The 55587-nt window shown below is 57.5% G+C and carries 54 protein-coding genes, 2 tRNA genes and 1 other RNA gene (2 of these 57 running past the window's edge); 24 read left to right on the top strand and 33 right to left on the bottom strand.

Translation table 11 applies throughout. From position 1 onward, the window contains the following. The 4 genes in view from ADJ24_RS23135 to ADJ24_RS23120 are tightly spaced (at most 44 nt apart) and all read right to left on the bottom strand, a layout consistent with a single transcriptional unit that may run on beyond the window. Positions 1-1073 carry the 5' portion of a GntP family permease gene (locus ADJ24_RS23135; RefSeq protein WP_023311304.1) on the bottom strand. 319 nt of this gene lie to the left of the window's left edge, so 1073 of the gene's 1392 nt are visible here — the first part of the coding sequence; its start codon is at positions 1071-1073; the stop codon falls past the left edge of the window. A gap of 44 nt (positions 1074-1117) precedes the next feature. Then, positions 1118-2299: an acetyl-CoA C-acetyltransferase gene (locus ADJ24_RS23130; protein WP_023311305.1), complete on the bottom strand. Its 1182-nt coding sequence runs from the start codon at positions 2297-2299 to the stop codon at positions 1118-1120. Positions 2300-2308: 9 nt separating this feature from the next. Then, on the bottom strand, positions 2309-2965 hold the full coding sequence (locus ADJ24_RS23125; RefSeq protein ID WP_023311306.1) for a CoA transferase subunit B: 657 nt from the start codon (positions 2963-2965) through the stop codon (positions 2309-2311). A gap of 2 nt (positions 2966-2967) precedes the next feature. After that, complete coding sequence (locus ADJ24_RS23120) at positions 2968-3675, bottom strand: CoA transferase subunit A (protein ID WP_023311307.1); 708 nt, start codon at positions 3673-3675, stop codon at positions 2968-2970. 140 nt (positions 3676-3815) lie between these two features. On the opposite strand from ADJ24_RS23120, the gene ADJ24_RS23115 reads away from it, so the two are divergent. Continuing rightward, positions 3816-4739 (top strand): LysR family transcriptional regulator, encoded by a 924-nt coding sequence (locus tag ADJ24_RS23115; RefSeq protein ID WP_023311308.1) that lies wholly within the window; start codon positions 3816-3818, stop codon positions 4737-4739. Here the strand turns inward: ADJ24_RS23115 and ADJ24_RS23110 are convergent. The 8 genes from ADJ24_RS23110 to ppsR form a co-directional block, all read right to left on the bottom strand. After that, the gene (locus ADJ24_RS23110; RefSeq protein ID WP_023311309.1) at positions 4706-5485 is read right to left on the bottom strand and encodes a heme ABC transporter ATP-binding protein; all 780 of its coding nucleotides are present in this window, start codon (positions 5483-5485) and stop codon (positions 4706-4708) included. The two genes, ADJ24_RS23115 and ADJ24_RS23110, sit on opposite strands and share 34 nt — an antisense overlap. Beyond that, positions 5478-6470, bottom strand: a complete 993-nt coding sequence (locus tag ADJ24_RS23105; RefSeq protein ID WP_023311310.1) for a FecCD family ABC transporter permease — start codon at positions 6468-6470, stop codon at positions 5478-5480. Before ADJ24_RS23105 ends, ADJ24_RS23110 begins: the two co-directional genes overlap by 8 nt. Then, positions 6470-7291, bottom strand: a complete 822-nt coding sequence (locus ADJ24_RS23100; RefSeq protein ID WP_023311311.1) for a heme/hemin ABC transporter substrate-binding protein — start codon at positions 7289-7291, stop codon at positions 6470-6472. Before ADJ24_RS23100 ends, ADJ24_RS23105 begins: the two co-directional genes overlap by 1 nt. Beyond that, complete coding sequence (gene chuS, locus ADJ24_RS23095; RefSeq protein WP_023311312.1) at positions 7288-8316, bottom strand: hematinate-forming heme oxygenase ChuS; 1029 nt, start codon at positions 8314-8316, stop codon at positions 7288-7290. Before chuS ends, ADJ24_RS23100 begins: the two co-directional genes overlap by 4 nt. 35 nt (positions 8317-8351) lie before the next feature. Beyond that, the gene (locus tag ADJ24_RS23090) at positions 8352-10334 is read right to left on the bottom strand and encodes a TonB-dependent hemoglobin/transferrin/lactoferrin family receptor (RefSeq protein WP_023311313.1); all 1983 of its coding nucleotides are present in this window, start codon (positions 10332-10334) and stop codon (positions 8352-8354) included. A 77-nt stretch (positions 10335-10411) separates the two neighbouring features. After that, positions 10412-10594 (bottom strand): hemin uptake protein HemP, encoded by a 183-nt coding sequence (gene hemP / locus ADJ24_RS23705; RefSeq protein WP_032668210.1) that lies wholly within the window; start codon positions 10592-10594, stop codon positions 10412-10414. A gap of 172 nt (positions 10595-10766) precedes the next feature. Beyond that, positions 10767-11813: a 3-deoxy-7-phosphoheptulonate synthase AroH gene (gene aroH / locus ADJ24_RS23085; RefSeq protein ID WP_023311314.1), complete on the bottom strand. Its 1047-nt coding sequence runs from the start codon at positions 11811-11813 to the stop codon at positions 10767-10769. A gap of 152 nt (positions 11814-11965) precedes the next feature. Then, positions 11966-12799 (bottom strand): posphoenolpyruvate synthetase regulatory kinase/phosphorylase PpsR, encoded by an 834-nt coding sequence (gene ppsR, locus ADJ24_RS23080; protein ID WP_023311315.1) that lies wholly within the window; start codon positions 12797-12799, stop codon positions 11966-11968. A gap of 335 nt (positions 12800-13134) precedes the next feature. Here ppsR and ppsA point away from each other — a divergent pair, with 335 nt between their 5' ends. The 3 genes from ppsA to ADJ24_RS23065 all read left to right on the top strand — a co-directional run bounded on the left by ppsA (position 13135) and on the right by ADJ24_RS23065 (position 19526). After that, complete coding sequence (gene ppsA / locus ADJ24_RS23075; RefSeq protein ID WP_023311316.1) at positions 13135-15513, top strand: phosphoenolpyruvate synthase; 2379 nt, start codon at positions 13135-13137, stop codon at positions 15511-15513. Between the two features lie 233 nt (positions 15514-15746). After that, entirely contained in the window at positions 15747-17147 is a 1401-nt protein-coding gene (locus ADJ24_RS23070; protein ID WP_023311317.1) for an MFS transporter, read from the top strand. A gap of 3 nt (positions 17148-17150) precedes the next feature. Further along, a complete protein-coding gene (locus ADJ24_RS23065) occupies positions 17151-19526 on the top strand; it encodes a glycoside hydrolase family 3 N-terminal domain-containing protein (protein WP_023311318.1) in 2376 nt (791 codons plus the stop codon). Between the two features lie 5 nt (positions 19527-19531). Here the strand turns inward: ADJ24_RS23065 and rprA are convergent. Together rprA and ydiK are read right to left on the bottom strand one after the other, a co-directional pair. Beyond that, an RNA gene (gene rprA, locus ADJ24_RS23770) (antisense sRNA RprA) lies at positions 19532-19639 on the bottom strand. 209 nt (positions 19640-19848) lie between these two features. Next, on the bottom strand, positions 19849-20964 hold the full coding sequence (ydiK, locus tag ADJ24_RS23060) for an AI-2E family transporter YdiK (protein WP_023311319.1): 1116 nt from the start codon (positions 20962-20964) through the stop codon (positions 19849-19851). Positions 20965-21163: 199 nt separating this feature from the next. Here ydiK and ydiJ point away from each other — a divergent pair, with 199 nt between their 5' ends. From ydiJ to ADJ24_RS23045, 3 genes are all read left to right on the top strand, one after another. After that, complete coding sequence (gene ydiJ, locus ADJ24_RS24865) at positions 21164-24220, top strand: D-2-hydroxyglutarate dehydrogenase YdiJ (RefSeq protein WP_023311320.1); 3057 nt, start codon at positions 21164-21166, stop codon at positions 24218-24220. Continuing rightward, positions 24217-24627 carry a 1,4-dihydroxy-2-naphthoyl-CoA hydrolase gene (menI, locus tag ADJ24_RS23050; RefSeq protein ID WP_023311321.1) on the top strand — a complete coding sequence of 137 codons (411 nt, stop codon included), beginning with the start codon at positions 24217-24219 and terminating at the stop codon, positions 24625-24627. Before ydiJ ends, menI begins: the two co-directional genes overlap by 4 nt. An 85-nt stretch (positions 24628-24712) precedes the next feature. Beyond that, a complete protein-coding gene (locus ADJ24_RS23045) occupies positions 24713-24907 on the top strand; it encodes a YdiH family protein (protein ID WP_003857766.1) in 195 nt (64 codons plus the stop codon). Positions 24908-24995: 88 nt separating this feature from the next. Here the strand turns inward: ADJ24_RS23045 and fdhF are convergent, their stop codons facing one another. The 4 genes from fdhF to ycgZ all read right to left on the bottom strand — a co-directional run bounded on the left by fdhF (position 24996) and on the right by ycgZ (position 28209). Next, the gene (gene fdhF / locus ADJ24_RS23040) at positions 24996-27146 is read right to left on the bottom strand and encodes a formate dehydrogenase subunit alpha (protein ID WP_023311322.1); all 2151 of its coding nucleotides are present in this window, start codon (positions 27144-27146) and stop codon (positions 24996-24998) included. A gap of 191 nt (positions 27147-27337) precedes the next feature. Next, positions 27338-27616 (bottom strand): biofilm/acid-resistance regulator YmgB/AriR, encoded by a 279-nt coding sequence (locus ADJ24_RS23035; protein WP_023311323.1) that lies wholly within the window; start codon positions 27614-27616, stop codon positions 27338-27340. A gap of 28 nt (positions 27617-27644) precedes the next feature. Continuing rightward, positions 27645-27965 carry a hypothetical protein gene (locus tag ADJ24_RS23030; protein ID WP_032668214.1) on the bottom strand — a complete coding sequence of 107 codons (321 nt, stop codon included), beginning with the start codon at positions 27963-27965 and terminating at the stop codon, positions 27645-27647. A gap of 4 nt (positions 27966-27969) precedes the next feature. Beyond that, positions 27970-28209 carry a regulatory protein YcgZ gene (gene ycgZ, locus ADJ24_RS23025; RefSeq protein WP_023311324.1) on the bottom strand — a complete coding sequence of 80 codons (240 nt, stop codon included), beginning with the start codon at positions 28207-28209 and terminating at the stop codon, positions 27970-27972. 337 nt (positions 28210-28546) lie between these two features. On the opposite strand from ycgZ, the gene ADJ24_RS23020 reads away from it, so the two are divergent. The 9 genes from ADJ24_RS23020 to ldtE all read left to right on the top strand — a co-directional run bounded on the left by ADJ24_RS23020 (position 28547) and on the right by ldtE (position 37627). Then, on the top strand, positions 28547-29767 hold the full coding sequence (locus ADJ24_RS23020) for a diguanylate phosphodiesterase (RefSeq protein ID WP_023311325.1): 1221 nt from the start codon (positions 28547-28549) through the stop codon (positions 29765-29767). Positions 29768-29955: 188 nt separating this feature from the next. Beyond that, positions 29956-30684 (top strand): MerR family transcriptional regulator, encoded by a 729-nt coding sequence (locus ADJ24_RS23015; RefSeq protein ID WP_023311326.1) that lies wholly within the window; start codon positions 29956-29958, stop codon positions 30682-30684. 313 nt (positions 30685-30997) lie between these two features. After that, a complete protein-coding gene (gene sufA, locus ADJ24_RS23010) occupies positions 30998-31366 on the top strand; it encodes a Fe-S cluster assembly scaffold SufA (RefSeq protein WP_008500631.1) in 369 nt (122 codons plus the stop codon). Positions 31367-31374: 8 nt separating this feature from the next. Beyond that, a complete protein-coding gene (gene sufB, locus ADJ24_RS23005) occupies positions 31375-32865 on the top strand; it encodes a Fe-S cluster assembly protein SufB (protein WP_023311328.1) in 1491 nt (496 codons plus the stop codon). Between the two features lie 10 nt (positions 32866-32875). Next, positions 32876-33622: a Fe-S cluster assembly ATPase SufC gene (gene sufC, locus ADJ24_RS23000; RefSeq protein ID WP_014831592.1), complete on the top strand. Its 747-nt coding sequence runs from the start codon at positions 32876-32878 to the stop codon at positions 33620-33622. After that, the gene (gene sufD, locus ADJ24_RS22995) at positions 33597-34868 is read left to right on the top strand and encodes a Fe-S cluster assembly protein SufD (RefSeq protein ID WP_023311329.1); all 1272 of its coding nucleotides are present in this window, start codon (positions 33597-33599) and stop codon (positions 34866-34868) included. The genes sufC and sufD overlap by 26 nt, the downstream gene beginning before the upstream one ends. Beyond that, positions 34865-36085: a cysteine desulfurase SufS gene (gene sufS, locus ADJ24_RS22990; RefSeq protein ID WP_023311330.1), complete on the top strand. Its 1221-nt coding sequence runs from the start codon at positions 34865-34867 to the stop codon at positions 36083-36085. The genes sufD and sufS overlap by 4 nt, the downstream gene beginning before the upstream one ends. Before the next feature lie 14 nt (positions 36086-36099). Then, positions 36100-36516, top strand: coding sequence for a cysteine desulfuration protein SufE (gene sufE, locus ADJ24_RS22985; RefSeq protein WP_023311331.1), 417 nt, complete (start codon positions 36100-36102; stop codon positions 36514-36516). A 97-nt stretch (positions 36517-36613) separates the two neighbouring features. Then, positions 36614-37627: a L,D-transpeptidase LdtE gene (gene ldtE, locus ADJ24_RS22980; protein WP_023311332.1), complete on the top strand. Its 1014-nt coding sequence runs from the start codon at positions 36614-36616 to the stop codon at positions 37625-37627. 60 nt (positions 37628-37687) lie between these two features. Here the strand turns inward: ldtE and lpp are convergent, their stop codons facing one another. From lpp to ADJ24_RS22960, 5 genes are all read right to left on the bottom strand, one after another. Beyond that, positions 37688-37924 carry a murein lipoprotein Lpp gene (gene lpp / locus ADJ24_RS22975; RefSeq protein WP_010430241.1) on the bottom strand — a complete coding sequence of 79 codons (237 nt, stop codon included), beginning with the start codon at positions 37922-37924 and terminating at the stop codon, positions 37688-37690. A 309-nt stretch (positions 37925-38233) separates the two neighbouring features. Beyond that, positions 38234-39655, bottom strand: a complete 1422-nt coding sequence (gene pykF / locus ADJ24_RS22970; protein ID WP_023311333.1) for a pyruvate kinase PykF — start codon at positions 39653-39655, stop codon at positions 38234-38236. A 7-nt stretch (positions 39656-39662) separates the two neighbouring features. Continuing rightward, entirely contained in the window at positions 39663-39959 is a 297-nt protein-coding gene (locus ADJ24_RS25875) for a hypothetical protein (protein WP_418921897.1), read from the bottom strand. A 73-nt stretch (positions 39960-40032) separates the two neighbouring features. Then, positions 40033-41178 (bottom strand): trans-sulfuration enzyme family protein, encoded by a 1146-nt coding sequence (locus ADJ24_RS22965; protein WP_023311335.1) that lies wholly within the window; start codon positions 41176-41178, stop codon positions 40033-40035. Positions 41179-41189: 11 nt separating this feature from the next. Beyond that, positions 41190-42560 carry a pyridoxal-phosphate dependent enzyme gene (locus ADJ24_RS22960; RefSeq protein ID WP_023311336.1) on the bottom strand — a complete coding sequence of 457 codons (1371 nt, stop codon included), beginning with the start codon at positions 42558-42560 and terminating at the stop codon, positions 41190-41192. 400 nt (positions 42561-42960) lie between these two features. On the opposite strand from ADJ24_RS22960, the gene ADJ24_RS22955 reads away from it, so the two are divergent. From ADJ24_RS22955 to fumD, 4 genes are all read left to right on the top strand, one after another. Further along, entirely contained in the window at positions 42961-43983 is a 1023-nt protein-coding gene (locus tag ADJ24_RS22955; protein WP_023311337.1) for a methionine ABC transporter ATP-binding protein, read from the top strand. Continuing rightward, the gene (locus tag ADJ24_RS22950) at positions 43976-44644 is read left to right on the top strand and encodes a methionine ABC transporter permease (protein ID WP_008500617.1); all 669 of its coding nucleotides are present in this window, start codon (positions 43976-43978) and stop codon (positions 44642-44644) included. The genes ADJ24_RS22955 and ADJ24_RS22950 overlap by 8 nt, the downstream gene beginning before the upstream one ends. Before the next feature lie 23 nt (positions 44645-44667). Next, positions 44668-45480, top strand: a complete 813-nt coding sequence (locus ADJ24_RS22945) for a MetQ/NlpA family ABC transporter substrate-binding protein (RefSeq protein WP_008500616.1) — start codon at positions 44668-44670, stop codon at positions 45478-45480. Positions 45481-45590: 110 nt separating this feature from the next. Beyond that, positions 45591-45800 carry a fumarate hydratase FumD gene (gene fumD / locus ADJ24_RS22940; protein ID WP_023311338.1) on the top strand — a complete coding sequence of 70 codons (210 nt, stop codon included), beginning with the start codon at positions 45591-45593 and terminating at the stop codon, positions 45798-45800. Here fumD and ADJ24_RS22935 read toward each other — a convergent pair. Genes ADJ24_RS22935 through ADJ24_RS22920 form a run of 4 tightly spaced genes read right to left on the bottom strand, consistent with a single transcriptional unit; the run spans position 45781 to position 48875 of the window. Next, positions 45781-46467, bottom strand: coding sequence for an amino acid ABC transporter permease (locus ADJ24_RS22935; RefSeq protein WP_023311339.1), 687 nt, complete (start codon positions 46465-46467; stop codon positions 45781-45783). The genes fumD and ADJ24_RS22935 overlap by 20 nt on opposite strands. Continuing rightward, positions 46451-47227: an amino acid ABC transporter permease gene (locus ADJ24_RS22930; protein WP_023311340.1), complete on the bottom strand. Its 777-nt coding sequence runs from the start codon at positions 47225-47227 to the stop codon at positions 46451-46453. The genes ADJ24_RS22935 and ADJ24_RS22930 overlap by 17 nt, the downstream gene beginning before the upstream one ends. Beyond that, on the bottom strand, positions 47227-48042 hold the full coding sequence (locus ADJ24_RS22925) for an amino acid ABC transporter ATP-binding protein (protein ID WP_023311341.1): 816 nt from the start codon (positions 48040-48042) through the stop codon (positions 47227-47229). Before ADJ24_RS22925 ends, ADJ24_RS22930 begins: the two co-directional genes overlap by 1 nt. A 2-nt stretch (positions 48043-48044) precedes the next feature. Next, positions 48045-48875 (bottom strand): ABC transporter substrate-binding protein, encoded by an 831-nt coding sequence (locus ADJ24_RS22920; protein WP_161798672.1) that lies wholly within the window; start codon positions 48873-48875, stop codon positions 48045-48047. A 245-nt stretch (positions 48876-49120) separates the two neighbouring features. Between ADJ24_RS22920 and ADJ24_RS25400 the strand changes: the two genes are divergently transcribed. Further along, positions 49121-49288 carry a hypothetical protein gene (locus ADJ24_RS25400; protein ID WP_014831607.1) on the top strand — a complete coding sequence of 56 codons (168 nt, stop codon included), beginning with the start codon at positions 49121-49123 and terminating at the stop codon, positions 49286-49288. A gap of 92 nt (positions 49289-49380) precedes the next feature. On the opposite strand, the gene ADJ24_RS25225 is transcribed toward ADJ24_RS25400, so the two are convergent. After that, entirely contained in the window at positions 49381-49521 is a 141-nt protein-coding gene (locus ADJ24_RS25225) for a hypothetical protein (protein WP_003857665.1), read from the bottom strand. Between the two features lie 125 nt (positions 49522-49646). Between ADJ24_RS25225 and ADJ24_RS22915 the strand changes: the two genes are divergently transcribed. Together ADJ24_RS22915 and ADJ24_RS22910 are read left to right on the top strand one after the other, a co-directional pair. Next, positions 49647-50429, top strand: coding sequence for an MBL fold metallo-hydrolase (locus tag ADJ24_RS22915; RefSeq protein WP_023311343.1), 783 nt, complete (start codon positions 49647-49649; stop codon positions 50427-50429). A gap of 72 nt (positions 50430-50501) precedes the next feature. Beyond that, complete coding sequence (locus ADJ24_RS22910) at positions 50502-51137, top strand: carbonic anhydrase (RefSeq protein ID WP_023311344.1); 636 nt, start codon at positions 50502-50504, stop codon at positions 51135-51137. 28 nt (positions 51138-51165) lie between these two features. Here the strand turns inward: ADJ24_RS22910 and ADJ24_RS22905 are convergent, their stop codons facing one another. From ADJ24_RS22905 to mdtK, 4 genes are all read right to left on the bottom strand, one after another. Continuing rightward, a complete protein-coding gene (locus tag ADJ24_RS22905; RefSeq protein ID WP_023311345.1) occupies positions 51166-52761 on the bottom strand; it encodes an FAD-NAD(P)-binding protein in 1596 nt (531 codons plus the stop codon). Positions 52762-52879: 118 nt separating this feature from the next. Continuing rightward, positions 52880-52956: transfer RNA gene (locus ADJ24_RS22900), tRNA-Val, on the bottom strand. A gap of 4 nt (positions 52957-52960) precedes the next feature. Then, positions 52961-53037: transfer RNA gene (locus ADJ24_RS22895), tRNA-Val, on the bottom strand. A 153-nt stretch (positions 53038-53190) separates the two neighbouring features. Further along, positions 53191-54564, bottom strand: coding sequence for an MdtK family multidrug efflux MATE transporter (gene mdtK, locus ADJ24_RS22890; RefSeq protein ID WP_023311346.1), 1374 nt, complete (start codon positions 54562-54564; stop codon positions 53191-53193). 225 nt (positions 54565-54789) lie between these two features. Between mdtK and ADJ24_RS22885 the strand changes: the two genes are divergently transcribed. Further along, positions 54790-55434, top strand: a complete 645-nt coding sequence (locus ADJ24_RS22885) for a riboflavin synthase (protein WP_023311347.1) — start codon at positions 54790-54792, stop codon at positions 55432-55434. A 31-nt stretch (positions 55435-55465) separates the two neighbouring features. On the opposite strand, the gene cfa is transcribed toward ADJ24_RS22885, so the two are convergent. Continuing rightward, on the bottom strand, positions 55466-55587 hold the final stretch of the coding sequence (gene cfa, locus ADJ24_RS22880; RefSeq protein ID WP_023311348.1) for a cyclopropane fatty acyl phospholipid synthase. It continues 1027 nt past the right edge of the window; only the last 122 of its 1149 coding nucleotides appear in the window; its start codon lies off the right edge, out of view — the gene reads right to left on this strand; it ends in the stop codon at positions 55466-55468.

The raw sequence follows: 55587 nt of genomic DNA, 5'->3' as shown, positions 1-55587 counted from the left end.
TCATTCAGCAGCGGATTGGGGATGGCCGCCAGCGCTTTGGATAACACCAGGAACCCGGGCAGGGCGGCGATCACCGCGCCGAAACCGTATTCCGAGGCGGTATTCATCGCCGCCAGAATGGCACCGCTCACCGCGGTCCGGCTGCCTTCAGCCAGACGCCCCCGGATATTGCGAAAGCCAAAAATCAGCACCAGCACGATACCGGAGATCAGCGCCGCCTCGACGGCCCAGATGGCGGTGATCTTGCCCACCTCGGTCACAATAGGTTTCGCCAGGCCTGGCAGAGTCAGCTCGTGGGTCGTGCCGTACCAGCCGGGGATCCAGCGGGTAAACAGCAGGTTCAGTATGCCCACGACAAGCAGCGGGGAGATAGCAATCAGCGGATGCGGGAGGTTAATGTTATCCGGCGTCTCGGGTTCATTTTTCAGATCCGTGCCGTAGCCTTCGTTGTTATTGAACGCCTTACGACGCTGGCGTTCCAGCCAGAGCAGGCCAAAGATGATAATAAACAGAGAGCCGATAAGCCCCAGCCACGGCGCTGCCCAGGCGTTCGTGCCAAAGAAGCTGGTGGGGATGATATTCTGGATCTGCGGCGTGCCGGGCAGGGCGTCCATGGTAAACGAAAACGCCCCCAGCGCCACGGTGGCCGGGATCAGCCGCTTAGGGATGCCGCTCTGGCGGAACAGCTCCGCGGCAAAAGGGTAAACCGCAAACGCCACCACGAACAGCGACACGCCGCCGTAGGTTAACAGCGCACACACCAGGACGATCACCGGAATAGCGTGGCGACGACCGAGGATCTGAATCGCGGCGGCGACGATGGAGCGTGAGAAACCGGAAAGCTCAATCAGCTTGCCGAAAACGGCTCCCAGCAGGAACACCGGGAAGTAGAGCTTAACAAAGCCGACCATCTTTTCCATAAACAGACCGGTAAACGTCGGGCCGACGGCACCCGGATCGGTCAGCAGCACGGCGCCGAGCGCCGCAATCGGCGCAAACAAAATAACGCTGTATCCGCGATAGGCCGCCAGCATCAGCAGCGCCAGCGCCGCCAGGGCAATTAACACACTCATTACGACTCCTCACTTTAATTATTATTCGGGTATCAACGAGATGCTTAACGCTCGACGGTCAGAGCAATGCCTTGCCCGCCGCCCACGCACAGGGTGACGAGCCCTTTTTTGACGTCACGGCGCTGCATTTCGTACAGCAGCGTCACGAGGATGCGGCAGCCGGAGGCGCCAATCGGATGACCCAGGGCGATAGCGCCGCCGTTAACGTTCACCCTACGCTCATCCCAGCCGAGCTGCTTGCTCACCGCCAGCGCCTGGGCGGCAAAGGCTTCATTGGCTTCAATGAGGTCCACGTCATCGAGCGTCCAGCCCGCCCGCGCCAGCGCCGTCCGGCAGGCGCTGACCGGTCCGATGCCCATCACCGACGGGTCAACGCCCGTCACGGCGTAGCTCACGATGCGACCGAGGATCGGCAAACCGCTCTCCCGCGCCTTTTCGCCGCTCATCAGCAGCACCGCGGCGGCACCGTCGTTGAGCGTTGACGCATTTCCGGCCGTGACCGTGCCTTCCGCCTGCAGAAAGGCGGGGCGCAGCTGCGCCAGCTGCTCAGCGGTGGTGCCAGGCCGGGGCTGTTCGTCACGGCTGACGATAAGCGGCGGTTTTTTGCCCTGTTTTACCGTCACCGGCGCTATCTCGGCGTCAAACCGACCCGCTTCGATGGCAAAGGCCGCTTTGTGCTGCGACCGGGCGGCGAAGGCGTCCTGCTGCTCGCGGGAAATGGCATTCTCCCGTGCGACGTTTTCAGCGGTGATCCCCATGTGGTAATCGTGGAACGCGTCCCACAGGCCGTCAGTAATCATGCTGTCCTGCAGGCCCGTATGGCCAAAACGCAGCCCTGAACGCGCGCCGTCCAGCAGATAGGGGGCGTTGCTCATGCTCTCCTGACCGCCAGCGATAGCCACGTCCGCGTCGCCGCAGCGGATCGCCTGAGCGGCGAGCTGCACCGCTTTTAGGCCCGCGCCGCACACCAGGTTGACCGTTGTCGCCGGCGTGCTGACGGGTAATCCGGCGGTGATGGCCGTCTGACGCGCCGGGTTTTGTCCGCATCCCGCCGTCAGCACCTGTCCGAAAATCAGTTCATCTACCTGTTCTTCGCGAAGATTGCTGTTCTCCAGCAGGTGCCGCACCGCTACGGCCCCCAGCTCAACCGCTGAAAGGGACGATAGCGATCCGCGAAAACTGCCAATGGGGGTTCGCGTTGCCCCGACAATCATGACCTTTTTCATCGTGAGTCCTCAGTTGAAGCGCATCTCGCGAACGTCGTCCGCCACAATCATTTTCCCGGCCGTCTTAGCCGCAATTTCGTCGATACTGACGCCGGGGGCGTATTCCCGCAGGATGAACGCGCCGTCCTCGATCTCCAGCAGTGCGAGGTCGGTTAAGACCCGACGGATACAGCCCGCGCCCGTGAGCGGCAGCGTGCAGCGCGGCAGCAGCTTTGACTCACCGCTTTTCGACGCGTGGGTCATCACCACAATGATGTTCTGCGCCCCGGCGACGAGATCCATCGCGCCGCCCATGCCCTTCACCATCTTTCCGGGAATCATCCACGAGGCGATATTGCCTTCGACGTCCACTTCAAACGCGCCCAGCACGGTCAGGTCGACATGACCCCCGCGGATCATGGCAAACGACTGGGCCGAGTCGAAAATGGCCGCGCCGGTGCGCGCGGTCACGGTCTGTTTACCTGCGTTGATCATGTCGGCGTCAAGGCTCCGCTCGTCAGGAAAAGCCCCCATCCCCAGCAGCCCGTTTTCGGACTGAAGCATCACGTCCATCCCGTCCGGAATGTAGTTCGCCACCAGAGTAGGGATGCCGATCCCCAGGTTGACGTAATACCCGTCGCGCAGCTCGCGGGCGACGCGCATGGCCATCTGTTCACGGGTTAACATCGTCAGACTCCTTCCGCGCGCAGGGTGCGCTGTTCAATGCGTTTTTCAAACTGGCCGACAATCAGCCTGTCGACATAAATTCCCGGGGTATGAATGGCTGACGGGGGCAGCTCGCCCGGTGCAACAATCTCTTCCACCTCGACGACCGTTATCCGGCCCGCCGTTGCCATCAGCGGATTAAAATTTTGCGCGGTATGCCGATAGACAACGTTGCCGTACCAGTCCGCTTTCCAGCCCTTAATGAGCGCGAAATCACCGGTAATTGCCTCCTCGAGGATGTAGTGCTTTCCCGCAAACTGGCGCACGTCTTTGCCGACAGCCACGGGCGTGCCGTAGCCGGTGGCCGTGTAAAATGCCGGAATGCCCGCGCCGCCCGCGCGCACCTTTTCCGCCAGCGTGCCCTGAGGCGTGAGTTCAATCTCCAGTTCGCCGCTCAGCACCTGCCGCTCGAACAGGGCGTTCTCGCCGACGTAAGAGGCCACCACTTTGCGAACCTGCCGCGTTTCGAGCAGTATCCCGAGACCGAAACCGTCCACGCCGCAGTTGTTTGATACCACCGTCAGATCTTTCACCTGACGGCGTCTGACCTCTGCAATCAGGTTCTCCGGAATCCCGCACAGGCCGAAGCCGCCCGCCAGCAAGGTCATTCCGTCCGTCAGCCCTTCCAGCGCCTGCGCATAGCTGCCGACGCGCTTATCCAGTCCCGCCATCCTCATTCCTCCTCTTAACCGTGGCGGTATCATTAGGGGCGGCGACTCATTTGTTAATTTTGAATTTGTGACCCACTCATTTGGTTTTTTTATTAATTTCCTGTTAACTAAATTTTTTCAATTAGTTAACAGGATAAAAAATGAGAATGAGTGTCAAACAGTTACGCGCGTTTTTAGCGGTAGCTCACACTCTCAATTTCGCGCACGCCAGCGAACGGCTGAATCTTTCCCAGCCGGCCCTGAGCCTGACGATTAAAGCGCTGGAGGATGCGCTCGGCGGGCCGCTGCTGCAGCGGAGCACGCGTAAGGTCGCGCTGACGCAGGAGGGAGAGACGTTTTTGCCGATGGCGCGTCAGCTGCTTGCTGACTGGGATAACGTCGAAGAGGCGATGCACCAGTGCTTTACCCTGCAGCGCGGTAAAATCTCGGTCGCGGCCATGCCGTCGTTTGCCGCGAATGTCCTGCCCGAGGTGCTAAAAGCGTTTCGCGATCGCCACGCCGGGATCAACGTCACCGTGCATGATGTCATTAACGAGCAGGTGATAGAGATGGTGCGGGAAGGGCGGGTCGAGATGGGCATCGCCTTTGAGCCCGCGCCAACGCACAACCTGCTGTTTACCCCGCTGGGCCTCGACAGGTTTGTTGCTATTGTGCCGAAAGATTCCTCGCTGGCAGGCAAGAAGCGCCTGTCATGGGAAGATCTGCTGACGCTGGATTTCATCACCCTGCAGCGCCCGTCGGCGGTACGTCTGATGATGGAGGAGGAGCTGGCGCGAAGCGGCAGAAAGCTGGACGTGGCGCTGGAGAGTCATCAGCTGGTGACGGTCGGGCGAATGGTCGCGAGCGGGCTGGGCGGTAGTGCCGTCCCGGCGCTCTGCGAGGCGCAGATGACGGCGCTGGGCGCGGTCTGTATCCCGCTTGATAACCCGCCGATTGAAAAGTGCATCGGGGCGATCCATCCAGGGCACACGCAGCTCTCTAAGGCGGCGCATGCCCTGCTGGAAACGCTGAAGGATTTTTATCAGCCCGATCAGGGGGCGAGAAACACCTGCGGCGCGGCGTGAGCCGGATGCCTGCCGACGATAACCTGCGCGCCGTACCAGCGCGCCAGCGTATCGGCCTGCAAAACGGTTTCCGGTTCCCCCCGGGAGACGATTTTACCGCCGTGCAGCAGCAGGATGCGATCCGCCCACAGCGCCGCTAAATTGAGGTCGTGCAGCACCGCGCACACGTGCAGATGTCCCCGGCTGGTCAGGGATTTCAGCAGGCGCAGCAGATGCTGCTGGTGATAGAGATCGAGCGCAGACGTCGGTTCATCAAGAAACAGCCAGCCGCGCGGCGCGCCGTCGCACCAGAGCTGAGCCAGCGCGCGGGCGAGCTGAACGCGCTGCTGCTCGCCGCCGGAGAGCGCGGCAAACCGCCTGCCCGCCAGCGGTAAACAGCCGGTGATAGCCATGACCTCCTCAATCACCGACGCTTCTGGCGCGCGGGTCCAGGGCGCTCGCCCCATACCGACGACCGCCTCAACCGGCCAGTCAAATCCGAGCTGCGTGTTCTGGCGCATTACCGCCCGGTAGCGGGAGAGCCTGTGCGGCTGCCAGGCCGCAAGCGGTGTGCCCGCCAGGCTGCATCGTCCGCCCGCAGGTTTAAGGTAGCCGGTCAGCAGCCGCAACAGCGTTGATTTCCCGGCGCCGTTGGGGCCAATCAGCGACACCAGCTCGCCCTGAGATAAGGTCAGCGACACGTCGTTAATCAGCGTGCGTTGCCCGGCGCGAAAAACAAGGTTTTCAGCACAATAGCGTTCAGCCATGCGCACCTCCGCGACGAAAGATAAGCCACAGAAACCACGGCGCGCCGAGAAGGCTGGTCAGTAAGCCGACCGGCATTTCCGCCGGGGCGACGATGCTGCGCGCCAGCGTATCGGCCACCAGCAGGAGCAGCGCGCCGGCCAGCACCGAGCCGGGGAGCACGGCCCGGTGGTCGGCTCCCAGCCACATGCGCACCAGGTGCGGCACCACCAGGCCGACAAATCCGATCACGCCGCTGACCGCAACGGCGGCGGCCACCAGCAGGGCGCTGCACAGCAGCAGGATCCGCTGCACGGCGGCAACCTCCACGCCGAGGTAATGTGCCTCTTCGTCGCCCAGCTGCAGCAGGTTGAGGGCGCCTGCCAGACGCCAGATCGCGAGCGCGGTGGGAACCATCAGCGACGCGACGGCCAGCAGCGTTGACCACTGCGCCTGGCCGAGGCTGCCCATTCCCCAGAGCGAAAGCTGGCGAAGCTGGGCATCATTGCTGAGCCATGACAGCACCCCGACGGCCGCGCCGCACAGGGCGTTGATGGCAATTCCCACCAGCAGCAGGCGCGACAGGGAAGCATCACGCTGTCGGCTGAGCAGGAAAATCACGAAGGTGGCGGCCAGCGCGCCGAGAAACGCCGCCAGCATCGGGGCATACAGCATCACCAGTGCAGGCAGCGAGAGCGGAAGAACCACCCACAGCGCAACGGCGAGCGCCGCGCCGCTGCTGATGCCGAGCAGTCCCGGGTCCGCCAGCGGATTTCGAAACAGCCCCTGCATCACGCAGCCCGCCAGCGCCAGTGAACCGCCGATAGCCAGCGCCAGCAGCACGCGAGGCAGGCGGATCGTCAGCCAGATTTGACGCAGCGCCTCGTCGGTGCCGTTCCACAGCAGGCTGATCGGCAGGCGTAATGCCCCAACCCCGGTCGCTGCGAGGGTCATGACGGTCAGGATCGCGGTCAGCATCCATAACGATAAGGCGATCCGCCGGGACATCAGGGCAGTTGCTCCGCTTTGGCACGCAGCTGCTGGATGGCTTCCGGCGTTCGCACGCTGAAGCCCAGCAGCGCCATATCGTCAATCGCCAGCACCTGCTTGTTCCGTCCCGCCGGGGTTTGCGCCAGGCCGGGCAGCGTCCACAGATTTGCTTCACCGCCCAGGGCGTTGAGACCGTCCTGAGAAATCACCACCAGATCGGGTCGGCTGGCGATCGTGCCTTCCTGAGACAGCGGCTGATAGCGGGTAAACCCCTGCATCGCGTTCTGCAGTCCCGCCGCACGAATGGCAGCATCCGCGCCGGTCTGTTGTCCGGCGGCCATGGCGGTCATCCCGCCGTGGTTGAGAATAAACAGCACCCGCTTATTGAGCGGCGACGCGGGAAGCGCCGACAGCGCCTGGCGCAGGGTGCTGCGCAGGACCTCCCCCTCGGCCTCGCGGTGCGTCGCTTCAGCGACGATCCGCACCTTTTCGTCAATGACGTTCAGGTCGTTACTGGCAGGAACAGCGATCACCCTGACGTGGCTTTGCTCAACCTGCTTTAGCGCCAGAGACGGCTGCGCCTGAGCGCTGGCCAGCACCAGCGTGGGGCGCATGGACAAGATCCCTTCCGCATTGAGCTGGCGCAGATAGCCCACGTCGGGCAGTGAATTCGCCGCCTGCGGCCACTGGCTGGTGCTGTCGCGAGCCACCAGGGAAGACGCCGCGCCGAGGGCGTAGACAATCTCGGTGACGTCGCCGCCGAGGGTAACAATTTTCTCCTGCGGCGCAGCAAGCGCCAGCAGGGGCAGGGCGCTGAGCAGGGCAAGCCACCGTTTCATGCGGCCAGCCCTTTCGCCGTTAAGGCGTCAATCTGGCTGCGCCACTGGCTCTGCTCCGGTTCGCCTTCCGTACGCTGGCCGTACAGCTGGGCGATTTGCGTTCCGTCGGCGGCAAACAGCTCCAGGCTGGTGACATGCCCGTCAGCCGTCGGCTTGCGCGTGACCCACGTTTCCGCAATGGATCCTTCAAGCAGACGCAGAGTAAAGGTTGGGTTAAAGACGTTCAGCCAGCCTTTCATTGGCACCAGCTTTTCCACCGCGCCGGTGAAGATCTGCACGCAGCCGCGGTTGCCGACAAAGACCATGATTTCGTTACCGTCCCGACGCGCCGTCTCCAGGAGCTGCGCCAGCGCGGTGTTTTCTACCCGGCAGGCCAGATCGTCACCCACCAGGCGAAACGCCTGCTGGCGGCTGAGGTTATGGCGCTTGAGCAGGCTGAAGAACTGATGAACGTCGGTCATGGCGCGCCACTCGTTATCCACGAGAGCAGCATTTGCGTTTTCTGCATGAGCCGGGGCATCGGCCATCTTCAACGCCAGCGGAGGATTCTCGGCAAAGATAAAGCGGGTCAGCACGTCGCCCCAGGCGGAAACGTCGGTATTATCCGTGGCGTAGACCTTCAGCAGGGCATCGCCCTGGTGGTCGAAGAACTGAATGCTCTGCCGCTCGCCGCGGGCGGTGGCTTCACTGATGTGAAACGCGCTCGCCCACTGGTTGAGGAACAGGCGCAGATCCAGCGCGCGCGGGTTCAGCACCAGCCCGGCGTGGCCGTTCAGGTGCTGGTTGGTAAATTTCCCGACCTGCTCGTGTACGGCGTATTCGTTGCGGCAGATACATTTGGTTTCGCCCACCGCCTCCAGCGCGCCCAGGATCTCGCGGATTTCACCGCGCAGTCGCCAGGCGTCGTGACCTACGCGGGCAAAGGTCAGCTCTGCTTCACTGATGTTCATTAACCCCGCGACGTCGCGCGCGTACTTACCCGGATTGGCTTCTTTTAGCTCAAGCCAGCGCGTGTAGTGATTCATTGTCTCTTCCTTCTGAATAGTTGCCCCGAAGGGAATTACCACTGATAGCTTACGAAAATCTTGCCGTTACGACCGTCCTGCGGAATGCCCTGAGGTGACCAGTACGCTTTGTCAAAGGCGTTGCCCAGCACCAGCGTGGTGGTCACGCCCTTGAGCTGCTCCTGGCCTTTATAGCTGACGTAGAAATCGTTGACCGCATAGCCCGGCTGCTTGCTGTAGCTGCTGCTGACGTGGGTTGAGCGATCGGCAAAGGTGCCGATCCAGCCGACGGAGAACCCGCTTTGCGCCACCGGGATATCCAGCTTGCTGGTGACGGTGTCCGGATTAATGCTGGAGATGTACTCGCCCGTATCGGTGTCTTTCCCGCGCGTGCGGTTATAGGCCAGATCGAGGCTGAAGAGATCGGCCGAATATTTTGCCATCATATCCCAACCCCAAATTTTGGCATTCGGGACGTTGTACGACATGGTGGTCGCGGCGGCAAAATCGACGGTGGTGGAGATATAGTCTTTGGCTTTGGTATCGAAATAGCTGGCTTTAAACTCCAGCGCATCGTTGGCAAGCATCAAATCGTCAAAGCGCAGGCCAAAACCAAACTCCTGCGTTTCGTTGGTTTCCGGGCGCAGGTTCGGGTTTGGCACCCAGTAGTTGGTATAGAAGCGGCCAATGGAGAAGTGTTTGGCGTCGTTATACATCTCGCCCATGGTCGGCGCGCGGAAGGCCTGCGCGTAAGAGCCAAACAGCATCAGCCAGTCGGTTGGGCTGACGGTTAACCCGGCGCGGGATGACCACTTATCGGCATCCACATCGTTGTAGCCGTCGCTGCTGCCGCGGTAGTTGTCATAGCGCGTGCCGCCCAGCAAGGTAACAGGCAGATCGCGCAGGGTGATCTCATCCTGTAGCCAGCCGGAGCTGAAGTCGATTTTCGCGTCCGGGAAGCCGGTGGTTGCCCCGCCCGGATGCTGCTCCTGACGATAGTATTCCCCGCCGTAGGTCAGAAGGTGTGCTGCAAAGGTGTCGCTGAACAGACGGGTGCGGTTTTCCACCTTGCCGCCTTTGGTCGTCTGCTTGCGAAACTCACCGCTGCCGTCGACGTTCTGGGCATTAATGCGCGCTTCGGACCAGTAGACCTTCGCGTCGGCGTCCAGCCAGTCGTACCCTTCCGGTGCAATGTGGTAGCCAACCTGCGCATCGCGCTGGATGGTGGAGCGGTCGGTCATCGGGTTACTGCTGTCCGCCCCGGTGGTTTGCGGATTTTTTGGCTCCTGGGCGGCGTTGTTGTAGTAGCGCAGGGAGCCGCTCAGGGTCTGGGCCGGGTCGATTTTCCAGCTGCCTTTCGCCAGCATGTTGTTGATGGATTCGTCGTTAGGCGCGGTAGCACCGTCGCTCTGGCGGATGTCACCGCGATCCCGGCTGGACCAGGAGACCAGACCGTCCAGCGTATCGGTGCGGCCGTAGGCGCTGGCCCCCATCCCGAGGCTATGATCGCCCGTCGCGCCCGTTCCAAACACGCGGTAGCCGCTGTTTTTACCCGGTTCGAGCAGATCGTTGGCATCGGCGGTGTCATAAGAGATCACGCCGCCCAGCGCGCCGCTGCCGTACAGCAGGGCCGACGGGCCGCGGACCACCTCGATACGTTTGATTAGCGCGGGATCGAGGAAGGTGCTGTTCAGGTGGCCGGTATCGGTTCCCTGGCGCACGCCGTCAACCAGCACCAGCACGCCGCGGCGGTCATAGCCGCGCAGGTTGACGTCCTGCCCGTTGGTGCGCCCAGTGCCGTCCAGCGTCAGACCGGGGACGTTACGCAGCAGATCGGCCGCCGAGCTGGCGGTTTGTTTCTCCGGCGTGCTGGCGTCAATCACGCTTACCATCATGGGCGCTTCAAAGGCGCTGCGGGCGTTGCCCGTGGCGGTGACGGTAATGTCGTCTGTGGCGGCGAACGCGATGCCCGGCAGGGCGCTAACAATCGCCAGCGCCAGAAGTGACGGACGTAAAGATGCGGAAGGCAGGTGTGGCATAGCAACTCTCCATAAGAAGTGAAAAGCGCTGGCTGCCTGGGTATCACCTGGGTGGCTGGCGTATTTTTAGGTGTTGTTTATTTTGTGAGGATCAGTTTTCCGGCATGGGTCTGGCGCAGAAGATAGCGCTGTCCGTCATGCTCGATAATGACCCGTCCCTCATCGCCGAGAAGGGTTTTGCTGTCAATGCGACGCTCGGTAAGGGCTGGTGCTGTGTCTGTTTTTGCTGGCGTTGCCGCGCTGTTATCCGTACGTGACATAATGTATATAAATAACAATCAATGTAACAATGATAATCATTATCAATAAACTGCAAATTGACGGCAAGCGTTTTTGTGAAAAAAGGGTGAGGGGATCAAATTTGGGGGTGAGGTGCGGTCTGATGCCCTCACTCCGACCCTCTCCCACTGGGAGAGGGAGAAGGGCAGGATTCTAAAAGCGTGTGTCCACGGCTGAAGCCAGCTTCTCCAGCAGCAGTTCGCTGTCTTCCCAGCTCAGGCACGGGTCGGTGATCGACTGGCCGTAAACCATCTGCTGTCCGGCAACGATTTTCTGCGTGCCTTCTTTGATAAAGCTCTCAGCCATAATCCCTGCAACGGCGGTCGAGCCGCTGCGGATCTGCTGGCAGATCTCATCGCAGACGTCCAGCTGGCGGCGATGCTGCTTCTGGCAGTTGCCGTGGCTGAAATCCACCACCAGATGTTCCGGCAGGTCGAACTCGGCCAGCGTTTCGCAGGCTGCCGCAATATCTTGGGCATGGTAATTGGGCTTCTTTCCGCCGCGCATAATGATATGCCCGTAAGGGTTACCGCTGGTCTGGTAGATGGTCATATGACCGCTCTTATCCGGCGACAGGAACATGTGGCTGGCACGGGCAGCGCGGATGGCATCAACCGCGATACGGGTGTTGCCATCGGTCCCGTTTTTGAAGCCGACCGGGCATGAGAGGGCGGAGGCCATCTCACGGTGGATCTGGCTTTCGGTGGTGCGCGCGCCAATCGCGCCCCAGCTGATCAGATCGGCGATAAACTGCCCGGTCACCATATCGAGAAACTCGGTCGCCGTCGGAACGCCCAGCTCGTTGACCTGTAAAAGCAGCTTCCGCGCCAGCTCGATACCGTGATTCACGCGATAGCTGCCGTTCAGGTCAGGATCCGAAATCAGCCCCTTCCAGCCGACTACGGTACGCGGTTTTTCAAAGTAGGTGCGCATCACGATCTCAAGGCGATGCTGGTACTTATCCCGCAGTCCCTGAAGTCGTTTTGCATAATCCATCGCGGCATCCAGATCGTGGATGGAGCAAGGCCCAATCACTACCAGAAGACGTTTGTCTTCACCGTTCAGGATTTTTTCAATGCGGCGGCGGGAGGCCGTCACATGTTCCGCGACGGCGGCGGAAACGGGATGCCGCTGTGCCAGTTCAGCCGGCGTGACCAGGCTGTCAATGCGCGCAGTGCGGAGTTCATCGGTTTTATTCATGGAATGTCTCAGAAAATTTTTGCTTCATCGGCAGACTACCGGGAAGTGATGGGCATCACCTTAAACCAATCCCTGCTGATTTCAAGTTCGGGGCGACACCGCCCCGTGGTTGCAGATGATAATACCTGAATCTGAGCTAATGTACTAGCATATTAGTACATGCGGCGATTAAGCCCCATGATGTCGAGAATTTTGGTGGCAATTTCTTCAACCGAATAGTTGGTGCTGTTCAGCCACGGGATCTGGTTTTTGCGGTACAGCGCTTCCACTTCCGAGACCTCCATCCGGCACTGGCGCATGGAGGCGTAGCGGCTGTTCTCGCGACGCTCCTCGCGGATGGCCGCAAGGCGTTCCGGGTTGATCGTCAGGCCGAACAGCTTGTGCTGCAGCGGCTTAAGGGCGGCGGGCAGCACCAGGTTATCCATGTCGTCGGCGATAAACGGGTAGTTTGCGGCGCGAATGCCAAACTGCATCGCCAGATAGAGGCTGGTCGGGGTTTTACCGCAGCGCGACACGCCAAGCAGGATCACCTGCGCCTGGTCGAGATTTCGCAGCGAAATACCGTCGTCGTGGGCGAGGGTGTAGTCGATAGCGGCGATACGCGCGTCGTACTTGGTCAGGTTGCCGGGGTTCAGCCCGTGGGTACGGTGGGCAATCGGGGTCGGGTCGAGCTTCAGCTCGCTTTGCAGCGGAGCCACCAGCGCCTGTACGATATCCTGGCAGAAGCCTTCACTTTGCAGAATGATGGAGCGAATCTCCGGGATCACGATAGAGTAGAACACCAGCGGGCGGACGCCGGTCTGCTGGTAGATGGCGTCAATCTGGTCCTTCACCGCTTTGGCGCGGCTCTCGTTTTCAACAAACGGCAGCGTGATGCTGTTAATCGAGACGGGAAACTGCGACATCACCGCGTGGCCCAGCACCTCGGCGGTGATCGCCGTACCATCAGAAATATAAAAAACGTGGCGATCGACAGCACTATCCATTTTACTCACCCTGAATATCAGACCTAATTGTCTGAAAGCATAAATTAAAAAAGTAAATTACACAGCAAAGAACTTATCCTAATTATGAATGAAACGCTGTTTTTGATTTTCCTGAAAAGTGGATTTCATTTTTCAAATAGCGACTTTATTTTTGGGGTTTCTGGCTGAATATAGAGGAATCATCGGGTTAATCGTTGATGGGAAAGTATCCGAAAAGTTGAAATTTTAAATTGCTTACACGATTCACCGTTTTTTTAGCGGAAATAAATATGCCAGTATAAATACGTAGTCAGGTGTTACTTACTCCGATCAAATATCACAAAAGGATTGTTTCGATGTCCAACAATGGCTCGTCACCGCTGGTGCTTTGGTATAACCAACTCGGCATGAATGATGTAGACAGAGTTGGGGGCAAAAATGCCTCCCTGGGTGAAATGATTACAAATCTGTCAGGTATGGGTGTCTCCGTACCGAACGGGTTTGCCACCACCGCCGATGCCTTTAACCTGTTTTTAGACCAGAGCGGTGTTAACCAGCGCATTTACGACCTGCTGGATAAAACGGATATTGATGACGTCACCGAGCTTGCCAAAGCCGGGGCGCAGATCCGCCAGTGGATCATCGACACACCTTTCCAGCCGGAACTGGAAAAAGCCATTCACGACGCGTACAACCAGCTCTCTGCTGACGACGCGCAGGCCTCCTTTGCCGTACGTTCCTCTGCGACCGCAGAAGATATGCCGGACGCCTCGTTTGCCGGACAGCAGGAAACCTTCCTGAACGTCCAGGGTTACGATGCGGTGCTGGTGGCGGTGAAGCACGTGTTTGCTTCCCTGTTCAACGACCGCGCCATCTCCTATCGCGTGCACCAGGGCTACGACCATCGCGGCGTGGCGCTCTCCGCTGGCGTGCAGCGCATGGTGCGCTCGGACGTGGGCTCATCCGGCGTGATGTTCTCCATTGATACCGAATCCGGCTTCGACCAGGTGGTGTTTATCACCTCCGCGTGGGGTCTGGGTGAGATGGTGGTGCAGGGTGCGGTAAACCCTGACGAATTCTATGTCCACAAGCCAACGCTGGCCGCTGGCCGTCCGGCGGTGGTGCGCCGCACCATGGGCTCGAAAAAAATCCGCATGATCTATGCCCCGACCCAGGAGCATGGCAAGCAGGTTAAAATTGAAGATGTACCGCAGGAGCAGCGCGACCGCTTCTCCCTGACCGACGCCGAAGTGCAGGAACTGGCGAAGCAGGCGGTGCAGATCGAAAAACACTACGGTCGTCCGATGGACATCGAATGGGCGAAAGACGGTAACACCGGCAAGCTGTTTATCGTGCAGGCGCGTCCGGAAACCGTCCGCTCGCGCGGTCAGGTGATGGAGCGTTATACGCTGCACGCGCAGGGTAAAATCGTGGCGGAAGGCCGCGCCATCGGTCACCGCATCGGTGCCGGTCCGGTCAAAGTGATCCACGACATCAGCGAGATGAACCGTATTGAGCCCGGCGACGTGCTGGTAACCGACATGACCGACCCGGACTGGGAACCGATCATGAAGAAAGCGGCGGCTATCGTCACCAACCGCGGCGGTCGTACCTGCCACGCGGCGATCATTGCCCGCGAGCTGGGTATTCCTGCGGTTGTCGGCTGCGGTGACGCCACCGAGCGCATGAAGGACGGGCAGAACGTGACCGTCTCCTGTGCCGAAGGCGATACCGGCTACGTCTACGCCGATATCCTCGACTTCAGCGTGAAGAGCTCAAGCGTGGATACCATGCCGGACCTGCCGCTGAAGATCATGATGAACGTCGGCAACCCGGACCGCGCGTTTGACTTCGCCTGCCTGCCGAACGAAGGCGTTGGCCTGGCGCGTCTGGAATTTATCATCAACCGTATGATCGGCGTTCACCCGCGTGCGCTGCTGGAGTTTGACGACCAGGATCCGAAGCTGCAGAACGAAATCCGCGAGATGATGAAAGGCTACGACTCGCCGAAAGAGTTCTACGTCGGCCGTCTGACAGAAGGGATCGCGACGCTGGGCGCTGCCTTCTATCCAAAACGCGTGATCGTGCGTCTGTCTGACTTTAAGTCTAACGAGTACGCCAACCTGGTCGGCGGCGAGCGCTACGAGCCGGAAGAAGAGAACCCGATGCTGGGCTTCCGCGGGGCCGGACGCTACGTGTCCGACAGCTTCCGCGACTGCTTCGCGCTGGAGTGTGAAGCGGTGAAACGTGTGCGCAACGACATGGGACTGACCAACGTCGAAATCATGATCCCGTTCGTGCGTACCGTGGATCAGGCGAAAGCCGTTGTGGACGAGCTGGCGCGTCAGGGTCTGAAGCGCGGCGAGAACGGGCTGAAGATCATCATGATGTGCGAAATCCCGTCCAACGCCCTGCTTGCCGAGCAGTTCCTCGAGCACTTCGACGGCTTCTCTATCGGGTCGAACGACATGACGCAGCTGACGCTGGGTCTGGACCGCGACTCCGGCGTGGTCTCCGAGCTGTTCGACGAGCGCAACGAGGCGGTGAAAGCGCTGCTCTCCATGTCCATCCGCGCGGCGAAGAAGCAGGGTAAATACGTCGGGATCTGCGGTCAGGGTCCATCCGACCATGAAGACTTTGCCGCATGGCTGATGGAAGAGGGGATCGATAGCCTGTCCCTGAACCCGGACACCGTGGTGCAAACCTGGCTGAGCCTGGCGGAACTGAACAAGTAACGCCACGCTGACCCGAAAAGGCGAGGATATTATTCCTCGCCTTTTTTATTTCATTTCTTATTTGCTCCCCATCACAAATAAAGTAAAAAACCAAATATCATAATTTGTCTGTCAATTTAGACAATTGTTAGCGCGCAAACCGTTGCTAATACTTGAGCCTTACTGCGCATTTCCCTTAAGAAGATGCGCAACTGGTTGAAATACGTTTTAACCTGATAAAAAGGCAAATAACAATGACACTCTCCTCTGTATTGCGTACCAAAGATAAAATAGGTTATGGCTTAGGCGATATGGCCAGCGCGCTGGTCTGGCAAACGGCAACCTTATTTCTCGCTTATTTTTATACAGACGTATTTGGGCTACCCGCCGCGATTATGGGCACCATGTTTTTAGTGGTGCGCGTGGTCGATGCGTTTGTCGATCCGTGCATTGGCGCCCTGGTTGACCGCACCCGGACGCGTCACGGACGTTTCCGTCCATGGCTGCTGTGGTTTGCTATCCCGTTTGGCGTGAGCTGCCTCATTACCTTCTATGTGCCGGACGTTGGGCCGACGGCAAAAATCATTTACGCCTGCATAACCTACGCCATCTTAAGCCTGATTTACTCCGCGATTAACGTGCCTTACTGTGCCATGCCCGGCGCGCTGACGCTGGATCCGCGCGAGCGCCACTCTCTGCAGTCGTGGCGCTTTGGCCTGTCGTTTATCGGCGGGCTGATCGTGACGGTTATTGCCCTGCCGCTGGTCTCACTGTTAGGCCAGGGCAACGTGCAGAAAGGCTATTTCTATGCCATGAGCCTGATGGGGCTGCTGGGAATCGTTCTGTTTTTCTGCTGTTTCCTGATGACCCGAGAGCGTTATTCTCCGCGCAATGATACCTCCGGCTCCATGCTCACCGATTTAAAACTGCTGGCCGGGAACAGCCAGTGGCGTATTGTGTTCCTGTTTAATATTTTGCTGTTAACGGCGGTGGTGACGCGCGGTTCCGCCACCATGTATTACGTGAACTATGTGCTGCTGCGTCCGGATCTGGTTTTTGCCTTTATTGTTTCCGGCATGGTGGCCTCCTTAAGCGGCGCATTATTATCTGAACGACTGCTGGGGAAATTTGACCGCGTGCGCGCCTACCAGTGGACGATTATCTCCTTCGTTATCTTCGGCGCGCTGATTTTCTTCCTGCCTCCTTCACAGGTGTGGCTAATCTTTGGCCTTAACATCGTCTTTAGCTTTATTCAAAACCTTACCACGCCGCTGCAGTGGACCATGTTCTCCGATGTGGTCGACTACGAAGAGCACCGCAGCGGCCGTCGTCTGGACGGGCTGGTTTTCTCCACCGCGCTGTTTGCCATCAAGTTTGGCCTGGCGCTGGGCGGGGCGGTCGTCGGCTGGGTGCTTGGCATGGTGGATTACGCCCCGGGCCAGGCAACCCAGGCGCCAGGCGTTCTCTCGACCATCAACGCGCTTTTCACCCTTATCCCGTGCGCGCTGTTCCTCTGCATGGTCGCGCTGCTTGCCATCTACAAGCTAAACAGCCGGCTGGTGGATTCCATCGCCCGGGAGCTGGCCAGCAAGCGTGAAGTCAGACCCGAAGCGGGGCAGCTCAGCCCGGCAACCCCTTCCGCACTACAGGAGTAAAACATGACGACTATCTATAAGGACGCGGGACGTCCCATGCACGAGCGCGTCGCTGACTTACTGGCGCGCATGACCCCGGAAGAGAAGTTCGCCCAGATGCACGCGTACTGGCTGATCCTCGATGAAAACGGTAACCACCGCGAGCGCAGCGATCTGAGTGACGAATTCGCCGGCGTGAGCGAGCAGGCTGCGCTCAGCGAACGGCTGAAGCTGGGCGTTGGGCAGATCACGCGGCCGCTGGGCACTCACATCGTTGACGCGAAAACCGGCGTGCGCGCGGCGAATCGCCTGCAGCGCATGATGATGGAAGAGACGCGTCTTGGCATTCCGGCGCTGTTCCATGAAGAGTGTCTGGTGGGGCTGCTGTGCAAAGACGCCACCCTGTTCCCGTCGTCATTGAACTACGGTTCGACCTGGGATCCGGAGCTGGTGCAGCGGGCGGCAGAGCAGATCGGCAAAGAGGCGCGCTCCGTCGGCTGCCAACAGGGCCTTGCGCCGGTGCTGGACGTGTCCCGAGACGTGCGCTGGGGGCGAACCGAAGAGACCTTCGGGGAAGATCCCTGGCTGGTGGGCGTGATGGCGACCGCCTACGTGAAGGGTTTACAGGGCGATAAGCGCGACCTGCTGGCAACCCTGAAACATTACGTGGGTCACTCGTTCAGTGAAGGAGCGCGCAACCATGCGCCGGTCCATCTGGGGTTCAGCGAGCTGAACGACACCTTCCTGCTGCCGTTTGAAATGGCGGTCAAGCTGGCAAACGCCGGTTCGGTTATGCCCGCGTACCACGATATTGATAACCAGCCGGGGCACAGCGACAGCTTCCTGCTGACCGCCGTCCTGCGCGAGCAGTGGGGATTCGACGGTATTATTGTGGCGGATTACGGCGGCGTCAGCCTGCTGCACCAGCACCACGGGATTTCCCACGACGCGGCCGAATCTGCCGCGCTGGCGTTCAACGCCGGGCTGGACGTTGAGCTGCCGAAAGATGACTGCGCGCGGCATCTGGCGGAAGCGGTAGAGCGCGGGCAGATCTCTATGGCGAAGGTCGATGAGATCGTGGCGCGTACGCTGACGGAAAAATTCCGCCTTGGCCTGTTTGAAAAGCCGTACGCGGATGAAAACGGTATCGACCTGCAAAACGATATGACCCGCCGGGCCGCGCGGGAGGTGGCGACGAAATCGCTCACGCTGCTGGAAAATAACGGCATTTTACCGCTAGGCGGCAAACCTCGGGTCGCGGTAGTGGGGCCGACGGCAGACGATCCGCTGGCGTTACTCAGCGGCTACAGCTTCCCGGTGCATTTGATCATCAGCGATATGGTGGAAGAGACCTCGCAGGTCACGACCCCGCGCGCGGCGCTGGAGCAGTATCTCGGTGCTTCGAACGTCCGCTATGCCAAAGGGTGCCACATCATCGAAAAACGGATGGCGGGCGCGCCGGTCTTCCCGGGCGACAGCGGCGGCAAACCGATGCAGCAGTCGCCGGTATCGCAAAGTACCGCTCTGATCCCCGAGGCCGTGAACGCCGCGCAGGAGAGTGACGTGGTGGTGGCCTGCGTGGGCGATCTCGCCGGGCTGTTCCAGAGCGGTACCGTGGGGGAAGGTTCCGATACCGATTCCCTGAACCTGCCGGGCGTGCAGCAACAGCTGCTGGAAGCGCTGGTCGCCACCGGTAAACCGGTGATTGTGGTGATGACCGGGGGGCGTCCATACAACCTGCAGGGTCTGGAAGACAAGGTCGCGGCGTTGATGATGGCCTGGGCGCCGGGACAGGAAGGGGGCTGGGCGATTGCGGACGTGTTAACCGGACGTGCGGAGCCGCAGGGGCGTCTGGTGGTGAGCGTGCCGAAAAGCGCCGGCGCGATGCCGTATTACTACAATCACAAGCTCAAAAGCGGCGGTACGCCGTTTGCGTTCCATTTCGGTTCGCGTTACCCGTTTGGCTTCGGCCTCGGCTGGACGCAGTTTAGCTGGGGTGCAGCCCGCGTCGCCGAAAGCAGCGTGCCGGTCGACGGAGAGGTGATACTCAGTGTCGATATCACCAATACCGGGGAGCGCAGCGGCAGCGAGGTGGTGCAGGTTTACGTCAGGGATAAAGTCGCCACCCAGGTGCGGCCGCTTCAGGAGCTGAAGGCCTTCCAGCGCGTCACGCTCTCACCGGGCGAAACCGCCACGCTCACCTTTACGCTGCCGGTTGAGATGTTCAACTTCACCCGTCGCGACGGAAAACGCATCGTTGAGCCGGGCGAGTTTGAGCTTCAGGTTGGCGCATCGTCGGCGGATATCCGCGAGGCGGTGACGGTCAATGCGACAGGAGAAACGCGGGTGCTGCCTGCTGAGTGGCGGATGCTCAGTACCTGTGAGGTCAGACGCGCGTAGTCAGGATAAAAAAAAGCCCATCGTGGGAGATGGGCAAAGACTACACACAGCAATTCGTTGTTTCACTCAGGGGATTTCCATGCTTATAAATCAAGGTGTTGATTTATAACCGTGTGCTAATAGTAGGCATTGTGTTATTTAGCGTCGATCGGATTCGTCTCAATAGTTAAAGAGACGTAAAGAATTCTTGAGGTTATTAGTAGACTTACTGCTGAAAAGGCGGGTCTGACCAGTGAGCAACGAATAAATACTTTAGCAGCGTTTAAGTATCATGCGGGAGAGTGTAGGCCGGGTGGGCGTTAACGCCACCCGGCAGCATACCTTAATGCGTGTTCTTCTCTTCCAGCTCTTCCAGTTCGCTCAAAATCACGTCCGGGTCAGTTCCCGGCGGCGGAATTTCATGCACCCAGGCAGAGAACAGACGCCAGGTGACGGCGAGCAGCACCGGGCCAATAAACAGGCCAATCATGCCAAAGGCAATCAATCCGCCAATGACCCCGGAGAGGATCAGGATCAGCGGCAGGTCTGCGCCCATGCGGATGAGGATCGGACGAATCACGTTATCCATGGTGCCGACCACGCAGCTCCAGACCAGCAGCACCGTTCCCCACGTGGTATCGCCCGTCCAGTAGAGCCAGATAATGCTGGGGACCAGCACCAGCAACGGTCCCAGTTGCGCAAGACAGGTCATCAGCATGACAACGGTGAACACGGTGGCGTACGGTACGCCGGAAATTGCCAGACCGATCCCGCCCAGCACCGCCTGCACCAGCGCGGTGACCACCACCCCCAGCGCAACCGCGCGCACGGCCTGTGCGGCCAGCAGTACCGCGGCGTCACCGCGTTTGCCCGCCAGGCGGGTGGCAAAGTGACGAACGCCTAAAGCCACCTGCTCGCCGCGCCAGTAGAGCAGGGCGCTGAAGAGCAGCATCAGGGTACAGTGCATCATAAAGCGGCCGATATGCGCCGCCTGACCGACAAACCAGGTGGTAGTGGTGCCAATATACGGGCGGACTTTTGCCATCAGCGCGCTGCCGCCCATCTCCAGCAGGCTATGCCAGCCGCTGTAGAGTTTTGAGCCCACAACCGGAATGCTGTTTAGCCAGGCGAGATCCGGCAGCGTCAGGTCACCGCTGCTAATGGCGCGAATAACCGGGCCACTGGAATCCACCAGACTATTCACCAGCAGGGCAATCGGAATAATAAACAGCAGGAACAGCAGGAGCGTCATGACCAGCACGGCGAGCCCGCGGCGGCCAAACAGCAGCTTCTGCAAGCGCAGCAGCAAAGGCCACGTGGCAACGACTACGGTCGCAGCCCACGCAAAGCCGAGAATAAAGGGTTGAACAATCCACAGACACGCAATAATCATGAGGGCCAGAAACAGCACCGACAGCAAAATTTGCGCAACATCCCTGGGCTGGCGAAGATTGACCATAAATGAAACTTTCCTTAAAAGAACGCCAGTACGACTGGCGGGAACGGAAAACCGCGTCTCTTTAATCATTAATGATCTCAGCGGTTTTTAACAGGCGAATTCTGCCTGTAATTCAGCAGAGATTATAAGAAAAAAATGTGATAAAACTTTTAAGATACACGCAAACGATTTCATACAACTCTAATTAGGGTCGACAGTCATGATCCCACAGATTTCTCAGGCACCTGGCGTCGTTCAGCTGGTGCTTAATTTTTTGCAAGCACTGGAGCAACAGGGTTTTACAGGTGATACCGCCACGAACTATGCCGACAGGCTGACGATGGCGACCGATAACAGTATCTACCAGCTTCTTCCCGATGCCGTGGTTTTCCCCCGTTCAACGGCCGACGTCGCGCTTATCGCCCGGCTCGCCACGCAGGAGCGGTTTGCCTCGCTGGTCTTTACGCCGCGCGGCGGCGGCACCGGGACCAACGGTCAGGCGCTGAACCAGGGCATCATTGTTGATATGTCGCGCTATATGAACCGCATCATTGAGATCAACCCGGAGGAGGGGTGGGTGCGGGTCGAAGCGGGCGTCATCAAAGATCAGCTTAATCAGTATCTCAAGCCTTACGGCTACTTTTTTGCCCCGGAGCTCTCCACCAGCAACCGCGCGACCCTTGGCGGGATGATTAACACGGATGCCTCCGGCCAGGGCTCGCTGGTCTACGGTAAAACCTCCGATCACGTGCTGGGCGTTCGTGCCGTTCTGCTGGGTGGCGATATTCTTGATACGCAGCCAATGCCGGTCGAACTGGCGGAAACGTTGGGTAACGATAATACCGCTATCGGGCGCATCTATCGCACCGTGCTGGAACGCTGTCGCGACAACCGCCAGCTTATTCTCGATAAATTCCCCAAGCTGAACCGCTTCCTGACCGGGTACGATCTGCGTCACGTCTTTAACGACGACCTGACCCAGTTTGATTTAACCCGCGTGCTGACCGGCTCCGAAGGGACGCTGGCATTTATTACCGAAGCGCGGCTGGATATCACCCGCTTGCCGAAAGTGCGTCGCCTGGTAAACGTCAAATACGACTCCTTCGACTCCGCGCTGCGCAATGCGCCGTTTATGGTGCAAGCGCAGGCGCTGTCGGTGGAGACCGTCGACTCTAAGGTGCTCAATCTTGCCCGGGAAGATATTGTCTGGCACTCCGTGAGTGACCTCATTACCGACGTGCCGGACAAAGAGATGCTCGGTCTCAACATCGTGGAATTTGCCGGCGATGATGCGGAGCTGATTGAGCGGCAGGTCACCACGCTCTGCCAGCGGCTGGATGAGCTGATTGCGCAGGGTGAAGGCGGCGTGATCGGCTGGCAGCTCTGTAACGATCTGGCCGGGATTGAGCGTATCTATGCGATGCGTAAAAAAGCCGTGGGCCTGCTCGGCAATGCGAAAGGGGCGGCGAAGCCCATTCCCTTTGCCGAAGATACCTGCGTGCCGCCCGAGCATCTGGCGGATTACATCGTGGAGTTTCGCGCCCTGCTGGACAGCCACGGCCTGAGCTATGGCATGTTCGGCCACGTCGACGCCGGAGTACTGCACGTGCGTCCGGCGCTGGACATGTGCGACCCGCAGCAGGAGATCCTGATGAAGCAGATCTCCGACGACGTGGTGGCCTTAACCGCCAAATATGGCGGTCTGCTGTGGGGGGAGCACGGGAAAGGGTTCCGCGCGGAATACAGCCCGGCATTCTTTGGCGAACAGCTCTACGCGGAGTTGCGTAAGGTGAAAGCGGCGTTCGACCCGCACAACCGCCTCAACCCGGGTAAAATCTGCCCGCCTGAAGGCGTAGACGCGCCAATGCTGCAGGTGGATGCCGTCAAGCGCGGCACCTACGACAGGCAGATCCCGATTGCGGTGCGCTCGTCCTGGCGCGGCGCGATGGAGTGCAACGGCAATGGCCTGTGCTTTAACTTTGATGTGAAAAGCCCGATGTGCCCGTCGATGAAAATCACCAGCAACCGTATCCACTCGCCGAAAGGGCGGGCGACGCTGGTGCGCGAGTGGCTGCGTCTGCTGGCCGACCGCGGGGTGGATCCGCTCAAGCTGGAGCAGGAGCTGCCGGAAAAACGGGCCAGCCTGCGCTCGCTGATTGAGCGCACCCGCAACAGCTGGCATGCCAACAAGGGCGAGTACGATTTCTCCCATGAGGTGAAAGAGGCGATGTCCGGCTGTCTGGCCTGTAAAGCCTGCTCTACCCAGTGCCCGATTAAAATCGACGTGCCGGAATTCCGCTCGCGTTTCCTGCAGCTTTACCACACCCGATACCTCCGCCCGGTGCGCGACCATCTGGTGGCGACGGTGGAAAGCTACGCGCCGCTGATGGCGCGGGCGCCAAAGACCTTCAACTTCTTTATCAACCAGCCGCTGGTGCGCAAGCTCTCCGAAAAACACATCGGCATGGTCGATCTCCCGCTGCTGTCGGTCCCGTCTCTGCAGCGCCAGCTTGTCGGCCACCGTTCGGCGAACATGACCCTCGAACAGCTGGAGGCGCTCGCTCCGGAGCAAAAAGCGAATGTGGTGCTGGTGGTGCAGGATCCGTTCACCAGCTACTACGATGCGCAGGTTGTGGCCGATTTCGTCCGTCTGGCGGAGAAGGTGGGTTACCAGCCGGTGGTTCTGCCGTTCTCTCCCAACGGCAAGGCGCAGCACATTAAAGGTTTCCTGACGCGATTTGCGAAGACCGCGCAGAAAACGTCTGACTTCTTAAACCGCGTGGCGCAACTCGGGATACCGATGGTCGGCGTCGATCCGGCGCTGGTGCTTTGCTATCGCGATGAATATAAGCAGACGCTGGGCGATAAGCGCGGCGATTTTAACGTCATGCTGGTGCACGAGTGGCTTCCGGTGGCGCTGGCAGATAAGGCCGTTCAGGACGTCAGCGGTGAACCGTGGTATCTGTTCGGCCACTGCACGGAAGTGACCGCGCTGCCGGGGGCCCCCGCGCAGTGGGCGTCCGTTTTTGCCCGCTTCGGTGCGAAGCTGGAGAGCGTCAACGTAGGCTGCTGCGGGATGGCCGGAACCTACGGACACGAAGTGAAAAACCACGCCAACTCGCTCGGCATCTATGAGCTGTCCTGGCATCAGGCGATGCAGCGTTTGCCGCGAAACCGCTGTCTGGCTACGGGCTACTCCTGCCGCAGCCAGGTAAAACGGGTAGAAGGTAACGGTGTGCGTCACCCATTGCAGGCTTTACTGGAGATAATTGGATGATCTGGAAACGTGCCGTCACGCTGCAGGCGCTGAACGCCATGGGCGAGGGGAATATGGTGGGGCTGCTGGATATCCAGTTCATCCGCATTGGCGACGATGAGATTGAGGCCACCATGCCGGTCGATAGTCGCACCCACCAGCCGTTTGGCTTATTGCACGGCGGGGCCTCCGTCGTGCTGGCCGAAACGCTGGGCTCGGTGGCGGGGTATCTCTGTACCGAAGGGGAGCAGAAGGTTGTCGGACTCGAGGTGAATGCTAACCACATTCGCTCCGTGCGCAGCGGGCGCGTGCGCGGTGTTTGCCGCGCGCTGCACGCCGGAAGCCGCCATCAGGTGTGGCAGATCGATATTCTCGATGAGCAGGATCGCCTGTGCTGCTCATCGCGGCTGACCACGGCGGTTGTGTAAAGTTTTCAGATGTTTTGCCTTTGGTCAAAAACTAGCCAGTCCGTTGTGATATACTGGTCAGGTTTTGTACATAAGCGAGGACATCATGGATACTGAAATAACCCCAACACAGCTGGCAATTGAATATTTACGTCGCGATAAAAGCAACCTGTCTCCGGCGCAGTACCTGAAAAAGCTGAAACAGCTTGAGCTGGAATTTACAGATTTGCTGGCGCTCTCTTCGAATGAACTGAAAGAAGAGATCTACTTTGCCTGGCGGTTGGGCGTTCACGTCCATTGAGTACATGAGAGTAAAAGGGTCGCGAGTGCGGCCTTTTTTGTGTCTGAAATTCAGTATCGGGCGGCGGTGACGCCACCCGATATTTTCCTCAGACATTGACGGCGTTGATCAGCCGCGACTTCATGGACTGATACGCAGACGCCGCAAAATCCTCCGCCCAGCGCTGGTCCTCAATCGCCTCAAGCTGCACCGCGCAGTACTTCGTTTCCGGCGTTTTGGAGATGGGGTCGAGGTTGTCCTGGGTCAGCTCGTTGCAGGCGCCAATCCACCATTGATAGGTCATATAGACCGCCCCGGCGTTGATACGCTCGCTAATGCTGGCGCGGGTAATCACTTTGCCGCGACGCGAACGCACCCAGACCAGCTGGCCCTCCGAGATGCCCAGCTTTTCCGCATCGGCTGGGTTCATTTGCACCCGGCCCGGCTCATCGGCCAGGCTTTGCAGCGCGGCGCAGTTCCCGGTCATCGAGCGGCAGGAGTAGTGTCCCACTTCACGCACCGTACACAGCACCAGCGGGAAATCCGCGTCCGGAGTTTCCGCCGGCGCGCGCCACGGGGCGGCAAAGAGCTGCCCTTTACCGGTTGGGGTGTCGAACTGATTATCTTTATACAGGTACGGCGTTCCCGGATGATCCAGCGTCGGGCACGGCCACTGCACGTGGCCCATCTCGCCCATTTTTTCATACGTCACGCCGTAGAAGAGCGGGCACAGCTCGCGCATCTCATCCCAGATCTGCTGGTTATCGTCATAATGCATCGGGTAGCCCATCTCGGTGGCGAGCAGGCTGATGATTTCCCAGTCGCGCTTCACGTTGCCGCTGGCCTCAATGGCTTTGCCAAAACGCTGGAACCCGCGATCGGCACAGGTAAAGACGCCGCCGTGTTCACCCCAGGAGGTGGCAGGAAGCAGGACGTCCGCCACTTCTGCCGTTTTGGTCATAAAGATGTCCTGAACCACCACAAAGTCGAGCGCCTCAAAACCGCTGCGAACGAGACCGAGATCGGCTTCGGTCTGAAGCGGATCTTCCCCCATGATGTAGTAGGCCTTGACCTTGCCTTCCAGCGCCAGATGGGGCACCTCGGTAATGCGCGTTCCGACCCGATCGTCCATTTTATTGACGTCAATTTCCCAGGCATCGGCAAATTTCTGCCTGACCGCCGGATCGGTCACATCCTGATAGCCCGGGAACATATTCGGCAGAACGCCCATATCGCAGGCGCCCTGAACGTTGTTTTGTCCGCGCACCGGCCCGACGCCGACGGCAGGGCGGCCGAGGTTGCCGGTCAGCAGCGCCAGGCTGGAAAGCCCTTTGACCACATCCACGGCCTGACCAAACTGGGTCACGCCCATCCCCCACATCACGGTGGCGGAAGGGGCCGCCGCGAAGGTGCGCATCGCCTGGCGAACGTCGCGGGCGGGAATGCCGGTAAGATGCTCAACCGTCTCTGGCGCATAGTCTTTCACCGTCTGGCGATAGGCCTCAAGCCCCTCGGTAAAGCGCGCCACGTAGCTTTTGTCGTAGAGCTCCTCTTCCAGCAGCACGTAGCCAAAGGCGTTTACCAGCGCCATGTTGCTGCCGTTTTTCAGCTGCAGATGCTGGTCGGCGATGCGCGCCGTTTCAATGCGCCGCGGATCGCAGACGATAATTTTTGCGCCGTTTTCACGCGCTTTCAGCACGCGCCGGGCGACGATGGGGTGGGAGTCCGCGCAGTTATAGCCAAACACCAGCAGGCATTTTGAGTTTTCAATATCGTTGATTGAGTTGCTCATCGCACCGTTGCCGAGCGTCTCCTGTAAACCGGCCACGGAAGGGCCGTGACAGACGCGCGCGCAGCAGTCCACGTTGTTGGTGTTCAGCACCGCGCGGGCAAATTTTTGCATCACATAGTTTGTTTCATTGCCGGTTCCGCGAGAGGATCCGGTGGTCATGATCGACCGCGGCCCGTGCTGCGCCTTAATGCTGCTGAGTTTATGCGCGGTGTAGCGGATAGCCTCTTGCCAGGTAACGGGAGTGAATGCCTCGCCTTTATGGTAGCGGATCATCGGCTGGGTCAGACGCGGGGTGAGCAGACGGGTATCGTTGAGGAAGTCCCAGCCGTAAAAGCCTTTCAGACACAGGGTACCCTGGTTTGTGACGCCTTCTGCCGCTTCGGCACGGATGATACGGTTATTTTCAACGACAAGGTTTAATTTACAGCCTGCACCGCAGTAGGGGCAGACGCTGGCGATCTTTTTCATCAATAACAGACCTGTTAAGAAATGAAGCAAAGTTGACTGGAAAACCCAGTCCCGTAAGCAGAAGTAAGCAGGAACCGTGCCAGGTTGGCTTTGCTGGTTTAACAGGGTGTTAAGCGGGGAAGGCGCGTGTCATCGTCAGAACATTCGTCAGTTTTGACGATGACACGAAAGCAGGATGAGTGGCCGTGAAATTACAGGTCGTCCATGGTGTAGCCCACGACAATTTCCAGCGTCTTGCGAATCACATCCGCCTGAACCACGTCGTGAGTGGCTTCCAGCGTCTGAATGAGCCAGAGGATAATCGCTTTATTGGACAGATGACCTTCGGAGGCCAGAACACAGCGTACTGCAGTAGAAAAAACAGCGGACTCTTCAGCAAAACGATCGCCTGCGTGACGGAAGTATTCCGACAGCGCACTGTCTAAAAACGCAGAATGATATTCGGGTTGAAGCTGAATATTTTGTCTCATTTGTTCTCACCGTAGCTGTTAATTGCAGTCAATGTATTTTCTTTGGATCGGACGGTTTTCCACTTCCAAACAACGGCACAATATTGTCCCGGTTATCGTTGAGAGGTCCCTCTCTTTTCGTTCGTCCTTGCGCGGTTCTGCGACGTATAAAGGCGATGCTGTTTGAGCCGATCTCGGCAATCACCACCGCAAGTGTCTCCCGCCGCCGGGGATCCTTTTCATGTTCTTTCATGATCCGCAGACGCTGAAGCAATCCTTCGGTTGTAACCGGTCCCCGCTCTTTCAAAAGAGAGAGAACGGCTTCACCGATAAGCGTGTCGATCAGTTTGTCTGCGTTACTGCTCTTCATATCCTTACCGTTCGAAGAGCAGACCAAGCAGCTTGTGGTAATGCTCTTCCTCTTCCGGGCCATCGGCCTTTTCGAGGCGGCTGAGCAATTTTGTACAAAGCGATTTGCGATTCAGATTTCGCCCGTCGCTGAGAATTTCAACAACCACCTGGCCCAGCGTCTCCTGCTGGGTAGGAAGCACGGCTTTTTCGAAGTACTGTGCGATTGCTGCTGCGGAATCTGCGACGTAACCTTTCTGCTGCATGTTTCGCTCCTGTAAAATTTTGTAATCAGTAACGTTACATTTAAGGTATACATAATTTCCAAATCTGTACATTAAAAATGTACAGATTTTTAATATTTCTTCGATATATTTTATAAAGTTCTTTATATTCAGTTAGTTGTGGTTATGTGGTAGAGAGATAATATTACAGGATATATTGTACAAAATGGTCGAGGGCTGTTAAGTTGTACAGCCAGGAAAAACGTTTCTTAAATTGCCGTAAACGGTTGAGATGTAAATTATTTGTCAGGCAATTAATGTGCTATAAATGAACCTTATCCACCTCTTTTGTGGCCAAACCCCTAACCCCAGGAATCGCATGCTCACCACCATCATTTACCGCAGTCATATCTGCGAGGACGTTCCAGTGAAAGCGCTGGAAGTCATGGTTGCTGCTGCAAATAGTAAAAACCAGCAATCCAATATCACGGGGATCCTGCTGTTTAATGGCACACATTTTTTTCAGCTGCTTGAAGGGCCAGTGGAACACGTTTCTGCCATCTATGAGCAGATTTGCAACGACCCTCGCCACCACAACGTAGTGGAGCTGATGCGCGATCACGGACCTGTCCGTCGTTTTGGCAACGTGGGCATGGAGCTTTTTGATTTACGCCACTTCGACAGGGACGAGGTGCTGCAAGAGGTGCTCAACAGGGGGACGACGCGCTATCAGCTGACGTACAACGACCGCCCGCTGCAGTTTTTCCGCACCTTTGTCGAGGCCACGGAAAAAGCGAACTATTTTGAACTGCCTCCTGCGGATTCCTGGGAATTCGTGCGCGAAGAGACGCGCTTGTCCGCACAGCCCGAGGTGGTCGCGAAAGGGGCGGATTGCAGCTTCGCGTTCCAGCCGATAGTCGATCCGTTTATGCAGCAGGTCGTCTCCTGGGAGGCGCTTCTCCGCACGCCTGACGGCGGCGCGCCGGGAGTTTACTTCGCCAGTCTGCCGCGTGACGACGTGTATGCCTCGGATTTACAAAGCAAGCAGGTTGCGCTCTCCATGGCCAGCGCGCTGGGGCTCCAGGACCAGACGTTATCCCTCAACCTGCTGCCGATGACGCTGGTCAATATTCCCAACGCCGTTGATTTCCTGCTCACCGCGATTGAAGCAAATGGGTTTGTACCCGAGCAAATTGTGGTGGAGTTCACCGAGAGCGAAGCCATTTCCCGATTCGATGAATTCACGGATTCGGTCAGGCAGTTAAAAAGCGCGGGCATCAGCGTGACGATCGATCACTTTGGTGCCGGATTTGCCGGGTTGCAGCTGCTGGCTCAGTTTCAGCCGGACAGAATTAAGATTAATCGCGATCTGGTCGCAAACGTGCACAAAAGTGGTCCCCGACAGGCCATTATCCAGGCGATTATCAAATGCTGTGCCTCGCTTGAGATCCAGTTCTGCGCGGTGGGGGTAGAGAAGGCTGAAGAGTGGATGTGGCTGGAGTCAGCGGGAATATCCCAGTTCCAGGGGCATCTTTTTGCCAGCCCGCGACACGGCGGTATTCCCGCGATTGCTTGGCCGGAGAAAAAGTTCGAATTCTGATAAAGCTGTACACAATCCGGCAGAGTTAACTGTACGAACGGCAAATTTTATACAACAATGTATTAACAGGTGTATGGAAAAGAACCCCGTTCACCGGTTCAAAATGCGGTCTTAGTTATACAAATAGTGTGTACAATCTGATAAGGTTGGTGCAGTTAGGTATGGAAGTTCTGAGCGTGAGGGAGTTAATGGCCTATTACAGTATCGGCGAAGTGGCCGAACGATGCGGTATCAACCCCGTTACGCTGCGTGCCTGGCAGCGCCGTTATGGATTGTTGAAGCCGCAGCGCAGCGAAGGGGGCCATCGTCAGTTTGACGATGAAGATATCCTGCGTATCGAAGAGATCAAACGCCTGATGAAAAGCGGCGTCTCGGTCGGAAAAGTCAAAGCCTTGCTGGAAAACAAAGAAGTTTTGACGCAGGGCAACTGGGTTTCATTCCAGGAAGAGATGATGACCGTTCTGCGTTACGCCAGCCCGGCAAAGCTGCGTGCCAAAATTGGCGAGTTCCGCCGCGATCACGCGATAGACGCGCTGATTGACAATATTATCTCTCCCGTCCGTCAGCGCATGAACCAGGACCAAAATACCGTGCGTCACATGGCAAGCCTGTTAGACGGAGTTCTGATTGAATTCGCGATTGCAAGCCTGGCGGAGTCCCGCAAGAAAGCCGGTAAAGACGCACTGTTGATTGGCTGGGAATGCGATGACCGCACCCACCTGTGGCTGGAAGCCGCGCGCCTGGCGCAGAAGGGCTGGCACATTGACGTCCTGGCGGAACCCATCGATTCGCCGCGTCCTGAACTGTTCCCCGGGCAAAAAATCTTCGTCTGGACGGGGAAATCCCCAACGCCTCGCCAGCAGGAACAGCTCGACCACTGGCGTGAACAGGGATTTGCTGTCGCATTTCATCATTGAGTTTTAAGAGGCCTTAAGGGCCTTTTTTGTTTTTGTCATTTTCTGTGCAAAATCTATCTCAAAAATAGGCATTTCCGATGCATATTTTACTTTTCTTCTCTTCGTTATGAATGCCGCGACGAAATGCATTATTAATCAATGCATTGAACAAATACATCCATCCTGACTGCATCCTCTCACAGGGTCTATGCTTAATAAAACCAGGCAAAAAGGGCGCTTTAGCCGAATGCCCCTGCTGACAGAGGGTTGAAGTGATAATCGTTATCACTAACATGGTGTTATGCCCTGATGGCTTATCAGATGAGGTGGACCTATGGAACTGCATTCAGAAACCTTTAATCCTGCCGATTTCGCCTGGCGCGGCTTAACGCTCACGCCAGCGGCGGCAGCACATATTCACGAGCTGGTGGCGAAAAAGCCCGAGATCCTCGGCGTGCGCCTGGGTGTCAAACAGACCGGCTGCGCAGGTTTCGGCTACGTGCTCGACACCGTCACCGAACCCGAGAAAGATGACCTGGTGTTCGAGACTGACGGCGCGAAGCTGTACGTCGCGCTGCAGGCCATGCCGTTTATTGACGGCACCGAAGTGGACTACGTCCGCGAAGGCTTAAACCAGTTATTCAAATTTCATAACCCGAAAGCCCAGAACGAATGCGGCTGTGGCGAAAGCTTTGGGGTATAGGCGGTACTATGTCTCGTAATACTGAAGCAACGAGTGATGTAAATACCTGGAGCGGTGGGCACCTCAACTATAAAGAGGGGTTCTTCACCCAGCTCCAGACAGATGAGCTGGCGAAAGGCATTAACGAAGATGTCGTGCGGGCGATCTCGGCGAAACGCAACGAGCCCGAGTGGATGCTGGAGTTCCGCCTGAGCGCCTTCCGTGCCTGGCTGGAGATGGAAGAGCCGCACTGGCTAAAAGCGCACTACGACAAGCTGAACTATCAGGATTACAGCTACTATTCTGCGCCCTCCTGCGGCAGCTGTGACGATACCTGCGCCTCGCAGCCCGGCGCGGTGCAGCAAACTGGCGCTGAAAACAGCTTCCTCAGCAAAGAGGTGGAAGAGGCCTTTAACCAGCTTGGCGTGCCCGTTCGCGAAGGGAAAGAGGTGGCGGTGGACGCCATTTTCGACTCCGTCTCGGTGGCCACCACCTACCGCGAGAAGCTGGCAGAGCAGGGGATCATTTTCTGCTCCTTCGGCGAAGCGATTCACGATCATCCGGAACTGGTGAAAAAGTACATCGGGACCGTAGTGCCTTCAAACGATAACTTCTTTGCGGCGCTCAACGCGGCGGTAGCCTCTGACGGCACCTTTATCTATGTACCGAAAGGCGTGCGCTGTCCGATGGAGCTTTCCACCTATTTCCGCATCAATGCCGAAAAAACCGGCCAGTTCGAACGCACGATTCTGGTCGCGGATGAAGGCAGCTACGTCAGCTATATCGAAGGGTGCTCCGCCCCGGTTCGCGACAGCTACCAGCTGCACGCGGCGGTGGTGGAGGTCATTATTCATAAAGACGCCGAGGTGAAATACTCCACGGTGCAAAACTGGTTCCCGGGCGACGGCAATACCGGCGGTATCCTGAACTTCGTCACCAAGCGCGCGCTGTGCGAAGGCGAAAACAGCAAGATGTCGTGGACCCAGTCTGAAACCGGCTCGGCCATCACCTGGAAATACCCGAGCTGCATTCTGCGCGGGGATAACTCCATCGGTGAGTTTTACTCCGTGGCGCTCACCAGCGGCCATCAGCAGGCGGACACCGGCACCAAGATGATCCACATAGGTAAAAACACCAGGTCGACCATTATCTCGAAAGGCATTTCCGCCGGGCACAGTCAGAACAGCTATCGCGGGCTGGTGAAAATCATGCCGACGGCCACCAATGCGCGAAACTTTACCCAGTGTGATTCGATGCTGATCGGCGCAGACTGCGGGGCGCACACCTTCCCGTACGTTGAGTGCCGTAACAATACGGCCCAGCTTGAGCACGAGGCGACGACGTCACGCATTGGGGAAGATCAGCTCTTCTACTGCCTGCAGCGGGGGATCAGCGAAGAAGACGCCATCTCGATGATCGTTAACGGCTTCTGTAAGGACGTGTTCTCTGAACTGCCGCTGGAATTTGCCGTTGAAGCCCAGAAACTCCTCGCCATTAGTCTTGAACACAGCGTCGGTTAAAGGAAAGCACATGTTAAGCATTAAAGATTTACAGGTTAGCGTAGAAGACAAAGCCATCCTGCGTGGCCTCAATTTTGACGTCAAGCCGGGGGAAGTCCACGCTATCATGGGGCCGAACGGTTCCGGGAAAAGTACGCTTTCCGCGACGCTGGCGGGGCGCGAAGATTATGAGGTGACCCACGGCTCGGTCGAGTTCAACGGCAAAGATCTGCTGGAAATGTCACCGGAAGATCGCGCGGGAGAGGGCATCTTTATGGCCTTCCAGTACCCGGTTGAAATTCCGGGCGTCAGCAACCAGTTCTTCCTGCAAACCGCGCTCAACGCGGTGCGAAAATACCGGGGGCTGGAGGCGCTCGACCGCTTCGACTTCCAGGATTTAATGGAAGAGAAAATCAAGCTGCTGAAAATGCCGGAAGATTTGCTCACCCGCTCGGTGAACGTCGGTTTTTCCGGCGGCGAGAAAAAGCGTAACGACATTCTGCAGATGGCGGTGCTGGAGCCCGAGCTGTGCATTCTGGACGAGACCGACTCCGGTCTGGATATCGACGCCCTGAAGATTGTCGCTGACGGAGTTAACTCCCTGCGCGACGGCAAGCGTTCATTCATTATCGTCACCCACTACCAGCGCATTCTGGACTACATCAAGCCGGATTACGTCCATGTGCTTTACCAGGGGCGTATTGTGAAATCCGGAGATTTCACGCTGGTTAAACAACTGGAGGAGCAGGGTTATGGCTGGCTTACCGAACAGCAGTAATGCGCTCCAGCAGTGGCACCTGCTGTTTGAAGCCCAGGGCGGCACGCGCTCCGAGCAGGCGCAGCAGCATCTTCAGCAGATGCTGCGTCTCGGCCTGCCGACGCGTAAGCATGAGAACTGGAAATATACCCCGCTTGATGGCCTGCTGAACGCCGAGTTCGTGACCCGTCTGGCGGATCTCACCCCGGCACAGCGTGACGCGCTGGCCGTAAACGTGGATGCCGTGCGCCTGGTGTTTGTCGACGGTGAGTTCCGTCCGGAGCTGAGCGACGCCCTTCAGGGGAGCGGATTTGAGATTGTGATAAACGACGATCGTCAGTCCCTCAGCGCCCCGGTTCAGCCTGAGGTTTTCCTCCACCTGACCGAGAGCCTGGCCCGCAGCGTGACGCATATCGGCGTGAAGCGTAACCAGCGTCCGGCAAAGCCGCTGCTGCTGATGCACATCACCCAGGGGCTGGACGGCGACGAAATCAACACCGCGCACTATCGCCATCATCTTGAGCTGGCGGAGGGGGCTGAGGCCACGGTGATTGAACATTACGTCAGCCTCAACGAGACGCGCCATTTTACCGGCTCGCGTTTGACGATGAATGTTGCGGCCAATGCCCAGCTTCACCACGTCAAGCTGGCGTTCGAGAACCCGCAGAGCCACCACTTTGCCCATAACGACATTTTACTTGGGCAAGATGCCGCAGCCTACAGCCATAGCTTCCTGCTCGGCGGGTCGGTGCTGCGCCACAACACCAGCACGCAGCTTAACGGTGAAAACACCACGCTGCGCATCAACAGCCTGGCGATGCCGGTTAAATCAGAGGTGTGCGACACGCGCACCTGGCTGGAGCACAACAAGGGCTACTGCAACAGCCGCCAGCTGCATAAAACCATCGTCAGTGACAGAGGTCGCGCGGTGTTTAACGGCCTGATTAACGTGGCGCAGCACGCCATTAAAACCGACGGGCAGATGACCAACAACAATCTGCTGTTAGGGCGCCTGGCGGAGGTGGACACCAAACCGCAGCTGGAGATCTACGCCGACGACGTGAAGTGCAGCCACGGTGCAACGGTCGGGCGCATCGACGACGAGCAGATGTTCTACCTGCGTTCCCGCGGTATCGACCAGCAGGCGGCGCAGAAAATGATTATCTATGCGTTTGCCGCCGAACTGACGGAAGCGCTGAACGATGGTCAGTTGAAACAGCAGGTGCTGGCGCGTATCGGTCAGCGTCTGCCTGGAGGCGAAGCATGAGTTTTCCCGTCGAGAAAGTACGGGCAGATTTTCCGGTTCTGACCCGTGAAGTGAACGGTCTTCCTCTGGCCTATCTGGACAGCGCGGCCAGCGCGCAGAAGCCGAACCCGGTCGTGGATGCGGAAGCCGAGTTTTATCGCCACGGCTACGCCGCCGTGCATCGCGGTATTCATACCCTGAGCGCCGAGGCGACCCAGCGTATGGAAAACGTGCGCACGCAAATTGCCGCCTTCCTCAATGCAAAATCGCCCGAGGAGCTGGTCTTCGTGCGCGGAACCACCGAAGGAATCAACCTTGTCGCCAACAGCTGGGGCAACGCGCAGGTCCACGCGGGGGATAACATCATCATCACCCAGATGGAGCACCACGCCAATATCGTGCCGTGGCAGATGCTCTGCGAGCGCGTTGGCGCGCAATTGCGGGTCATTCCGCTGAACGTTGACGGGACGCTGCAGCTCGAGCAGCTCGACGCATTGCTGGATGACCGCACGCGGCTGGTGGCGGTCACCCAGGTCTCTAACGTGCTCGGGACTGAAAACCCGGTGGCAGAGATTGTCGAAAAAGCCCATCAGGCCGGCGCGAAGGTGCTGATTGACGGCGCCCAGGCGGTAATGCACCACGCGGTTGACGTTCAGGCGCTGGACTGCGATTTCTACGTCTTCTCAGGCCACAAGCTCTATGGGCCGACCGGGATCGGCGTGCTCTACGTGAAGGAAGACATTCTGCAGGCGATGCCGCCGTGGGAAGGGGGCGGCTCGATGATCGCCACCGTCAGCCTGACCGAAGGCACGACCTACGCGCGCGCGCCGTGGCGTTTTGAGGCGGGTACGCCCAACACCGGCGGGATTATCGGGCTGGGGGCGGCGGTTTCCTACGTCTCCGCAATCGGCCTTGATAGCATTCAGGAGTACGAACAGCTGCTGATGCACTATGCGCTTGCCGAGCTTGCCAGCGTGCCGGATCTGACCCTCTACGGGCCTGCCGACCGGCAAGGGGTGATCGCGTTCAATCTCGGGAAACATCACGCCTATGATGTGGGCAGTTTCCTCGATAACTACGGCGTGGCGGTCCGTACCGGGCACCACTGCGCCATGCCGCTGATGGCGTTTTACCAGGTGCCGGCAATGTGCCGCGCGTCGCTGGTGATGTACAACACAACGGAAGAGGTCGACAGGCTGGTGGCGGGGCTTAAGCGTATTCACCAGCTGCTGGGCTAACGGAGAGGCAAAAGATGGCAGAACTGCCGGACAGAGACAAATTGCTGCGCAACTTTGGGCGTTGCGCAAACTGGGAAGAGAAGTACCTTTATATCATCGAGCTGGGGCAGCGTCTGCCGCCGCTCGGTGAAGAGGCGCATAACCCGGAAAACAGTATTCAGGGCTGTCAGAGCCAGGTGTGGATTGTGATGGAACAGTCTGACGACGGCACGATAGCACTGCACGGCGACAGCGATGCGGCCATTGTAAAAGGGCTTATTGCGGTCGTCTTTATTCTTTACCACCGGATGTCGGCGCAGGATATTGTCGCGTTTGATGTCCGCCCGTGGTTTGAAAAAATGGCCCTGACCCAACACCTCACCCCGTCTCGTTCCCAGGGACTGGAAGCGATGATTCGCGCGATCCGCGCCAAAGCTGCAATCCTTAGCTAGACTTACAGAACAGCATTCATTCTGTTTCGCGAGGTGGTTCCCGCCTCGCTGGTTTTTCAGCTTTCTGGCGTCCTGCCAGTGAATAAGGAATCTCAGCATGAAGCGCGCGTCTCTAATAACTCTATTACTCCTCAGTTCGCTCGGCGCACTTAATTCGGCCCGCGCGATGGACTATCCGTTGCCGCCCGCAGGCAGTCGCCTGATTGGGCAAAATCAAACCTACACGATACAGGAAGGGGATAATAAGCTGCAGACCATCGCCCGTCGGTTTAATACCGCGGCGCAGGTGATCCTGGAAACAAACAATACCATTGCGCCGGTAAACCCTGCGCCGGGAACCGTCATTACCATTCCGTCGCAGATGCTGCTGCCGGACACGCCGCGCGAGGGGATTGTGGTGAACCTCGCAGAGCTGCGGCTCTACTACTTCCCGCCGGGAGAAAATATCGTTCAGGTCTTCCCGCTCGGCATCGGACAGCTGGGGCTGGAAACGCCGGTGACGACCACGCGGGTGAGCCAGAAGATCCCGAATCCCACCTGGACACCCACGCCGGGCATCAGAGCACGCTCTCTGGAGCAGGGCATTAAATTGCCTCCGGTGGTACCTGCCGGGCCAAACAACCCGCTGGGGCGCTTTGCACTGCGTTTAGGCGTGGGCAACGGGGAATATCTCATCCACGGCACCAGCGCGCCGGACAGCGTCGGCCTGCGGGTCAGCTCCGGCTGTATGCGGATGAACGCCCCGGACATTAAGGCCCTGTTCGAACAGGTGCGGGTGGGCACGCGGGTGCAGATTATCAATGAACCCGTGAAGTTCTCCGTTGAGCCGGATGGTAAACGCTATATTGAGGTCCACCGTCCGCTGGCGCAGGTAGAAGGGGAAAATCCGCAGGTCTCGCCCATTACCCATTCTGCCGAGTTTGCGACTTTTGTTTCTCAGGCGGGAAGCGATAAGGCGCTGATTGATAAAGCCCTGTCACGTCGCGCCGGGATCCCGGTTATCGTGTCGGCCGGTAGCGGCCCTTCAGCCAGCAATAGCGTGTTGTCGGTGCAGAACAGCCGGGTATCTGCTGCGGTAGCGGAAGATGAAGGAGAGAAGGTGACGCAGTAGCCGTTTGACGCAGGCAAAAAAAATGGCGCACAATGTGCGCCATTTTATTAACAGGTACTATTACTTACGGTATTTAGTAGCCTGGTTGTCCAGACGCTGGTTAGCGCGAGCTGCGTCGTCTTTAGCAGCCTGAACGTCGGAACGGATTGCGTTCACGTCGTTGCTCAGCTGGTCAACTTTAGCGTTCAGAGTCTGAACGTCAGAAGACAGCTGATCGATTTTAGCGTTGCTGGAGCAACCAGCCAGCAGAGTAGAACCCAGGATTACCGCGCCCAGTACCAGTTTAGTACGATTCATTATTAATACCCTCTAGATTGAGTTAATCTCCATGTAGCGTTACAAGTATTACACAAAGTTTTTTGGGTTGAGAATATTTTTTTGATGGGAATACACCTATTTTTGATCGTTCGCTCAAAGAAGCATCGAATCAGCCCTTTTCGGGCAAAAATCTAAGGAAAAAAAGGCATTTATCATCGGATTCATCTTAGATAATTCGCAATTAAATAGAAAAACCCGATTTGCATTTTGAATGCGTTTGGCTAATGCCAGGAATAAAAAAAGCGCCCGGAGGGCGCTTTTTATCCAAATTAATTCGTTCGGGAATTATTACAGCACGTGAACAGATGCGGTATTGGTAGTGCCGCTTGGTACCAGTGCGCCAGAAACCATGACCACAACGTCACCTTTCTGTGCCAGACCACGATCCACCAGCTCCAGAGCCACTTCTTTACCCAGACGGTAGAAATCATCCGTAGAGGCGATCTCTTTCACCAGGTGTGGGATCACGCCTTTGCTCAGCACCAGCTGACGAGCCGTGGTTTCGTTGGTGGTCAGCGCCAGGATAGTCGCATCCGGGAAGTATTTACGCACCGCGCGAGCAGATTTACCGCCCTGAGTGGCAACCACAATCAGTGGGGCTTCCAGTTTCTCAGCGGTTTCTACCGCACCGCGGCATACCGCTTCGGTGATGCGCAGCTTGCGGCTGTCGTTGTTGTAGTCCAGACGGCTTTTCATTACGCGGTCGGTACGTTCGCAGATGGTAGCCATGATGGTCACCGCTTCCAGCGGGTATTTACCCTTCGCGGATTCGCCGGACAGCATAACCGCATCAGTACCGTCGAGGATGGCGTTTGCCACGTCGCCTGCTTCAGCGCGGGTTGGGCGCGGGTTTTTGATCATGGAGTCCAGCATCTGCGTTGCGGTGATAACCACTTTACGCGCGCGTACACATTTCTCGATCATCATCTTCTGCGCGAAGATCACTTCTTCAACCGGGATTTCAACGCCCAGGTCGCCACGAGCAACCATAATGCCGTCAGACGCTTCGAGGATTTCGTCGAAGTTGTTCAGGCCTTCCTGGTTTTCAATTTTGGAGATGATCTGGATCTTCTCGCCGCCGTGCGCTTTCAGGTGCTCGCGGATTTCAACCACGTCTGAGCGCTTACGGATGAAGGAGGCCGCAACAAAGTCAACGCCTTGTTCGCAACCGAAGATCAGGTCCTGTTTGTCTTTTTCAGCCAGTGCTGGCAGTGCGATAGAAACGCCCGGCAGGTTAACGCCTTTGTTTTCGCCCAGGTCGCCGTTGTTCAGCACCTTACAGATAACCTTGTTGCCTTCGATAGCGGTGACTTCCATACCGATCAGACCATCGTCTACCAGCACGGTGTTACCGACGGACAGGTCGTTGGTGAAGCCTTCATAGGTCACTGCAACGATTTCGCTGTTGCCGACAACGGATTTGTCGGTGGTGAAGGTGAAGGTCTGGCCCGCTTTCAGAGAGACGTCGTTACCGCCTTCCAGTTTGATGGTACGGATTTCTGGACCTTTGGTGTCCAGCAGGATGGCAGCTTTTTTACCGGTCTTGCTCATCACGTTGCGCAAGTTCTGGATACGCTGACCGTGTTCTGCGTAATCACCGTGGGAGAAGTTCAGACGCATCACGTTCATGCCGGCGTCCAGCATTTTGGTCAGCATCTCTTCAGATTCGGTTTTCGGGCCGATAGTACAAACAATTTTCGTCTTTTTCATGACAGTCTTAGTCTTTAAGTTGGGAAGGATATGGAAATCTCGCTCCGGGGGCGCACCGCCGCGGAGTCAAACCTGTGTTGCAAAAGAGTATATGGCACGCACTAAGGATAGGAGACATCAAATGAGCGTGCAGAAGAAAGTGTGCCTGAGTGACAGCCCAACGAAGGAGGGGAGAAGTTGTACGTTGTTTTTTGTATTCCAAGCGCTGAAACCATTCACCAGGGATTAGGCGCGCATTATACGCTGATTTTAAGATAAAAGGAAAATGGAAACGGTGTTTCAGAAATAATCTGTGCAGTTTCACATAATATTGTTATCAAGGCGTTAAGCCATGATGACAACTTATGACGGCAGGTGGTTGACCTGCCGCGTTTTGCTTATTTTTGCAGCGCCTGACTGAGATCGGCAATCAGGTCTTTCGGATCTTCAATCCCGACTGACAGACGGATAAGCTGCGGCACAATGCCGTTTGCCAGGCGTTGCTCCAGCGGAATCGAGGCGTGCGTCATGCTGTAAGGCTGGCTCACCAGACTTTCCACACCGCCGAGGCTTTCCGCGAGGGTGAACAGCTTCAGGTTGCGAATCACCTCGGTGACTCGTTGCGCATCGCCTTTTACCACGACGGAAATCATCCCACCGGGCAGGGCCATCTGCGTGCGGGCAAGCTGATATTGCGGATGCGATTCCAGGCCGGGATAGAACACTTTTTCGACCAGAGGGTGCTGATCCAGCCATTGCGCAATCGCCAGCGCGTTGGTGCTGTGCTTTTCTACCCTCAACGCAAGCGTGCGAATACCGCGCAGCGTCAGGAAGCTGCTGAACGGATCCAGTACGCCGCCTACCGCGTTTTGCAGATAACTCAGCTTATCCGCCAGTTCACTGTTATCCCCGACAATCGCCAGCCCGGCCACCACGTCAGAGTGGCCGTTCAGGTATTTGGTGGCGGAGTGCACCACGATATCGAAACCCGACTCCAGCGGACGGTGGATCACCGGCGACGCGAAGGTGTTATCCGCCACGCTGATGACGTTATGACGGCGGGCGATCGCCGCAATGGCCGCCAGATCCGCCAGCTTCAGCAGCGGATTGGTTGGCGTTTCGACCCACACCATGCGGGTATCCGGGCGGATGGCGTCCTCAAGACCGGCTAAGTCGTCCGGTTTAACCCAGCTGACCTGCAGGCCGGTGCTGCGCTTGCGCACGTTTTCAATCAGGCGGTACGTCCCGCCGTAAACGTCATCAATGGCGACGATATGGCTGTCTTTGTCCAGCAGTTCGAGCACCGTGGAGATGGCCGCCAGACCGGAGGCGAAGGCGTAGCCGCGCGTGCCGCCTTCCAGTTCGGCGATGGCGGTTTCCAGCGCATGGCGTGTAGGGTTGCCGCTGCGGGAATATTCATAGCCGGTATGCTCGCCGGGTGACGGTTGCGCAAACGTCGAGGTGGCGTAAATCGGCGGCATGACGGCGCCGTGCTGGTCGTTGAACTCGCCGCTGTGTACGCTCAGGGTAGCCAAGTTTTTCATCATCGATTCCTTTATTGCTGAAGACGGTTGCGCCAGGCGGTCAGAACGTCGCTGCGCGTAATCAGACCGAGAAAACGGTCGTTGTCATTAATCACGGCCACCAGACCGCGGTCGAAGATGGCGTTCAGGGCGCTTTCCGGGGCGTGTTTATCAAGAAACTCCACCTGGCGCGTCATGGCTGCCGTCACCGGAAGCGCGAAGCGATCGCCGTCGCCGCCGATATGCCGCAGAAGATCCCACTCGTCGATAATGCCCACCACCTTGCCGTTCTCCAGCACCGGCAGCTGGGAGATGTCATACAGGCGCATGCGTGCCAGTACGGTGGAAAGCGTGTCGTCCGGGGCGGCGGTAACGGTGGCGCCTTCATCGTGGCGCAGGGCGATGTAGTCAGAGAGATCGCCGGCCTGAGGGCGCGTGATGAGCCCCTGCTGTCGCATCCAGTCGTCGTTGAACATCTTCGAGAGATACTTATTGCCGCTGTCGCAGGCGAAGGTCACCACGCGTTTCGGTGTGGTCTGCGCCTGGCAATATTTCAGCGCGGCCGCCAGCAGCGTGCCGCTGGAAGAGCCCGCCAGAATGCCTTCCGTTTTCAGCAGGTCGCGCGCGGTGGTGAAGGCCTCTCGGTCGGTGATGCGCCAGGCGCGATTCACCCCTTCAATGTGGGCCAGCGGCGGAATAAAGTCTTCGCCAATACCCTCAACCAGCCAGGAGCCCGCGTCGTGATAGCGTCCGGTTTCCACCTGGTCGGCCAGAACCGATCCGGCCGGGTCTGCCAGGACGAACTCCGTGTGCGGAGAGTGCTCGGCGAACCACGCCTGCAGGCCGCCCAGCGTACCGCCTGAGCCGACGCCCACCACGATGGCGTCGATCTTGCCGTCAAGCTGCTCGTACAGTTCCGGTGCCGTGGTGGTGCGGTGCGCCAGCGGGTTGGCCTCGTTATTGAACTGGTCGATGTAAAACGCGCCGGGCAGCTCGTTGGCCAGGCGCTGGGCGTAATCCTGGTAATAGGCGGGATGGCCCTTGTTGACGTCGGAGCGGGTCAGCACCACCTGGGCACCCAGCGCGCGCAGGTGGAAAATCTTCTCGCGGCTCATTTTGTCCGGCACCACCAGGATCAGCGAGTAGCCTTTCTGGGCGGCGATCAGCGCCAGGCCGAGACCGGTATTCCCCGCCGTCGCCTCAATAATCGTGCCGCCCGGCTGCAGCTGGCCGGTACGCTCCGCTTCGTTAATCATCGACAGCGCAACGCGATCCTTAATAGAGCCGCCCGGATTCTGGTTTTCCAGCTTCAGGAACAGCGAGCAGGGGCCGGTATCAAGCTTGTGCAACTGGATAAGCGGGGTACGGCCAATCAGTTCAGTGACGGAGTGGTAAATCGTCATGATGTTTTCCTTTCTGGATGTCATGACGGGATGATAGAGCGGCGAAAATTTCGCAATAAAGAACCATTCACTGCCTTTTAGAACAGAACGGAATATAAATGCCATTTTTGGATGTCAGGACAGCAAGACGTATAGTTGTCTGGATGTGGGGATGGCTATATCGGCATGAAGTGCTGAAAAAATGACCGTTTTTAGCGGGTGTCTGCCAGCAGATATGCATCCAGCAGATAATCATTGCTGAAATTGGTCTAAATGCTTCCCACCCTGTAAATACGCTGTTTATTTCCCAAAGTTATAACACATTCTTTTTTGTTCATTTGAAAGCTGATAACGCCTGTTTACTATCGTTTGGACATCCATACTGCTAAACAGCCATGCGCGAAACGGATAAAGAATAAGAATGATCGTACTCAGGAATATTTCGAAGGTTTTTGACAACGGAAAGGTCGCGCTGACTGCCGTTGATAACGTCAATTTGACGATAGAGCAGGGACAGATTTACGGAATTATCGGCTACAGCGGAGCCGGGAAAAGCACGCTGATTCGTCTGCTGAACGGCCTGGAAAAACCCAGCGCCGGAAGCGTCACCATTAACGGACAGGATATCTCTGCGGCAAAGGGTGAAGCGCTGCGCCAGACGCGCCTGAAAATCAGCATGGTGTTCCAGCACTTCAACCTGCTGTGGTCGCGCACGGTGAGCGAGAATATCGCTTTCTCGATGCAAATCGCCGGTGTGCCAAAAGCCAGCATCAAGGCGCGCGTCGCCGAGCTGGTGGATCTGGTCGGCCTGAAGGGGCGCGAGAATGCGTACCCGTCCCAGCTGAGCGGCGGGCAAAAGCAGCGCGTGGGTATTGCGCGCGCTTTGGCGAACAGCCCTGACGTGCTGCTCTGCGATGAAGCCACGTCCGCGCTCGACCCGCAGACCACCGATCAGATCCTCGATCTGCTGCTGGATATTAACCGCCGCTTCAGGCTGACCATCGTGCTGATCACCCACGAGATGCACGTAGTGCGCAAAATCTGCGACCGCGTGGCGGTGATGGAGAACGGTAAAGTGGTGGAAGAGGGCGACGTGCTGAGCGTCTTTACCCATCCGCAGCAGCCGATTACGCAGCAGTTTGTCCGCCAGGTGAGCCAGTACGCCGAAGAGGAAACTTTCAATACCGAACTGGCAAAGGATCTGGAAGGCACGGTCATCAGGCTGACCTTTACCGGGCACAGCACCCATAAGCCGATTGTGGGTGAACTGACCCTGCGCTACGGCCTGCCGTTTAACATCCTGCACGGGAAAATGACGCAAACCGCCCACGGTGTGTTTGGTCAGCTCTGGGTACATGTCGTGGCATCCGATGAACAACTGAACAATATCCTCGCCGACCTGCAGCACAGCGATATTGAAGGCGAGGTGATTAAACATGGCTGAGAATCTCTTTCCGCATCTCAAATGGGATCAGCTCTGGGCGGCTACGCTTGAGACGCTGTACATGACCGCGCTGTCCGGCGTGGCGACCTTTGTGCTGGGCATCGTGCTGGGGCTGGCGCTGTTTTTAACCGCACGCGGCGGGCTGTTCCACAACCGCACGGTTTACAGCGTGATTTCGATTGTGGTGAACGTGTTCCGCTCTATTCCGTTCATCATTTTGATTGTCCTGCTGATCCCGTTCACCAAGACCGTCGTCGGCACCATTCTTGGCGCCAACGCGGCGCTGCCGGCGCTGATTGTGGGCGCGGCACCGTTCTACGCACGCCTGGTGGAGATCGCCCTGCGTGAAGTGGATAAAGGCGTCATCGAAGCAACGCGCTCGATGGGCGCACGACTGAGCACGTTAGTGTTTCGGGTTTTACTGCCGGAATCATCACCCGCACTGGTATCGGGTATTACGGTGACGCTCATTGCGCTGGTGAGCTACAGCGCAATGGCGGGGGTGATTGGCGCCGGCGGTTTGGGAAATCTGGCTTATCTGGAAGGATTCCAGCGCAACCATGGTGACGTCACGCTGGTGGCAACGGTGACCATTCTGATCATCGTTTTCATTATCCAGTTCTGCGGCGATGTCATTACTTCACTGTTAGATAAACGCTAATAAATACACACAGGAACCACATCATGAAAAAAACACTGACACTGATCGCCGCCGCAACCCTGAGCGCCCTGAGCTTCGCCTCCTGGGCCGACACCCTGACCGTGGGCGCATCCAACACGCCGCACGCCGAAATTCTGGAGCAGGCAAAGCCAATTCTGGCGAAGCAGGGTATCGACCTGGAGATCAAACCGTTCCAGGACTACATTCTGCCGAACACCGCGCTGGCGGGTCATGACATCGACGCGAACTATTTCCAGCACATTCCTTACCTGAACAGCGTGCTGAAGGATCATGCGGGCGATAAAGACTACGATTTCGTCAGTGCGGGCGCGATCCACATTGAGCCAATCGGCATCTACTCCAAAAAATACAAGTCGCTGAAAGACCTGCCTGAAGGTGGCAAGATCATCATGCGTGACGCGGTTTCTGAAGAGGGGCGTATTCTCTCCATCTTCGAGAAAGAGGGCGTGATCAAGCTGAAGCCGGGCATCGATAAAGTGACCGCGCGCATCAGCGACATCGTTGAGAACCCTAAAAAGCTGAAGTTCACGCCGAACGTGGAAGCCTCTCTGCTGCCGCAGATGTACAACAACAACGAAGGTGATGCGGTGGTGATTAACGCCAACTACGCGATTGACGCCGGTCTGGATCCGGTTCACGACCCGATTGCGGTAGAGAGCGGTGAAAATAACCCGTACGCCAACATCATTACCGTGCATCGCGGCGACGAGAAGAAGAAAGATATCGTTGCGCTGGTGAACGTGCTGCACTCGAAAGAGATTCAGGACTGGATCCGCACCAAGTACAAAGGCGCGGTCATCCCAGTAAACAACTAATTTACTGATTTTACAGATGAAGCCCGGCGAGTCTCTCGCCGGGCTTCTTTTTTGTATCCGGCAGGAGAATCATTTAAGCTCAACGTTTAAAAGGCAATGGAGTGATGACGATGGGTAACGTGACCAAAGATGAAGCGCTGTACCAGGAGATGTGCCGGGTGGTCGGAAAGGTGGTGCTTGAGATGCGTGATTTAGGGCAGGAGCCAAAGCATATTGTCATTGCCGGAGTCCTGCGTACCGCGCTGGCGAACCAGCGCGTTAAGCGCAGTCAACTGACAACCGAAGCGATGGAAACGGTGGTTAAAGCGCTGGCCGGGTAATGCGCCAGCGTTTCGCAAGCTGCTCGAGCGAGCAGCAGAGCAGGTAGTAGACCACGCCCGTAAAGATAAAAATGGCCGCCGGATAGATTTGCACCCGGTTGTTGACCTGTCCCGCCACCGTGGTCAGCTCCGGTACGTTCACGATAAACGCCAGCGACGTATCCTTCAGCAGGCTGATAAAAATTCCCACCAGCGACGGCAGAATATTCCTCAGCGCCTGCGGCAGCAGCACGCGCAGGAGTGTTTGCTGCGTGCTGAATCCCTGTGACAGTGCGGCCTCATATTGACCGGACGGTAGCGCGTTAAGCCCGGCCAGCACCGAGTGCATCACCGTTGCCGCGGTAAACCAGGCCAGGGCCAGCGTGACGGTCAACGCTCCCGGCAGATCGCCCCCGGTCATAAGCGGCAGAAGATACCACATCCAGAAAATTACGAAGATGAGCGGGATACCGCGAATCAGCTCTGACCATAAAAAGAGGACCTTTCGCACGAGCCCGGTAAAGCGCCAGGCCAGACATGCGAGCACTATCCCTCCGGGCAGAGCGATAACGGCGGCCCCGGCAGCCATCATTAACGACAGCAATACTCCCCCCGGTTCACCCGTTGCCGCGCGTCCCCACAGCAGATAGTCGAGGTTATCGGTGATGACGTTAAGTCCGGCAATCATGTTTTTCACTCCGAGTGGCGGCGGCGCCTGGGCGTTTACGTTTCGCGTCAGGCCCGATGCGAACCAGCACCATCCCCATGACCAGGCCGGTCAGCAGATAGAGCGCGGTACCGAGGGTAAACGCCTCCAGCGCGTGCGCGTTATAGCTCTCGATCTGCCTGACCTGATAGGTCAGCTCGGCGAAGCCAATCCCGCTGGCGAGCGAGGAGAGCTTCATCAGATTAAGATACTGCCCCACAACGGGCTGCCAGGCGTTGGCCAGCCCCTGCGGCAGAAGGATGTAACGAAACAGACGCCACGCGGAGAATCCCTGCGCGAGCGCCGCCTCCCGCTGTCCGGCAGGCACGGAACGTAAGCCCGATTCCACCTCTTCGATTAAAAACGCCGAGGTAAAGACGCCCAACCCCCAGGCAGAACATAAAAATTCGGGCGTAAACCACCAGACGTTACCAGGTAGAATTGACCAGCTGTGATCCGCGTTCACCGCGTCGCGGAACGCCTGCGGTAATCCGTTCCAGGCGGCAAAATACCAGAACAGCAGCTGCACCAGCAGCGGCGTATTGCGAAACAGCGACACCCAGCTGCTGACAACCGCGTTCCCGGGGCGACCGCCCGACAAGCGCAGGAGCATAAAGAGCAGTGCGAGCAGGCTGGCCAGCAGCATCCCGGCAAGCGTGACCCACAGGGTGGTGAGGAATCCGGAGAGTATCCACTGCAGAGGCTGTCCGGTCAGAACCCCCTGCCAGTCGAGCGCGGGCATTACAGATGCTCCTGATGCAGCGGGTTGAGCACCTTTTGCAGGAACCGCTGCGCGCGCGGATGCGACGGCTGGCTGAAAAACTGTGCCGGCGGCGCCGTTTCCAGAATTTGCCCGCCGTCGATAAAGACAATCCGGTCGGCAATTTCCCGGGCAAACTGCATCTCGTGGGTTACCACGATCATCGTGATCCCGCTGTGGGCGAGGGCTTTCATCACGTACAGCACTTCACCAATCATCTCCGGATCCAGCGCGGAGGTGGGTTCATCGAACAGAATGATTTGCGGTGAGGAGGCCAGGGCGCGGGCAATCGCGACGCGCTGCTGCTGTCCACCGGAAAGTTCTGCCGGGAAATGGTGGGCTTTTTCCAGCATCCCGACCTTCTCCAGCAGGGCCAGCGCGCGCTCCTGGGCAGGCTGCGGCTTCCAGCCGTGAACCTGCTCCAGTGCCAGGGTGATGTTCTGGCTGGCGGTGAGGTGGGCGTAAAGATTGAACTGCTGGAACACAAACCCCACGCGGCTGCGCAGCTGGCGCAGCCCGGTACCGGAGAGCTTTGCGGTAGGCTTGTTGTCGACCAGAATCTCTCCGCCGCTCAGGGTTTCAAGCTGGTTGATGAGACGGATCAGGGTGGATTTACCGGAACCTGAAGGGCCGAGGATGGCGACCACTTCACCGGGCGTGATGGTGAGGTTAATGTCGTTTAAAACCTGATGGTCACCGTAGCGTTTGTCCACGTGACGAAACTCGACGCTGGCCTGTTCCAGATGTGAAAAATCCGCGGCACCGGCCGCGGAGTGTGAAAATAAACCTGAGAGCATAATTATCTGGCTTCTATTTTAAAGGCGCGAGGCTGTGGGGAAGGCGTGTTTGGGCCAAACCAGACATCGTAGATTTTTGCTGCCTGACCGTTCTTCTCGAGGTTAACCAGCTCGTCGTTAACGGCCTTCAGCAGCGCCGTTTCGCCTTTTTTCACCCCAACGCCAATCTCTTCTTTGCTGAGCAGGTCGGGCAGGATTTTAAAGTTCGCTTTATCCGGCGCCTGCGCCAGCAGACCGGCCAGAATGGTGCTGTCCTGGGTGATGGCCTGTACGTTACCGTTGCGCAGCGCCGTCAGCGCCAGCGGAATATCGTCATAAGAGAGCACGCGTGACTGCGGGAAACGCTGGTGAAGCGCCTGCTCGCCCGTCGTTCCTTTGACCGCGCCAATACGCGCCCGGCTGTAGTCATCAAGCTTGTCCGGTGATTTCGCCGGCACGAGGAACTGCTGGCCGGTGACAAAGTAAGGCGTCGAGAAATCAATCACCTGCGCGCGTTCCGGGGTGATAGTGATATCCGCCACGATCAGGTCGGCTTTTCCGGACTGCAGCAGCGGAATACGGTTAGCCGGATTGGTGGCAACCAGTTCAAGCTTCACGCCGAGCGATTTTGCCAGCGCTTTGGCGAAGTCCACGTCATATCCGACGATCTCGTGCGTTTTGGCATCAATAGAGCCAAACGGCGGGTTGGCGTCAAACGTGGCCACTTTCACCACCCCTGCGGCCTTAATATCCGCCAGCTGATCGGCCTGTGCCTGCGCTGAAAGCAGGCTGCCCGCCGCCAGTAATCCCAGAACCAGTGTTCGTTTGGTAAACCCTTTCATGTTTGCTGCCATAGTCATTCGCCATCCCGTTGTTTTTGTTTTACCCCGCTACGCTCCCATAAGCGAAAGCTATCGCCAAATAAGAAATCGTTCTTTGCTATGAGCAAAAAAGCATTAGTGAACAAGGTGTTAATGAAGAGTGAAAAGAACGGGAGGCTATTTGCAAATCCTGCACATCGACAGTGGATTTTGGTATTTCCCCCGCGCGGCATTTGAGTGCTTAACTGAGATCAGACACGGCGAGAGAGGGTAAGACGATGAAAAAATGGATCAGCACGTTACGGCGGTTTTTTGCGACCCGACCAGTGAATGCGGAGAACAGCGCGCAACGTGTTCTTGAGTCAATCCTGCCTGTCGCCAGCCTGTATGGCGTCGACGTCGCCAACATTGACCCGGAGTGGTTCCATGATAAAACGTCACGCTGAACTGCGCCGCACGCGCGAAACGTACTGGAACGAGGTGTGCGTGACGTGTAACGAGTGAAATAAAAAAGCACCGGCTTCCCGGTGCTTTTTTATTAGATCTTGCAGGCGTCGCCGCAGTCGTCGTCGGCGACAATCGCCTGTGCTTTTTTGTCTGCATCGTCCAGACGTTCCGCATTACGCTCTTCGGCTTCATCCAGACCGTTAAAGACTAAGTTATCGAGATCAATTTCCATGTGGCACCTGCTCTGTTCAGTTTTTGATACTGGCACAGTATAGGGCAAAAAAAGCCAGCAATGTACCTCGCAGCACATAAGGATAATCCCTGCCATACTCAGTGCTTTATCGCTGAGGAGAGCACATGATTACACTCTGTAAAACCTGCGGAACCGCCTACGATGCCCGCCCGGACAGATGCCCAATTTGCGAGGATGAACGCCAGTACGTGCCCGCCACGGGCCAGGCATGGGCCGATCTCGACACCGTCACCGCCACGCATAGCAATAAATGGCAGCAGCTGGAGCCGCGGCTGTTTGGGATCAAAACGGTGCCCGCGTTTGCGATAAACCAGCGGGCGCTGTTCCTGCAAACGCCCCACGGCAATATCCTCTGGGACTGCATCGCCAACCTCGACCCCGCAACCAAAGCGCTCGTTACCGCCCTCGGCGGCATCAGCGCGATTGCTATTTCACATCCGCACTATTACACCACCATGCAGGAGTGGGCTGCGGCGTTTGATGCGCCGGTGTATCTGCACGCCAGCGACAAAGAGTGGGTCATGCGCGACAGCCCGGCCATTCATTTCTGGGAGGGGGATGCGCTGGATATTTTCCCGTCGGTCACCCTGCTGCGTCTGGGCGGGCATTTTGCCGGTGGAACGGTGCTGCACTGGCAGGAGGGGGGTGGGGTATTGCTGGTGGGCGATATTCTGCAGGTCACGCCGGGTAAAGACGCCGTCTCGTTTATGTGGAGCTATCCGAATTATCTTCCGCTGCCGGCCCGCACCGTGGCGTCGGTGGTGAGTCATCTCGAAGGCAAAACCTTTGAACGTCTTTACGGCGCGTTTGAAGGGCAGAACATCCAGGCCAGTGCGGACGAGATTGTGCAGCGGTCGGGCAAGAAATATATTGCTTGTCTGAAGTAAACCACGATGGGTAAACTTTACGAGTGTGATCTCGATCATGCCTAAACTAAAACAGATAAAAGAGACATTGCTATGCAACATATCATTGAAGGTTTTCTCAGCTTTCAAAAAGAGATTTTCCCGCAACGTAAAGAACTCTTCCGCAGTTTAGCGTCCAGCCAGAATCCCAAAGCGCTGTTCATCTCATGCTCCGACAGCCGTCTGGTCCCGGAACTGGTCACCCAGCAAGAGCCAGGACAACTCTTTGTCATTCGTAATGCTGGCAACATCGTACCGCCTTTCGGGCCGGAGCCTGGAGGCGTGTCCGCCACTATCGAATACGCCGTGGTGGCGCTGGGCGTCACGGATATCGTAATTTGCGGTCACTCCAACTGTGGCGCGATGAAGGCGATTGCCGATAACGCGAACCTGGAGCCGATGCCTGCTGTGTCACACTGGCTGCGCTATTCAGACGCGGCGAAAGCCGTGGTTGAGAAGAAAACCTGGGATAAGCCGATCGATAAAGTCAATGCGATGGTGCAGGAGAACGTGTTTGCGCAGCTGAGCAACATTAAGACCCACCCGTCCGTCGCGGTGGGCCTGCGTAATAACTCCATCCGACTGCACGGCTGGGTGTACGACATTGAAAGCGGCAAAATCCTCGCCCTGGATAAAGCGACGAAAACCTTCGTTTCGCTGTCAGAAAATCCGGAAGTCTTCTTCGAGTAATCCTCGACAGCAGGGCATGGAAGCCCTGTCAGTTCTCGATATACGGTAATCTGCGCCGCGATCGAGACGCGGGTTTTTCCGCCGCCTTCGCCATTGCTTCCGCAATCTCTGCACACTCCGCCAGCCCCTGAACGAAGGGACGATCGTGCATCAGCCACGGTATCGCGCCGAAGGCAATGCGCCCGCGAACGGCGTCAGGCGCATTTAAGGTGTAATCCTCACCGACGTCCGGTATCTCTTCGCCCGTGGCTTCCAGCTGTTTGCGCAGCGTCGGAAAGGGCAGATCCTTCGTTTTGAGCGGCTTCTGCCCGCGCGCATCAATAAACACGTCGAAACGGTAAACGGTCTCTTGTGTAGTGATTACCGTTCGATCGCTGCCAATATCCAGCGCGTAATCGTCGCCGAGCGTCGCCACGCAGATGATGCCGGCTTCGCGAAGCGCGAGCAGCCTGCGGATAGACTGCGGAGGGATGGCCGCATAGTTGTCGATGAATACGCGGGCGAGGCCTTGCTTAAAGCGCTTTCTGTCCCGTTCGTTGAGGTGGGGAACAATCTCCTGAACCACCTCATGCAGCCGAAGCACGGTATAGCGCCAGGCTACGGTGCGCCGCTCGCGTTTGTTCCGCTCAACCTCGTTGAGATTTTCTTCCGCCCAGGTAAAGGGGCCGTGCCGTTTACGATCCTCAAACCAGGCCTCACGAATGCTGTCCGCATTCTGCTTATGCAGCGATATTTTCTCGCACCACGTCGGGTCAGCCAGCTGAAGCTCTTTGACCATCAGGGTAAATATACGGTCGAGCAGGCCATCCGATCCTTGGGCAATCTCGCTTTCAGCCGCGCCTTCGGTCAATACCGACAGCGGTTCGTAAGGAATAGGGCAGTAAAAATCGGCTTCCGGCAGAATACCCGTTCGGGACATCAGGACAATCTTCAACGCGTCGCTGCCTTTATCCAGCACGAATTTATCATCACGAAATTCACCGTGCTGCATCACCACCGCCATGGCCGCGTCGAGACCGCTTAACGATGTCCCCATGATACCGACGCGGCAGGGAGGGATACTGGCGTCCATCAGACCGGACCAGGGGCTTGGGAAGAACGTGCGCGTGGATTCGTCCTCGTCTGGCCAGACGTGGCCGGTGGCGATAACCGCAAGGTCGAATTGTTCAGGCAAGACGCTGCCGTTGACGGAAAGCGTAACGCCGGTTGTCGCGGGAATGATGTCTGTGACCTTCGCAGATTCATGGACATCAACGTTGAATCCCAGCCTTTTTGCCTCTGTTACGATGGAAAGAAAGCTGTCGCGGAAATATTGACCCAGCAGAAGCCGGGGCAGGAACTGCCTGTCATGCAGGCGGGTTTTATCAACCTTAAAGCGCGCAAGATGGGCGTCACTCTGTTCCTTGAGCCAGTCGAGATAGGTGATAAAAATGGGCGGGATTTCAATGCTCGCAATGTTCGCCAGCATCAGCCGGGAATTATCGTCGTCGTTATAGGGCATACCCACGCCAGCGTCTTCGGATTGTTCGAAAACGGAAACGGAGAGCGGCGTGCTGTTCTTGAGGAGGTGATAAAAGGTGTAAATCCCTGTGGGGCCGGAGCCGATAATCGCGATCTTCTTCATCAACACGTTTCCTGTGTTTTTTCCATAAGAAAAGCGTAGCAGGAGAATAATGATGAAAATAAGGGATTAGGAAAATTCAGGATATCAGAAGAGGATTTGCACCATTTCAGGAATGAAATGGTGCGTCCGAGTGGACTCGAACCACCGACCCCCACCATGTCAAGGTGGTGCTCTAACCAACTGAGCTACGGACGCAGAATGGTGCGTTCAATTGGACTCGAACCAACGACCCCCACCATGTCAAGGTGGTGCTCTAACCAACTGAGCTATGAACGCAACGTGTTGTCGGTGACAACGGGGACGAATATTAGCGGCACAGCACTGAGGTGGCAAGAGGGAAAATGCAATTTTCTCTCTGATTTCACGCGATTGCTGTATTACCGCGCAAAGTGAAGAGAAAGTAGCCGCCGGGTGGCGGCTACCGCGTCGTTAACGTGCCGCGCGCTGCAAAATGACCGTTGATGGCTGGCGCTGCAGGAAGCGCATTCGCATCATCATCATAATCGCCGCCGACGTCAGGCCGATGATAAAGCCCATCCAGAACCCTGCCGGCCCCATGCGCTCAACCACTAAGTCCGTCAGGGCCAGAATATAGCCACACGGCAGACCCAGCACCCAGTAGGCGATGAAGGTGATAAAGAAGATGGAGCGCGTGTCTTTATATCCACGCAGCACGCCGCTGCCAATCACCTGGATGGAGTCAGAGATCTGGTAAATCGCGGCCAGCAGCATCAGGTGCGATGCCAGCGTGACCACTTCCGGGTTGTCGTTATAGAGCAGGGCAATCTGCTCGCGTAATGCAACGGTAAAGAGCGCCGTACAGACAGCCATGCAGACGCCGACGCCCAGTCCGGTCCGCGCGGCGGTTTGCGCATCGAGCGTCGAACCTTGTCCCAGGCGGAAGCCCACGCGAATCGTCACTGCCGCGGCCAGCGACATTGGCAGGACGAACATCAGGGAGCTGAAGTTCAGCGCAATCTGGTGCCCGGCCACGTTCACAATGCCCAGCGGGGAGACCAGCAGGGCAACCACGGCAAACAGGGTCACCTCAAAGAACAGGGCGAGGGCGATCGGTAACCCTAACTGCACCAGACGCGTCATGATGTTCCAGTCCGGCGTGCTAAATCTTTTCTCGTTACGAATGTCGCGCATGGAGCGGGCGCGTTTTACAAAGGCGATCATGGAGAAGAACATCACCCAGTAAACGGCTGCCGTCGCCACGCCGCACCCGACGCCGCCGAGCTCCGGCATCCCGAAATGACCGTAAATAAAGACATAGTTCACCGGAATGTTGACCAGCAGGCCGATAAAGCCCATCACCATCCCGGGCTTGGTTTTCGCCAGGCCCTCACACTGGTTACGCGCCACCTGGAAAAAGAGGTAGCCGGGCGCACCCCAGAGCAGGGCGCGCAGATAGCCCACGGCTTTATCAGCCAGTGCCGGGTCAATGTTATGCATAGCGCGAATGATGTGGCCCGCGTTCCAGAGCACGACCATGATCAGCAGGGAAACAAACCCTGCCAGCCAGAAACCCTGACGAACCTGATGAGCAATGCGCTCGCGACGACCCGAGCCATTGAGCTGAGCGATAACCGGCGTGAGCGCGAGCAGCAGACCGTGGCCGAACAGGATGGCCGGAAGCCAGATTGACGTGCCGATAGCCACGGCCGCCATATCGGTGGCGCTGTAGCCACCTGCCATTACCGTATCCACAAATCCCATTGCGGTCTGGGCCACTTGCGCGACGATCACTGGTATAGCCAGTGCCAATAGCTGGCGCGCTTCATTCATGTACTTCTGCACGTGAACACCTTTATTTTGTAGTTATTTGAGAGACTAAAAAAGCCGCCGAAACGGGCAGCAAGAAGAAAATGCAGGGGGGTGCCAGCTATTGTAGCGGGCTTTAGCTATTTATCTAGTGAAAAAATCGCCAGAAAATGCGCTCCGCTGGCAACCTCTTTTTCCAACTGTTATTGTGGTGGGATTAAACGGTGTCACCACCGTCCGGAAAAAACAGGAGTTGTAAGCATGTTTACTGGTATTGTGCAGGGCACCGCCAAAGTGGTGTCCATTGATGAAAAACCTAATTTCCGTACTCATGTTGTTGAGCTGCCGGAATATATGCTTGAGGGTATTGAAACCGGCGCGTCGATTGCTCACAACGGCTGCTGCCTGACCGTTACCGAAATTAACGGCAACCAGATTAGCTTTGATTTAATGAAAGAGACGCTGCGCATCACCAACCTGGGCGAGCTGGCGGTAGGAGATACTGTCAACGTTGAGCGGGCGGCGAAGTTTAGCGATGAGATTGGCGGCCACCTGATGTCCGGGCACATCATGACCACCGCTGAAGTGGCAAAAATCGTGACCTCGGAAAATAACCGTCAAATCTGGTTTAAAATGCAGGATCCTTCATTAATGAAATACATCCTCTATAAAGGATTTATTGGCATCGATGGGATTAGCCTGACGGTGGGTGAAGTAACGCCAACGCGTTTTTGCGTGCATTTAATTCCTGAAACGCTGCAGCGCACCACGCTGGGTGCCAAAAAACTGGGGCACCGCGTGAATATTGAAATCGATCCGCAAACCCAGGCGGTGGTGGATACGGTTGAGCGCGTGCTGGCAGCAAAAGAAGCGGCAATAATAAAGACCGCCGCAGAAGAAGAATAAAAAATAACCCCGGGCATCCGGGGTTATTTTTTTAGCGTGCGACACGTAGTCCGTGTTCAATCCCACGGCTGAATACCACCTGCCAGAGCTGAATATCCCGTGCGCGAAACGCCCCCGCGCAGGCATTCAGATAATAGCTAAACATCCGCCTGA

It is taken from the genome of Enterobacter sp. 940_PEND, assembly GCF_001059415.1.
GTDB lineage: Bacteria > Pseudomonadota > Gammaproteobacteria > Enterobacterales > Enterobacteriaceae > Enterobacter > Enterobacter cloacae_M.
Note: the sequence above shows the minus strand (reverse complement) of the source record. Positions and strands in the feature narration are given on the sequence as shown.

Coding starts and splice junctions, on each gene's coding strand:
- ADJ24_RS23020 (WP_023311325.1), top strand. CDS start 28,547: ATGCTCACCACCATCATTTACCGCAGTCATATCTGCGAGGACGTTCCA.
- ADJ24_RS23120 (WP_023311307.1), bottom strand. CDS start 3,675: ATGGCGGGACTGGATAAGCGCGTCGGCAGCTATGCGCAGGCGCTGGAA.
- ADJ24_RS22925 (WP_023311341.1), bottom strand. CDS start 48,042: ATGCTCTCAGGTTTATTTTCACACTCCGCGGCCGGTGCCGCGGATTTT.
- ADJ24_RS23065 (WP_023311318.1), top strand. CDS start 17,151: ATGACGACTATCTATAAGGACGCGGGACGTCCCATGCACGAGCGCGTC.
- sufA (WP_008500631.1), top strand. CDS start 30,998: ATGGAACTGCATTCAGAAACCTTTAATCCTGCCGATTTCGCCTGGCGC.
- ADJ24_RS25225 (WP_003857665.1), bottom strand. CDS start 49,521: ATGGAAATTGATCTCGATAACTTAGTCTTTAACGGTCTGGATGAAGCC.
- ydiJ (WP_023311320.1), top strand. CDS start 21,164: ATGATCCCACAGATTTCTCAGGCACCTGGCGTCGTTCAGCTGGTGCTT.
- ADJ24_RS23030 (WP_032668214.1), bottom strand. CDS start 27,965: ATGAAGAGCAGTAACGCAGACAAACTGATCGACACGCTTATCGGTGAA.
- sufS (WP_023311330.1), top strand. CDS start 34,865: ATGAGTTTTCCCGTCGAGAAAGTACGGGCAGATTTTCCGGTTCTGACC.
- sufC (WP_014831592.1), top strand. CDS start 32,876: ATGTTAAGCATTAAAGATTTACAGGTTAGCGTAGAAGACAAAGCCATC.
- ADJ24_RS22915 (WP_023311343.1), top strand. CDS start 49,647: ATGATTACACTCTGTAAAACCTGCGGAACCGCCTACGATGCCCGCCCG.
- lpp (WP_010430241.1), bottom strand. CDS start 37,924: ATGAATCGTACTAAACTGGTACTGGGCGCGGTAATCCTGGGTTCTACT.
- ADJ24_RS22955 (WP_023311337.1), top strand. CDS start 42,961: ATGATCGTACTCAGGAATATTTCGAAGGTTTTTGACAACGGAAAGGTC.
- ADJ24_RS22965 (WP_023311335.1), bottom strand. CDS start 41,178: ATGAAAAACTTGGCTACCCTGAGCGTACACAGCGGCGAGTTCAACGAC.
- ADJ24_RS23115 (WP_023311308.1), top strand. CDS start 3,816: ATGAGAATGAGTGTCAAACAGTTACGCGCGTTTTTAGCGGTAGCTCAC.
- ADJ24_RS23105 (WP_023311310.1), bottom strand. CDS start 6,470: ATGTCCCGGCGGATCGCCTTATCGTTATGGATGCTGACCGCGATCCTG.
- ldtE (WP_023311332.1), top strand. CDS start 36,614: ATGAAGCGCGCGTCTCTAATAACTCTATTACTCCTCAGTTCGCTCGGC.
- sufB (WP_023311328.1), top strand. CDS start 31,375: ATGTCTCGTAATACTGAAGCAACGAGTGATGTAAATACCTGGAGCGGT.
- ADJ24_RS23130 (WP_023311305.1), bottom strand. CDS start 2,299: ATGAAAAAGGTCATGATTGTCGGGGCAACGCGAACCCCCATTGGCAGT.
- ADJ24_RS22935 (WP_023311339.1), bottom strand. CDS start 46,467: ATGATTGCCGGACTTAACGTCATCACCGATAACCTCGACTATCTGCTG.
- ADJ24_RS25400 (WP_014831607.1), top strand. CDS start 49,121: ATGAAAAAATGGATCAGCACGTTACGGCGGTTTTTTGCGACCCGACCA.
- ADJ24_RS22920 (WP_161798672.1), bottom strand. CDS start 48,875: ATGGCAGCAAACATGAAAGGGTTTACCAAACGAACACTGGTTCTGGGA.
- ydiK (WP_023311319.1), bottom strand. CDS start 20,964: ATGGTCAATCTTCGCCAGCCCAGGGATGTTGCGCAAATTTTGCTGTCG.
- ADJ24_RS23100 (WP_023311311.1), bottom strand. CDS start 7,291: ATGAAACGGTGGCTTGCCCTGCTCAGCGCCCTGCCCCTGCTGGCGCTT.
- ADJ24_RS22930 (WP_023311340.1), bottom strand. CDS start 47,227: ATGCCCGCGCTCGACTGGCAGGGGGTTCTGACCGGACAGCCTCTGCAG.
- ADJ24_RS22905 (WP_023311345.1), bottom strand. CDS start 52,761: ATGAAGAAGATCGCGATTATCGGCTCCGGCCCCACAGGGATTTACACC.
- sufD (WP_023311329.1), top strand. CDS start 33,597: ATGGCTGGCTTACCGAACAGCAGTAATGCGCTCCAGCAGTGGCACCTG.
- fdhF (WP_023311322.1), bottom strand. CDS start 27,146: ATGAAAAAGATCGCCAGCGTCTGCCCCTACTGCGGTGCAGGCTGTAAA.
- chuS (WP_023311312.1), bottom strand. CDS start 8,316: ATGAATCACTACACGCGCTGGCTTGAGCTAAAAGAAGCCAATCCGGGT.
- ppsA (WP_023311316.1), top strand. CDS start 13,135: ATGTCCAACAATGGCTCGTCACCGCTGGTGCTTTGGTATAACCAACTC.
- ADJ24_RS22885 (WP_023311347.1), top strand. CDS start 54,790: ATGTTTACTGGTATTGTGCAGGGCACCGCCAAAGTGGTGTCCATTGAT.
- ycgZ (WP_023311324.1), bottom strand. CDS start 28,209: ATGCAGCAGAAAGGTTACGTCGCAGATTCCGCAGCAGCAATCGCACAG.
- ADJ24_RS23125 (WP_023311306.1), bottom strand. CDS start 2,965: ATGTTAACCCGTGAACAGATGGCCATGCGCGTCGCCCGCGAGCTGCGC.
- ADJ24_RS23035 (WP_023311323.1), bottom strand. CDS start 27,616: ATGAGACAAAATATTCAGCTTCAACCCGAATATCATTCTGCGTTTTTA.
- ADJ24_RS23045 (WP_003857766.1), top strand. CDS start 24,713: ATGGATACTGAAATAACCCCAACACAGCTGGCAATTGAATATTTACGT.
- ADJ24_RS22945 (WP_008500616.1), top strand. CDS start 44,668: ATGAAAAAAACACTGACACTGATCGCCGCCGCAACCCTGAGCGCCCTG.
- ADJ24_RS22910 (WP_023311344.1), top strand. CDS start 50,502: ATGCAACATATCATTGAAGGTTTTCTCAGCTTTCAAAAAGAGATTTTC.
- ADJ24_RS23070 (WP_023311317.1), top strand. CDS start 15,747: ATGACACTCTCCTCTGTATTGCGTACCAAAGATAAAATAGGTTATGGC.
- menI (WP_023311321.1), top strand. CDS start 24,217: ATGATCTGGAAACGTGCCGTCACGCTGCAGGCGCTGAACGCCATGGGC.
- hemP (WP_032668210.1), bottom strand. CDS start 10,594: ATGTCACGTACGGATAACAGCGCGGCAACGCCAGCAAAAACAGACACA.
- ADJ24_RS22960 (WP_023311336.1), bottom strand. CDS start 42,560: ATGACGATTTACCACTCCGTCACTGAACTGATTGGCCGTACCCCGCTT.
- sufE (WP_023311331.1), top strand. CDS start 36,100: ATGGCAGAACTGCCGGACAGAGACAAATTGCTGCGCAACTTTGGGCGT.
- ppsR (WP_023311315.1), bottom strand. CDS start 12,799: ATGGATAGTGCTGTCGATCGCCACGTTTTTTATATTTCTGATGGTACG.
- ADJ24_RS23015 (WP_023311326.1), top strand. CDS start 29,956: ATGGCCTATTACAGTATCGGCGAAGTGGCCGAACGATGCGGTATCAAC.
- pykF (WP_023311333.1), bottom strand. CDS start 39,655: ATGAAAAAGACGAAAATTGTTTGTACTATCGGCCCGAAAACCGAATCT.
- ADJ24_RS22950 (WP_008500617.1), top strand. CDS start 43,976: ATGGCTGAGAATCTCTTTCCGCATCTCAAATGGGATCAGCTCTGGGCG.
- aroH (WP_023311314.1), bottom strand. CDS start 11,813: ATGAATAAAACCGATGAACTCCGCACTGCGCGCATTGACAGCCTGGTC.
- fumD (WP_023311338.1), top strand. CDS start 45,591: ATGGGTAACGTGACCAAAGATGAAGCGCTGTACCAGGAGATGTGCCGG.
- ADJ24_RS23110 (WP_023311309.1), bottom strand. CDS start 5,485: ATGGCTGAACGCTATTGTGCTGAAAACCTTGTTTTTCGCGCCGGGCAA.
- ADJ24_RS23090 (WP_023311313.1), bottom strand. CDS start 10,334: ATGCCACACCTGCCTTCCGCATCTTTACGTCCGTCACTTCTGGCGCTG.